The organism is Atopobium deltae (genome assembly GCF_001552785.1).
GTDB lineage: Bacteria > Actinomycetota > Coriobacteriia > Coriobacteriales > Atopobiaceae > Atopobium > Atopobium deltae.
Map to the genome: position 1 here is coordinate 1 of NZ_KQ959496.1, position 42,737 is coordinate 42,737.

Annotated in this window: 40 protein-coding genes and 6 tRNA genes; 8 read left to right on the forward strand and 38 right to left on the reverse strand. The window is 51.5% G+C overall.

Annotated features, from left to right (window positions below):
- Together HMPREF3192_RS07000 and HMPREF3192_RS03860 are read left to right on the forward strand one after the other, a co-directional pair.
- The coding region (locus tag HMPREF3192_RS07000; RefSeq protein WP_231723356.1) for a hypothetical protein at positions 1-291 on the forward strand (291 nt) is incomplete at its 5' end.
- A gap of 485 nt (positions 292-776) precedes the next feature.
- A complete protein-coding gene (locus tag HMPREF3192_RS03860; RefSeq protein ID WP_066305575.1) occupies positions 777-1,781 on the forward strand; it encodes a phosphatase PAP2 family protein in 1,005 nt (334 codons plus the stop codon).
- 118 nt (positions 1,782-1,899) lie between these two features.
- On the opposite strand, the gene HMPREF3192_RS03865 is transcribed toward HMPREF3192_RS03860, so the two are convergent.
- The 6 genes from HMPREF3192_RS03865 to gdhA form a co-directional block, all read right to left on the reverse strand.
- Positions 1,900-2,721: a hypothetical protein gene (locus tag HMPREF3192_RS03865; RefSeq protein ID WP_156422855.1), complete on the reverse strand. Its 822-nt coding sequence runs from the start codon at positions 2,719-2,721 to the stop codon at positions 1,900-1,902.
- A 243-nt stretch (positions 2,722-2,964) separates the two neighbouring features.
- Positions 2,965-4,272, reverse strand: coding sequence for an ATP-dependent Clp protease ATP-binding subunit ClpX (gene clpX, locus HMPREF3192_RS03870; RefSeq protein ID WP_066305580.1), 1,308 nt, complete (start codon positions 4,270-4,272; stop codon positions 2,965-2,967).
- Positions 4,272-4,976: an ATP-dependent Clp protease proteolytic subunit gene (locus HMPREF3192_RS03875; RefSeq protein ID WP_082715634.1), complete on the reverse strand. Its 705-nt coding sequence runs from the start codon at positions 4,974-4,976 to the stop codon at positions 4,272-4,274. The genes clpX and HMPREF3192_RS03875 overlap by 1 nt, the downstream gene beginning before the upstream one ends.
- Positions 4,969-6,519, reverse strand: a complete 1,551-nt coding sequence (gene tig, locus HMPREF3192_RS03880) for a trigger factor (RefSeq protein WP_066305582.1) — start codon at positions 6,517-6,519, stop codon at positions 4,969-4,971. The genes HMPREF3192_RS03875 and tig overlap by 8 nt, the downstream gene beginning before the upstream one ends.
- A 91-nt stretch (positions 6,520-6,610) precedes the next feature.
- Positions 6,611-6,696: transfer RNA gene (locus HMPREF3192_RS03885), tRNA-Leu, on the reverse strand.
- A gap of 177 nt (positions 6,697-6,873) precedes the next feature.
- On the reverse strand, positions 6,874-8,205 hold the full coding sequence (gdhA, locus tag HMPREF3192_RS03890) for an NADP-specific glutamate dehydrogenase (protein ID WP_066305583.1): 1,332 nt from the start codon (positions 8,203-8,205) through the stop codon (positions 6,874-6,876).
- Positions 8,206-8,399: 194 nt separating this feature from the next.
- Here gdhA and HMPREF3192_RS03895 point away from each other — a divergent pair, with 194 nt between their 5' ends.
- From HMPREF3192_RS03895 to HMPREF3192_RS03910, 4 genes are all read left to right on the forward strand, one after another.
- Positions 8,400-8,765, forward strand: a complete 366-nt coding sequence (locus HMPREF3192_RS03895) for a hypothetical protein (protein WP_066305585.1) — start codon at positions 8,400-8,402, stop codon at positions 8,763-8,765.
- A gap of 112 nt (positions 8,766-8,877) precedes the next feature.
- A tRNA-Pro gene (locus tag HMPREF3192_RS03900) sits at positions 8,878-8,954 on the forward strand.
- A gap of 67 nt (positions 8,955-9,021) precedes the next feature.
- Positions 9,022-9,097 (forward strand) — tRNA-Gly (locus tag HMPREF3192_RS03905).
- A 73-nt stretch (positions 9,098-9,170) separates the two neighbouring features.
- Positions 9,171-10,619 carry a CapA family protein gene (locus HMPREF3192_RS03910; RefSeq protein ID WP_066305588.1) on the forward strand — a complete coding sequence of 483 codons (1,449 nt, stop codon included), beginning with the start codon at positions 9,171-9,173 and terminating at the stop codon, positions 10,617-10,619.
- Between the two features lie 128 nt (positions 10,620-10,747).
- On the opposite strand, the gene HMPREF3192_RS03915 is transcribed toward HMPREF3192_RS03910, so the two are convergent.
- Entirely contained in the window at positions 10,748-12,844 is a 2,097-nt protein-coding gene (locus tag HMPREF3192_RS03915; protein WP_066305590.1) for a glucose PTS transporter subunit IIA, read from the reverse strand.
- 120 nt (positions 12,845-12,964) lie between these two features.
- On the opposite strand from HMPREF3192_RS03915, the gene HMPREF3192_RS03920 reads away from it, so the two are divergent.
- On the forward strand, positions 12,965-13,903 hold the full coding sequence (locus HMPREF3192_RS03920) for a diacylglycerol/lipid kinase family protein (protein ID WP_066305594.1): 939 nt from the start codon (positions 12,965-12,967) through the stop codon (positions 13,901-13,903).
- Positions 13,904-14,046: 143 nt separating this feature from the next.
- Here the strand turns inward: HMPREF3192_RS03920 and ptsP are convergent, their stop codons facing one another.
- From ptsP to HMPREF3192_RS03935, 3 genes are read right to left on the reverse strand one after another with little or no spacing between them, the layout of a single operon-like run.
- Positions 14,047-15,750, reverse strand: coding sequence for a phosphoenolpyruvate--protein phosphotransferase (ptsP, locus tag HMPREF3192_RS03925; protein ID WP_066305596.1), 1,704 nt, complete (start codon positions 15,748-15,750; stop codon positions 14,047-14,049).
- A gap of 21 nt (positions 15,751-15,771) precedes the next feature.
- On the reverse strand, positions 15,772-16,029 hold the full coding sequence (locus tag HMPREF3192_RS03930; protein WP_066305598.1) for an HPr family phosphocarrier protein: 258 nt from the start codon (positions 16,027-16,029) through the stop codon (positions 15,772-15,774).
- 20 nt (positions 16,030-16,049) lie between these two features.
- On the reverse strand, positions 16,050-17,045 hold the full coding sequence (locus HMPREF3192_RS03935) for a 1-phosphofructokinase family hexose kinase (RefSeq protein ID WP_066305654.1): 996 nt from the start codon (positions 17,043-17,045) through the stop codon (positions 16,050-16,052).
- Positions 17,046-17,259: 214 nt separating this feature from the next.
- Here HMPREF3192_RS03935 and HMPREF3192_RS03940 point away from each other — a divergent pair.
- A tRNA-Arg gene (locus HMPREF3192_RS03940) sits at positions 17,260-17,335 on the forward strand.
- A 44-nt stretch (positions 17,336-17,379) separates the two neighbouring features.
- Here the strand turns inward: HMPREF3192_RS03940 and HMPREF3192_RS03945 are convergent.
- The 28 genes from HMPREF3192_RS03945 to HMPREF3192_RS06920 all read right to left on the reverse strand — a co-directional run.
- Positions 17,380-18,330: a type I phosphomannose isomerase catalytic subunit gene (locus HMPREF3192_RS03945; RefSeq protein WP_066305599.1), complete on the reverse strand. Its 951-nt coding sequence runs from the start codon at positions 18,328-18,330 to the stop codon at positions 17,380-17,382.
- Positions 18,331-18,527: 197 nt separating this feature from the next.
- A tRNA-Lys gene (locus tag HMPREF3192_RS03950) sits at positions 18,528-18,603 on the reverse strand.
- A gap of 29 nt (positions 18,604-18,632) precedes the next feature.
- A tRNA-His gene (locus HMPREF3192_RS03955) sits at positions 18,633-18,708 on the reverse strand.
- Positions 18,709-19,277: 569 nt separating this feature from the next.
- Entirely contained in the window at positions 19,278-20,657 is a 1,380-nt protein-coding gene (locus HMPREF3192_RS03960) for a hypothetical protein (protein ID WP_156422856.1), read from the reverse strand.
- 496 nt (positions 20,658-21,153) lie between these two features.
- On the reverse strand, positions 21,154-22,089 hold the full coding sequence (locus tag HMPREF3192_RS03965; RefSeq protein ID WP_066305606.1) for a hypothetical protein: 936 nt from the start codon (positions 22,087-22,089) through the stop codon (positions 21,154-21,156).
- Positions 22,090-22,312: 223 nt separating this feature from the next.
- Entirely contained in the window at positions 22,313-24,436 is a 2,124-nt protein-coding gene (gene rho / locus HMPREF3192_RS03970) for a transcription termination factor Rho (protein ID WP_082715635.1), read from the reverse strand.
- A gap of 344 nt (positions 24,437-24,780) precedes the next feature.
- Complete coding sequence (gene argS / locus HMPREF3192_RS03975) at positions 24,781-26,625, reverse strand: arginine--tRNA ligase (RefSeq protein ID WP_066305608.1); 1,845 nt, start codon at positions 26,623-26,625, stop codon at positions 24,781-24,783.
- Positions 26,626-26,833: 208 nt separating this feature from the next.
- The gene (locus HMPREF3192_RS03980) at positions 26,834-28,315 is read right to left on the reverse strand and encodes a nicotinate phosphoribosyltransferase (RefSeq protein ID WP_066305610.1); all 1,482 of its coding nucleotides are present in this window, start codon (positions 28,313-28,315) and stop codon (positions 26,834-26,836) included.
- Positions 28,316-28,348: 33 nt separating this feature from the next.
- A complete protein-coding gene (locus HMPREF3192_RS03985; protein WP_066305611.1) occupies positions 28,349-28,666 on the reverse strand; it encodes a hypothetical protein in 318 nt (105 codons plus the stop codon).
- A gap of 18 nt (positions 28,667-28,684) precedes the next feature.
- Entirely contained in the window at positions 28,685-29,641 is a 957-nt protein-coding gene (locus HMPREF3192_RS03990) for a radical SAM protein (protein ID WP_066305656.1), read from the reverse strand.
- Positions 29,642-29,882: 241 nt separating this feature from the next.
- Positions 29,883-30,707, reverse strand: a complete 825-nt coding sequence (locus HMPREF3192_RS03995) for an SIR2 family NAD-dependent protein deacylase (protein ID WP_066305614.1) — start codon at positions 30,705-30,707, stop codon at positions 29,883-29,885.
- Positions 30,708-31,063: 356 nt separating this feature from the next.
- The gene (locus HMPREF3192_RS04005; protein WP_066305619.1) at positions 31,064-31,255 is read right to left on the reverse strand and encodes a hypothetical protein; all 192 of its coding nucleotides are present in this window, start codon (positions 31,253-31,255) and stop codon (positions 31,064-31,066) included.
- Between the two features lie 104 nt (positions 31,256-31,359).
- Positions 31,360-31,536 (reverse strand): hypothetical protein, encoded by a 177-nt coding sequence (locus HMPREF3192_RS06795; protein ID WP_156422857.1) that lies wholly within the window; start codon positions 31,534-31,536, stop codon positions 31,360-31,362.
- Between the two features lie 511 nt (positions 31,537-32,047).
- A complete protein-coding gene (locus HMPREF3192_RS04010; protein ID WP_066305621.1) occupies positions 32,048-32,239 on the reverse strand; it encodes a hypothetical protein in 192 nt (63 codons plus the stop codon).
- A 1-nt stretch (position 32,240) separates the two neighbouring features.
- Entirely contained in the window at positions 32,241-33,248 is a 1,008-nt protein-coding gene (locus HMPREF3192_RS04015; RefSeq protein ID WP_066305622.1) for an N-acetylmuramoyl-L-alanine amidase, read from the reverse strand.
- Positions 33,248-33,667 carry a phage holin family protein gene (locus HMPREF3192_RS04020; protein ID WP_066305625.1) on the reverse strand — a complete coding sequence of 140 codons (420 nt, stop codon included), beginning with the start codon at positions 33,665-33,667 and terminating at the stop codon, positions 33,248-33,250. The genes HMPREF3192_RS04015 and HMPREF3192_RS04020 overlap by 1 nt, the downstream gene beginning before the upstream one ends.
- A gap of 20 nt (positions 33,668-33,687) precedes the next feature.
- Positions 33,688-34,665, reverse strand: coding sequence for a hypothetical protein (locus HMPREF3192_RS04025; RefSeq protein WP_066305627.1), 978 nt, complete (start codon positions 34,663-34,665; stop codon positions 33,688-33,690).
- A 2-nt stretch (positions 34,666-34,667) separates the two neighbouring features.
- A complete protein-coding gene (locus HMPREF3192_RS04030; RefSeq protein ID WP_066305629.1) occupies positions 34,668-34,898 on the reverse strand; it encodes a hypothetical protein in 231 nt (76 codons plus the stop codon).
- 9 nt (positions 34,899-34,907) lie between these two features.
- A complete protein-coding gene (locus tag HMPREF3192_RS04035) occupies positions 34,908-36,461 on the reverse strand; it encodes a hypothetical protein (RefSeq protein ID WP_066305632.1) in 1,554 nt (517 codons plus the stop codon).
- A complete protein-coding gene (locus HMPREF3192_RS04040; RefSeq protein WP_066305636.1) occupies positions 36,446-37,282 on the reverse strand; it encodes a hypothetical protein in 837 nt (278 codons plus the stop codon). Before HMPREF3192_RS04040 ends, HMPREF3192_RS04035 begins: the two co-directional genes overlap by 16 nt.
- 3 nt (positions 37,283-37,285) lie before the next feature.
- On the reverse strand, positions 37,286-39,283 hold the full coding sequence (locus tag HMPREF3192_RS04045) for a phage tail protein (RefSeq protein ID WP_066305639.1): 1,998 nt from the start codon (positions 39,281-39,283) through the stop codon (positions 37,286-37,288).
- Positions 39,283-39,696: a hypothetical protein gene (locus HMPREF3192_RS04050; protein ID WP_066305642.1), complete on the reverse strand. Its 414-nt coding sequence runs from the start codon at positions 39,694-39,696 to the stop codon at positions 39,283-39,285. The genes HMPREF3192_RS04045 and HMPREF3192_RS04050 overlap by 1 nt, the downstream gene beginning before the upstream one ends.
- Positions 39,697-39,701: 5 nt before the next feature.
- The gene (locus HMPREF3192_RS04055) at positions 39,702-39,977 is read right to left on the reverse strand and encodes a hypothetical protein (RefSeq protein ID WP_066305643.1); all 276 of its coding nucleotides are present in this window, start codon (positions 39,975-39,977) and stop codon (positions 39,702-39,704) included.
- 14 nt (positions 39,978-39,991) lie between these two features.
- Positions 39,992-40,573, reverse strand: coding sequence for a phage tail tube protein (locus tag HMPREF3192_RS04060; protein WP_066305644.1), 582 nt, complete (start codon positions 40,571-40,573; stop codon positions 39,992-39,994).
- A gap of 10 nt (positions 40,574-40,583) precedes the next feature.
- The gene (locus tag HMPREF3192_RS04065) at positions 40,584-40,943 is read right to left on the reverse strand and encodes a hypothetical protein (RefSeq protein ID WP_066305646.1); all 360 of its coding nucleotides are present in this window, start codon (positions 40,941-40,943) and stop codon (positions 40,584-40,586) included.
- Positions 40,944-41,225: 282 nt separating this feature from the next.
- On the reverse strand, positions 41,226-41,570 hold the full coding sequence (locus HMPREF3192_RS04075; protein ID WP_066305649.1) for a hypothetical protein: 345 nt from the start codon (positions 41,568-41,570) through the stop codon (positions 41,226-41,228).
- Positions 41,567-41,953, reverse strand: a complete 387-nt coding sequence (locus HMPREF3192_RS04080; protein WP_066305651.1) for a Gp19/Gp15/Gp42 family protein — start codon at positions 41,951-41,953, stop codon at positions 41,567-41,569. Before HMPREF3192_RS04080 ends, HMPREF3192_RS04075 begins: the two co-directional genes overlap by 4 nt.
- Positions 41,953-42,737, reverse strand: a 785-nt coding sequence (locus tag HMPREF3192_RS06920) for a phage major capsid family protein (RefSeq protein ID WP_066305653.1), incomplete at its 5' end; no start/stop codon positions are given. The genes HMPREF3192_RS04080 and HMPREF3192_RS06920, both read right to left, overlap by 1 nt.

Genomic DNA, 42,737 nt, shown 5'->3' on the forward strand with positions numbered 1-42,737 from the left:
TTGGTCGCCAACAATCTCACTGACGACCATTTTTTATCCCCAGAAAGCCTTCCCTTGCATAAACTCACCTTTAGCTTTGTGTATAAAGAACGCCCACGCACATGGCCTTCCCCCAGCGATGATGACGACACAGCTGAAAAAGACTCAGAGCCTGATGGTCTTAGCGTAGACACAACCACGCTCACACCTAAACCCCAACGGGTGCGGTTACCCCCAAGGCTAAAAAGAAAGCTCCTCTATATGTTGATGGTAATGATATGGACTATCTTTTTGATAACACCTTTAAATTAATTTCTCATGGAAACAGAGAAGTTCTGTCAATGGATTTGAACAAAATTGATGTAGAGGCTGTAAAAAAAGATATTTATAAGACAGTACAACCTGTCATAGACGCTCAGCCAATGCCTTCTGTCAATCTTCAGTGCTGTATTATCGACTGAATAGAGATAAGTTCAATTGACCTCAAATCGTATTTTTGACACTTTCTATAAGCAGGGAAACCTAGTTATGCGGCATAGGTATCATTTTTTAGCAGGGTTAATCTTGAGTTACATGCGGCACCAAACATACCTTGTATTGTAGGTTAAGCAACACGATAGATTAAGCAGCACGCACGATTCAGACCTGTACTGCGATAACGTATAATGTACTCATAGGTTTACTCGCACTGCAATCTGCGTACTCACAGCCGCACACCCGAGTATCTGCATCCGTGCTCACACACGACTCGAGGTCAAGTTGAACATCGCGCATCGCGCGCTTACCAGAAAGTTTCTATGGATATCACCTATCTTTTATGGCTGCAAGATATACGTCTGCAATTCGAGGGTCTTCTCGACCCCCTGTTTAATGTTGTCAGTAGCATTCTTGTAGCACCAGCTGCACTTGTACTTTGCTGTCTGCTCTATTGGTGTGTCGATAAGCGCGCAGCGTGGTTTTCGGTTACCAGCTTTGCCATTGGCACCAACCTCAATCAGACCATCAAGGATACCTTTTGCGTGGCGCGGCCGTGGATTCGTTCACTCGAGATACATCCTTCCAAGGCGGCGATCGGCGGTGCAACAAGCTATTCGTTTCCCAGCGGCCACACGCAAACGGCAACGAGTGTGTTTGGGTCTGCGAGCTGGTACTTTAAGGATGCTGCGCGCTGGTTGGTTCCCGCGGCGCTGACGCTTATAGGTTTGATTGGCTTTTCCCGCAATATTCTTGGTGTGCATATGCCGCAAGACGTCCTTGCTGGTTTTTGCGTGGGTGTGGTTTCGATATGGCTTGGCGACAAGGCCTTGCGTTGGATGGAGTCTGCCACAACACCCGCTTGGCAGGTCGCACTCACGTTTTGTGGCGTCGCGGCGATGCTTCTTGTTTATACCCTCGCAAAGCCATACCCGCGCGAGGGTCTCGCATCCATGGTGAACGTGATGGCGATGCAAAAAGATGCTTTTACGAGCGTGGGACTCTTGGCAGGTCTTGGTGTTAGTTGGTGGGCCGAGAAGGCCTTCGTAAACTTCCAAATCGATCGTAGCAACACAAAAGAATGCGTCCTGCGCGTTATCTGCGGTTTTGGCATGATTGCGTTTGTTTGGTTTTGCCTGTTAATGCCTCTTAAGCTGCTGTTCGATGGAGGGTTTATCTACAAATTTGCCGTGGGCTTTCTGTTGAGTTTCACTGGCCTTGTGGTGGGACCCGCACTGAGTAAAAAACTTTATCCACTCATAAGTGGTGCTCGCGATGGTGCAGGCGAAGATGCTGGCACTGACGACGTGAACGCTGCTCGCCGTTAAGACTAACGATGCATACTTCTTATCGTTAGCACTTCTTGACGATGCATACTTCTTAACTTGGCGCTCCTCAACGGGAGCTCCTCTCAACGGGAGTACTTCTCGTCCGTCTGACTCTAGGCTAGCGCCTAACGGTAACCCAGCTCAAGCCCCTATCATTTGATCGATACTCGTGCACATTCTTATTGATGTCGACAAATCGCAGGTGAATAGTACCACCTTTATCGAGAAACCCAGATGCGTGAGGGCTAGTCTCGGGTACCTCAGAAATAAACGTCAGACTCGCGCTGCTTTTCTTCGCAAAAAACCAGCGTCGGCGACCCATGGCAGCATCAACAACGACAAGGTGATACGCTGAATTTTTGAGTGACACGACCTCAGGAGATTCACAAGCATCTAAAATTTTTTGACCTGCTTGTTGGCTTAAGGGCTGCGAGGAGGTCGATGACAGCTGTGCTGCTTGTGGCTTTGTACCAGACGCACTGGTATTCTCGCTGGGGTCAGCGGTGCCACTGGGCTTATCCATAGCGTCGGGCTTCTCGGCAGGCTTATCGGGCTTCTCGTCCGTCGAGCGGCTGGATGGACCATCAAACAACGACTCCATAATGGTGCGAGCTTGAGCTTCGTCAAAATGCTCACAATCAATGAAGCGATTGGGGCAGTAGCGCCCAATTTCCTTGGTGGTCAAAAGACTTGTTTGCTCGTCAATGATGTACGCAGGGGCAAGCCAGCTGACATCGTCGTAATAGTAGGTTTTTCCCTTGTAGCTAAAATGATCATTCGAGCGAAAATTAAACACGAAAAGGAGCAGCGCATACAAACACATCAGCAGCAAACCAAGTCCCAAAAAGAGAAGCAACAAGAATCGCAAACATGCGTTAACCCACGGCTTCACACGCTGACTGAGCCAAGCATTATGACGCAGGTTTGCAACTGCTCGCATACTTACGACCACTGCTATAAACAGGCATACAAACCCAACAACAAGCACCGTATTGTGAAGCCAGGGAATAAGCACTCGCTTTAAGCCCACATACCAAAGAGCGGCCCCCGTACAAAACCATACGGGAATCGCTCGTACACTCTTTGTTTTTTGTAATACTGTCCGTAGTTGCATTGCAAACCATCTGACGCTATGCAAAGCTTCTTACTATCACGCGCGAGTGCGCACAGCGAACATTGCTCGCTATTTGCTGCGCTTTTTCTTTTTTGAGCTCACAAAACGAGGTTGCTCGTCGGTCTCGACCGACTCAGGCGTCACGATGACCTTCTCGACCGTTAAGTCGTCAGGAATTGTAAACATGGTGTCTTGCAGCGTTGCCTCGCAAATCGCACGTAGGCCGCGGGCACCCGTCTTTCGCTTGAGCGCCATACGGGCAATAGCACGCAAGGCTTCTGGCTCAAACTCCAGCTCAACGCCCTCGAGCTTAAACATACGACGATACTGCTTGGTGATAGCATTTTTTGGCTGCGTCAAAATCTCGACCAGATCGTCTTCGCTCAGCTCGCGTGTTGACGTGATCACTGGAATACGGCCCACAAACTCGGGAATCATGCCGAACTTGTGCAAGTCCATCGGCGTTACTTCGCTCATGAGCTCGTCGGAAGAATCCTCGACCTTCTTGCCCAACTGCGCATTAAAACCAATGCCCTTTTTGCCAATGCGGTCGGCCACGATCTTATCGAGCCCCACAAAAGCACCACCGCAAATAAACAGGATATTGGTGGTATCGATGTGGATAAGTTCTTGCTGCGGATGCTTGCGCCCACCCTGGGGAGGAACGCTTGCTTGCGTGCCCTCAAGAATCTTGAGGAGCGCCTGCTGCACGCCTTCGCCCGAAACGTCGCGCGTGATCGAAAGGTTTTCGGCCTTACGCGCGATCTTATCGATTTCGTCGATGTAGATAATACCGACCTGTGCACGCTCGACATTGCCATCGGCAGCGGTAATAAGCTTGAGCAGGATATTCTCGACATCCTCGCCGACGTAGCCAGCCTCGGTAAGCGTGGTGGCGTCAGCAATCGCAAAAGGCACCTCAAGAAAACGCGCCAGCGTTTGCGCGAGCAAGGTCTTACCCGTACCCGTGGGACCCAAAAGCAAAATGTTACTTTTGGCGAGCTCGACCTGCTCCTCGTCATCGTCGACGGGCTCGTTATTACCTAGGATGACGCGGCGATAATGGTTGTACACGGCCACGCTCATGGCACGCTTGGCGTCCTCCTGGCCCATCACGTACTGCGAAAGTTCATCGTAAAACTCGCGCGGAGTGGGCAGGTTTTTGATAAGAACGCCGTCGCCCTCGTTGGCCTCGCCTTGTTCGTCAAAGTCAAAGGCTTGCGCGGCGCCGATAATATCGCTGCAGGCAGCAATGCATTCATCACAGATAAACACACCGTTTGCGCCCTGAATGAGCTTACTTACCTGATCACGCGTTTTGCCACAAAAGGAGCAACAAATGGGGTCGTTTGGCATTCGGTCGTCATACTTCGACATTAACGCTCCTTGGACTCCGTGCTCGTAGCGACATCTGTGTCTGTGAGCGCGCTGCCGGCGCTGGATGCGCCCGTAATTGCGCCGCTCGTTGCAGCAGTACTGTCTTTACGCGAGGTAATGACTTCGTCGACCAGACCATAGGCAAAAGCCTCACGAGCGCGCATGTACTTATCGCGCTCGGTGTCAGCGTTGATCTTTTCGACTGGCTGACCCGTAAAGTCGGCGAGCAGTTCGTTGAGGTGCTCGCGGATGTACTTGGTCTCGTCAGCAGCAATTTGGATCTCTGTTTGCTGACCATGTGCGCCCGAGCTCGGCTGATGAATGAGGACCATCGAGTTGGGCAACGCGAAGCGCTTACCCTTGGTGCCCGCAGCGAGAAGCACGGCGCCCATGGAGGCTGCCATGCCCACGCAAATGGTCGAAACGTCGGGCTTGATAAAGTTCATCGTATCCAAAATGCCGAGGCCTGCGTACACATCGCCACCAGGTGAGTTGATGTACAGAGCAATGTCCTTATCGGGATCCTGGCTTTCGAGGTGAAGGAGCTGCGCGATGACCAAGTTAGCGGAATCACGCGTCACTTCTTCGCCGAGAAACACAATGCGGTCGTTTAAAAGACGAGAGTAGATGTCATAGCTACGCTCACCGCGCGGTGTTTGCTCGACGACATATGGGATCAGTGGAATATTGCTTGGATTAATCATCCTTTTCGTCTTTCTTTACCTTGGTATCTTCAGACTTGACATCGCTGGTGGCTGCCTTCTTTTTGGTGGCAGGCTTCTTAGCAGCCTTTTTCTTGCTTTCGGCTTTGTCGGCTTTGTCGGCTTTGACATCGGCCTTGGTGGTCTTTGTGTCAGCCTCGTCGGCGTTGGCGTCATTACGAGCAGCGCGACGCTCGGCAACCTCGTCTACCTCGGTGACCTTGGCGTTTTCTACCAACCAGTCAAGAGCCTTGTGGCGCTTAATGGCCGAACGCACTGCTGGAAGCTGACCACTTTTGCGCCAATCCTCGATGAGTTCATCGGGATCGCCGCTTTGCGCCTTGGCAAACTCATCGCGAATGTCCTGCTCAGTGGCCTCAAAGCCCTGCTTTGCAGCAATGGCCTCGAGCGTCAGGCTCTGACGAGCATTCTGATCAGCCTGCTCGTGCAGGTCGGCGATAAATGCCTGTGGGCTGATGCCCTGTGCCTGCAGCCACGAATCAAGGGTGGCACCTTGCGCCTGTAGCTGTGCCAAGAAGTTTTGCGTGATTTCGTTAAAGACCTGGTTGGCATAGTCGGCAGGAACCTCGTCCAGCTTGAGGTGCTCGGTCATAGCCTCAAGCACGCGATTCTCTTTGAGGGTAGGCAGTCTGTGCTCTTTGTCGGAAGCAATCTCGGACTTAAGCGCGTCACGGAGCTCAGCGACCGTCTTGAAGCCGAAGCCCTTCTCGGCAAGTTCATCGGTGAGCTCGGGAACAACCGACTTTTTAATGGCATTCAAGGTTACCTTGACAGCAAACTTGTGGTCGTGAGCTGAGGTCTTGTCGGTCTTCTCGGCGTCGGAGTCGTCGGCTGCATCAGTCTTCTCGGCAGCATCATGCGTCTCTGACCAGGTAATCTCTTTGGTCTCGCCCTTCTTCATGCCAATAAGACCCTCGTTAAAGCCTTCAGGAAGGCCCTTGTCATTCAGAGCGAGCATGCGGTTGGTGCCTGCAAAGCGCTCGGCATTCTCGACATTCTCGATATCAATGTTGATAATATCGTCGGCTTGGGCGCCACGATCCTCATCGATGTCCTCATAGGAGGTGCGGTACGACAAAAGGAGATCGATTTGCTCGTAAATCTCGGCATCGGTGACCTCTTGCGGAGGCATGTTGATGCTCGGAGCGTCGTAGGAATCGAGCTCAACCTCAGGACGAACAGGAATGGTTACCTCAATGGTGTAGTCGGAACCCTCCACCACAATGACGGGCTCATCGCCGTAATTAGGCTCACCAACAGGGGTGATGTTAAGCTCCTCGAGCATGAGCGGCTCAGCCTGCTTCAAAAGCTCATTGGTTGCCTGAGATAGAACGCCTTCTTTTCCTACAATACCGTCAATAACGGGGCGAGGGGTTTTACCTTTACGGAAACCTTGGAAATTGTAGCGATTCGCAATGTCTTTGTACGCTGCAGCAATGACCTTATTAACATCTGCAGCAGCTACGACAAGCGTAGCGACAACCTTGTTGTCCTGGGGCTTTCCAGCAGTGACAGTAATCTTCAACGTTCCTCCAGTGTCTTGAACCTTCTGCGGCTATGTCTAGCTCACGTCGCATATGTATATGTACGTTGTGTACGTTGCACCTGTTGTACATTGGTGCGGGCGAAAGGACTCGAACCTTCACGGGGTTTGCCCACTAGAACCTAAATCTAGCGTGTCTACCAATTCCACCACGCCCGCAGAGAAAAACATACAACTTTGACATAATACCAGACAAACATGGTGTACCCACTCGTTTTGCGGTCAAAACATCTGAATAATCGGTATCTAATTTTTTTCTACACAATACCTTGCGCTGCCGACACACGGGGGCTTGGGTACGCCTACGCGACATCAGGTGCGTGCTTACCACAGAACTTACACGACACCTTGCGCCATCATCGCTTGGGCAAGCTTATTGAAGGCCGCAATATTAGCACCGAACACCAAATCGTCTGGACGACCATAGTGTAACGCAGCGGTGGACGCAGCCTGATAAATTGACGACATAATCTGTTGCAAGCGCAGCTCAACCTCATCAAACGTCCACACCTCATGCGCAGCGTTTTGGCTCATTTCCAAACCCGAGACAGCAACACCGCCAGCATTGGCAGCCTTACCAGGAGCAAAGAATACGCCATGCTGCTGCAGGTAGCTCGTGGCCTCAAGGGTGGTCGGCATATTGGCGCCCTCAACGACATACGCGCAGCCATGCGCCACAAGCTTCTGTGCATCTGCAAGTTCAAGTTCATTTTGCGTAGCACAAGGCATGGCAATATTGCAGTCCTCGTTCCATGGACGCTCACCAGAGTGATAGGTCGCCGAGGGGCGTTGTGCTTCGTATGCCGTCAGACGCTCACGGCGCCGCTCTTTGATCTCTTTGAGAAGATCAATGTCGATGCCCTCGGGATCATAGATGTAACCCGACGAATCGGAAACGGTGACCACAATACCACCCAATTGCTGGGCTTTTTCGGTGGCGTACAACGCAACATTGCCAGCTCCCGAAATGCAGATGCGTTTGCCCTCAATGCTGTCATTTTTTGCAGCAAGCATGTGCGTCAAGAAATATACAGCACCATAGCCTGTGGCCTCAGTACGTGCAAGCGAGCCACCATAGCTTAAGCCCTTGCCCGTTAACACTCCCGACCACTCATTACGCAGGCGTTTATATTGCCCAAACAAGTAGCCAATCTCTCGAGCACCCGTACCAATATCGCCCGCAGGAACGTCGGTGTTGGGACCAATGTGTCGATATAGCTCAGTCATAAAGCTTTGACAAAAGGCCATGACCTCACGATCGGACTTATGTTTGGGATCAAAATCTGATCCACCTTTACCGCCGCCCATGGGAAGCGTAGTGAGGCTGTTTTTAAAAATTTGCTCAAAGCCTAAAAACTTAAGGATGGAAAGATTGACGCTGGGGTGCAGGCGAAGCCCTCCCTTATAGGGGCCAAGTGCTGAATTAAACTCAACGCGGTATCCCCTATTGACCTGCACCTTGCCCTTATCATCAACCCAAGGAACACGAAAGATCACAATGCGCTCGGGCTCAACGAGGCGCTCGAGCAGCGATGCCTGTTCATAATCGGGATGCGCATCTAACACGGGTTGTAAACTCGTGAGCACTTCTGATGCGGCTTGAATAAATTCGGGCTGCGTGGCGTAACGATCTTTAAGATCAGCTATAACTTTTTGTGAATATTGCATACGCTTCCAATCATGGGTACGACGAGGACTTTGCCCAGCGAAGAGCCTCGTTCGACAAAGGCTTGTGCGACAAAGGCTTTGCACAAACGAAGACTTAAAAGGTCTTTGTACAAAAGCATAGCGATTTCTTAGCAAAATAGCCTGCCAGTTTTGTGTTTGTAACACATTTTAAACCAGTGGGGCAAAACAGCTGTGTGACCAGCAGTGCAGCCAGCGGCGCAACAAGCGCTGCAGCTCACGCCGCCGTCAATGCGCAGGTGCCCGATGGTGAAGATCCCGCGTGGCTCAAGGATATTGACTTCAGCATCTTGCGCAAGCTAACGCAAAGCGATGCGGATAAAAACGTCTCAGATAAAAACTCCTCAGACAAAGGCACCGCGAGTATGTCGTTTTATGTCTGCGGAGGGACCAACGAATTATTGCACGACTATTTAGCGAAGGCAGGCATACAGGCAACCGTCGAAGCTTCTGCCGAGAAGATCTTGGCAAAATCTGGAATTAAAACACTTGAGGTCGTTGCAAACTACACAGCATTTCTCGCGATATTAAAAATATTTTAGACGCATCGCAGACGCATCATAAGCATGTCGTAGACGTGTGTGCACAGGGCGTGGCAAGCATTGCTCAAGACTTGCAATGTTGTGAAAGCTTGCTATACTAACCTAAGCTAATCGGGGTGTGGCGCAGCTTGGTAGCGCATCTGCTTTGGGAGCAGAGGGTCGCTGGTTCGAATCCAGTCACCCCGACCATGCTTGTAGTATGTTTTTTGCAACATGCTTGTAGCGTGTCTACAACAAGTATCGTAGCAACCCAGTTGCGGCAGTAGTTCAACTGGTAGAGCATCAGCCTTCCAAGCTGACTGTTGCGGGTTCGAGCCCCGTCTGCCGCTCCATTTTTTTGTCTAGCGATTTTCTGTACCTCGTTTTCTTCACCTCGTTTGGCGGTATCGCTCAAAGGAATTCGTTATGGTAACTCCTCGTCAAAATCCGCATCGCCTTTCCCCCACGCATGACGAAGGCCTGTCCGCTGAGCAAACTCAGCAACCCCAAGCCAAACAGCTCAAGCCGCTTCCGAAATTCCACCACCCACCACAGCAGACTCAGCAGCACCAGCAACCTCAACAGCTCCAACAACTAAAACACTCCCAGCAGTTCCTCCAGCAGCCCAAGCGCCCTCGTCGACGCTCCAAATGGCCGCGCTTCGTGCTCCTCTTTTTGACAAGCGCAACCTGCCTTTTATTTGCCTTCGTTCTGTGGAGCATCTTCGCAAGACCTCACAACAACACAGCATCTTCTCAAAAATCAACGCAACCCATACCGCAGGGCGTCCTCCAACAAGAAGCCCCCGCGCCGCCACAGGATCAAACAACACGAGTCACGCTCGGTGCAGTCGGCGATATTATGTGCCACCTCGGACAAGCACACGCTGCCTACAGTGCACAGAGCAGATCGTACAATTTTGATGGAAGCTTTACCGATGTTGCCGCGGCGCTACAAGGCTACGACCTAGCGCTTGGCAACTTCGAAACCGTGACCAAAAAGAATACAGGCCTTTCGGGTTTTCCTGCCTTTAACAGCCCCATCGAACTTCTCGATGCGGTCAAAAAAGCGGGCTTCGATGTCTTGTCGACCAGCAATAATCACAGCTTTGACCAGGGCGAAGGCGGTGTGTACGACACCTTGGATGCCATCGTCGAGCGCGGCATGCACGCAGTCGGCACGCACAAAGCGCAACAGCGCCCCAATCCCCTTATTGTCGAGAAGAACAACATTAAGATCGGCATTTTGGCCTACACCTATGGCATTAACCAAGGAGCCAATGTAACGGCGCAGGGCATCATCGACCATCTGAACAAAGAGACCATCCAAAAGGACACCGCCTGGCTCAAGGAACAAAAGGTGGACTTCATCATTTCGTACGTTCATTGGGGCACCGAGTACGACGTAAAGGCCAACGAGTACCAAAAGACCTGGGCCAAAGTGCTGGCCGATAATGGCGTCGGCTTGATTCTTGGATCGCATCCGCACGTCATTCAAGACACCGAGGTTATAACTGGCGCGGGCGGCAACAAAACCCACGTCGTCTACTCGATGGGCAATTTCATAAGCAATCAAAGGCTCGAAACTGTGCATAACGAGAATACCGAGCACGGAATGATATTCGAAGCAACGCTCGAGAAACGCGGCGGGCAGACACAGATTTCCAACGCCAACGTGCGTCCATGCTGGGTCTATCGCAAATCGCTGCAGCAAAAACTTCACTTTGCTGTGATTGACCTGCATGGTGGTGATATTGCGAGCATCAAACAACGCCTGGTCGAGAAGGGCGGGCTACCCGTCTCTGATGATGACGTTGCCAGGATGGACAGAGCCTACAAGACGACCAAGGATCGCACGGAGTTTCCTAAAGCATAAAAATCTAGAGCGTAAGACCCTGGAGCACCCTCGAGGCTGGTCCAACGAAAAAGGGTCTCTAGGACGCAAGACCCTGGGACGCAACTCAAAGCGTCAAACTATTTTGAGGCACAGCTCAAAGCATCAAGCTATTTTGTTATCTCAATCACGGGCGTATTGACATCAGCCGTCATGCCGACCAAGGGTTTTACCTGCGCAAAGTCATCCGTATTGGTAATGACAACGAATGTCGTTGTTTCGAAGCCAGCCTCGCGAACTACGTCGAGATCAACCTGCGCCAGAGGATCTCCCGCTTGAACCTGTTGCCCGACAGCAACCTGCGGCGTAAATCCCCTACCCTCAAGTTCGACCGTATCAATACCAATGTGTACCAAAACTTCAACACCATCAGCAGACGTAATACCATAGGCGTGACCATTTTTTTGCACCACGTTTACCGTTCCAGTCACAGGACTTACAAAGACGGATGCTTCGGGGATAATACCAACGCCCTCGCCCAACATACCCGAGGCAAAGACTTTTTCGCTTGTCTCAGCAAGGCTGATAACCTTACCAGTCACCGTGCTTAAAACGGTGAATGGAGCGGTGGAGGTGGGTTCAGCTTCGACGGCATCAGCAGCAGCTTCGGCGGGTTTCTCGTCAGATGCATCTTTCTCGTGATAACCCGACACAGCAACCAAAATCATCGAGGTAAAGAATGCCGCAGCCACCGAAATGGCATAGGCGCCCATGGGGGTAAACGACGGAATCGTTAGCAGCGAGGTAAAGGTAAACGCCGAGGTAAATACACCTGAAGTGGGAAGGCCAAGCACACCAATGGTAATGCCGCCAACCAAGCAGCCCGCGAGCATGCGCGGATACACACGCTTGTAGCGCAGGTGAATGCCATACAACGAAGGCTCAGAAATGCCGCCGATAAGACCAGCCGCAAGCGCACCCGTCGCCGTTTGGCGCATCACGTTATCGTGCTCGAGCATGGCACAAACCAGCACGCCAGCCGTCGCACCAAAACAGGCAAAATTCCAGGTACCCATGGAGCCTTGGATGAAGTCGTATCCCATGGTATTGATGTTGACAAGCATGAGCGCATTGAGCGGCCAGTGCAGGCCCAGCGGCACCAAAAAAGGATACATAAGTGGGATGAGCACGGCAAAGGCAAAAGGCGCTTTTTCGTTAATCCAACCGAAGGTCGTGCCAATCGTGTTGCCCAGCCATATCGAGAACGGCCCGATAAGGAAGGCGGTTACGGGGATCATGATGAGCATTGAGAAGAACGGCACGAATACCATCTGGAAGTTTGCGGGAAAGACTTTTTTAATCTGGTGATACACCAGTGCCAGCAGCGGCACCATGAGCAGCGGCGCAAAGACTTGTCCGCCATAATCATTGAGCTGCATGGGCAGACCAAAAATATTAGCCACCGCAACGGTCGTGCCAAGAGCTGGATCTTTGACTAGGGTGCTGTCGAAATTGGCCGCAAGCCCCGTAAAACTTGGCATCATGAGCGTGGCCATAATGGCGCCGCCAAGCCAGGGATCGACATCGAGTTTTTTAGAAGCGTTGTAAGCAACCATGATGGGCAAAAAGTATAGGATGGCATGCCACATCGCGTCGATAAAGGCCCAGCCACCTGCTTTTGCTCCAGCGCTATCGACAGAAGCGCCTAAACCAAATGCTCCCAGCAGCGAGGTCAGCGCAATGATGAGTGAAGCTCCCAATAATACACCCAGGATGGGGCGGAAAGAATCGGAGAGATACTCCAAAAAGCTGTCGAGAAAAGCGGGTTTGTCTGAAGTCTGCGCAGCGGTGGTTACGGTGTCGGCGACAGCCTGAGCGCTTACGTCGGTCGCGGCACCCGTAGCACTAGCATCAGACTCCGCGGCGGCGTTGCCATCTTGATACGCATCAGCATCCAGCGCCCCAGCCGTATGCGCGTTTTTCTCGATAAGCTTGTTAACCTGCGTGTAGACGGATTGCACCGCACCACCAACAATAATCTGATAGCGATTGCCACTTTGTGGCACCACACCCAACACCTCGGGCAGGGCCTCAATTGCAGATGCCTGAACGCGTGAGGCATCCTTTAGCTCAAAGCGCAAACGAGTCGCACAACAGGTAAAGCTTACGATATTATGCACACCGCCGATAGCATCAAGAATGGCTTGCGCGGAGGCGTTGCTGTTTGGTTTTGTTGTTACTGATTTTGCTGGGTGAGCTGTCCTCATGTAAACCCTTACTCGCGAAATTTTTTCTCGATTATTATATCGTCTTTTATAACCTGTCGTTGTGAGAGACACATAGTTTGATATCATTTTAGTAGGTCTTTATCCATAGGAGATTTGTGTATGGCACAAACGTATCTTGGGCAAACACTTGTTATTGCGAATCCAAGTTCTCATAGTGGCAAAGGGGCTGCGGCCGCAGACTTTGTGGAGCGCTTTTTGCACAGTTTTTCTCGGGCAACGCAGGGTTTTAGCGTATATCGCACCAAAACGATGGATGACGCACGACGAACCGCGCGCGAGGCGAGCGAATATCAGACGGTCATCGCCTTAGGCGGAGACGGCATTATTCACGAGGTGGTCAACGGGCTTATGGCTATCCCCGCGCACAAGCGTCCCGTACTCGGCATTATTCCTATGGGCACTGGCAACGATTATGCACGCACGCTGGCTATTGCGCGCAACGCTCCCGAGGCGGCGCTCGGACAGCTTATGCAAGGTCCCGTCAAAAACATCGACCTTGGCTGCGTCAATGGTGAATATTTTGCCGAAACGCTTTCGTTTGGCCTTGATGCGTTGGTGGCCGCCGACACAACTAAGCGCCGCGAGGCTGGCACTACTCAGCAGGGCACCTCGCTCTTTGTGAGTTCGGGCTTTAAGTTTTTTAGTAAACGGCCCCCTACCTGGAATTGCATAGCTCATATTGACGAAAAGACCGTCGAGCTCAAAACCGTTATCTTTGTCATGCAAATTGGTCCCACCTATGGTGCAGGATTTAAAATTTGCCCCGAGGCTCTTCCCCACGACGGCTACTTTGATCTTTGCTACAACACGAGCGTGCCAAACTTGCCGCACCTGCTGAGCTTATTTGGCCTTGCGCGTGTCGGCGCGCATACCAAATCACGTATTATACAGACCGAGCGCGCGCAGCATGTTCAACTTCATTTTGATGAAGACGTACCCGTACAAGCCGATGGCGAGCCTTTGAGTGGACGTGACTTTGACATCACGATACTCCCCTCTGGCTTGCGGGTCATTCCCGCGGCTTCTTGCAGCTGGTAGCTTAACGCATTGCGCTGGCAGGCTGCTTTCCCAAGCGGTAGACAAATTTGCGGCGCTCCCGTGCGGGGGCGCCGCAAATTACTAACAAGCGATAGCCTATGTGTGCAGTAAACTAGCAGATCGGTAAGCCAGCGAACCAGCGCTTAGCGCATGGCAGCCTGCAGCGCCTCGCGTACCTCAGCAGCGGTCTTCAAGCTCATGATCTTCTCGGTAAGTTCGTCTGCCTCAGTCTTGGTCCACATCGAAATAATGCGGCGCGTGCGCAAAATCGAAGGCGCCGAAACCGAGAACTCAGACAGACCAAAGGACAGAAGCACGGGAACCATCAGCGGATCGGCGGCAACCTCACCGCACATGCCAACCATAATGCCAGCGCGGCGACCCTCGGTGATGACACGCTTCAGCGAACGCAACACAGCCGGCTGATATACCTCGTACAGGTAACCCACGCGGTCATTGCCGCGGTCGGCGCACATGGTGTAACCAATGAGGTCGTTGGTACCGATCGAGAAGAAGTCGCACTCCTGCGCCAGGTCATCGGCAATAAGCGATGCGGCGGGAGTCTCGATCATGGTACCAACTTCGATATTCTCGTTAAATTGAATGCCCTCACGGCGCAGCTCGTCCTTGCACTGCTCTACCAATGCGCGTGCCTCGCGGACCTCGGTGATGCTCGTCACCAAAGGAAGCATGATCTTGACATCGCCAAAGGCAGAAGCACGAAGCAAAGCACGCAGCTGCACCTTATACTGGTCGGGGTTGTTCAAGCAATAACGAATCGCGCGGAAGCCCATGAAGGGGTTTTCTTCCTTTTGCATGTTCAAATACGGGATTTCCTTATCGCCACCCACATCGAGCGTACGGATGATGACAGGCATACCCTTCATGCGCAGAGCAACCTTTTGATAGGCGCTAAATTGTGAGTCCTCGGAAGGAAGCTCGGGGGCGTCCATAAACAAAAACTCTGAGCGGAACAAACCGATACCCTCAGTGTCGTGCTCGGCGGCAATGTTGGCGTCGTCGGGGTTACCAATGTTGGCAACAAGCATGACCTTTTCGCCATCGGCCGTGACCGTTGGCTTGCCGCGATAAGCTTCCAGCGCCTGCTTTTCTTCGGCATACTGCTTGGCCTTGGCCTCATAGGTGGCCAGCTCGTCGCCAGCGGGGTTGGCGATAACGTGGCCGTGTGCACCATCCACAATGACCTTATCGCCATTTTTAATATTCAGTGTCACGTCGGCGACCGACAACACGGCAGGAATCTCGAGGGCGCGGGCAATAATCGCAGAGTGCGAGGTACGGCCACCTGTCTCGGTCACAATACCAGCAACGTTGTTTTTATCGATATCGGCCGTCATCGAAGGAGTTAACTCGTGTACCACGATGATGGAATTCTCGGGCAGCGTGGACAGGTCCACAACTTCCTTGCCAAGCAAGTCGGCGAGAAGACCAGTCTTGACGTCAGCAACGTCGGCAGCGCGCTCGCGGAACAGCTCGTCTTCCATCTGCGAAAACATGGTGTAGTAGGTGTCGTAAGCATCGCAGACGGCCTGCTCGGCACACATGCCAGCACTAATAGAGCCGTTGACCATATCTTTAATGCCATCGTCCTCGGCAAACTCGATGTGTGCACCCATGATAGCGGCGGACTCCTCGCCCACCGTTTGCTTCATGCGCTCGATTTGCGCGCGCGTCTGCTCGACGAATTTTGTGATGGCTGCGGCGTAACGCGCTTTTTCGGCCTCGACATCGGCTGGTGCATGCGGCGTAAACGACAAATCGGGCTCGACAGCCACGCGCGCTACACCAATACCAATGCCATCGGATGCATTAACCCCTTTAAACATGTAAACCCTCCGTACTGATGATTAATTAAAGCTCTCGATAAGATGCAAGGCGTGTGCTAGGGCCTCATCTTCGCGATCGCCCGTGCAGATAATTTCTATTTCCATACCTTTGGTAATGCCGACGCCCATAAGACCAAGAGCGCTTTTTGCATCAATACGCTTACCTTGTGCAATGACCTCTACTGTGCAGGGGAACTGCGAAAGCCCGTTGGCAAAGGTGGTTGCAGGACCAATATGCAAACCATGTGAGTTCGAAAGCGTAACTGTTTGGGAAACCATAAAACTCCTTCATGCTCTGTTTAGTGTTTGTCGAGGGTATCGGCATAACGATCCGCTTTGCGCACGCGTTCGAGTGCAGCTTCTATCTCCTCTTTATGCTCTTCTAACACGGCACCTAATGAGGCATACAGTTTATCAATCGTTGCACGATTTGCAAGGTACTTTGACGAAGCTGTTGCAGAACCGCAACACGATGCAAAGTTCAATGCCGTTGCATAATCGGCACCCTCATCGATTTTGGCGATAAACCCGGCGACCATGGAGTCGCCCGCACCTGTCGCATTGACAAGCTTGCAGGGCGGAACCATCGTAATGTGCTCACGGCCATGCTCGTCCAACAAAGCCGAACCATATTTGCCGCAGGAAACAAGGACGTTAGCGGCGCCGCGATCGTGCAAAATCCGTGCAAAGGGAAGACATTCTTCGGGAGTCTCGGGCTTCTCGTCAAACAGACGACCTACCTCGTGGTTGTTCGGCTTAATCAAAAATGGCTTGGCGCCCAACGCACGCACAAGCAGGGTGCCTGGCGCGTCAACCACAAAACGAATGCCGCGACCAGCGAGATGATTCATAATCATGTCGTAAGTGGTATCGGGCAAACTCTTGGGGATGGAGCCCGTGAGTACGACGGTATCACCCTCGCGGATCATATCCATGCGCTGCAGCAATTCATCGAGCTTACGCTGCGGAATCGTGGGGCCCATGCCGTTAACGATGGACATAACAATGCCGTTGAGCTTGACGTTGATGCGCGTATCGCCCTTATCGAGGCGCACAAAATTGCACGAAATCCCCTGCGATTGCAGCGTGCGAATCAAATAGTCGCCAGTAAAGCCACCACAAATGCCCAGTGCCGTATTTGCTACGCCTAGTTCGTTGAGAATACCCGCAATGTTAATGCCGTTGCCGCCACAATAAATTTCTTCGTGAGAAGAGCGGTTGGTAAAACCCATATCGAGCGTGAGAGGATGCATTACGTAGTCAATTGCAGGATTAAGCGTAACTGTATAAATCAAAAGAATCTCCCCGTACGTTTTATTCAAAACCTTTCATAAGTATGACGCATTTTCGAAAAAATTTATAGTTCTAAAAATGTGATTTTGCATTTTGCGGGCGAGAAGATCGCTCGTAAAATCGAGAAAGACGCGGCACGAGGCATATGAAATTTGCAATCCAGTATGCAATACAGTATGCATAAGGAGTACCCGCGTGATAAAATAGCTTGCACGAGCGCCCGTAGCTCAACGGATAGAGCATCGGACTTCTAATCCGGCGGTTGAGGGTTCGAGTCCCCCCGGGCGCACCAGCATTTTTCACTTTTACTTGTCGCTGCGATCGCGCTTCCAGCTTTTACTTATCGCTACTTGGCGGATACGAGCAAATCAATTCCATATCCCCCGCGAGCACAAGCGTATTAGCCGTGGCGGGAACTATGCAATGCTGCCCCTTGTTCACGTCACAACCGTTGATAGATCCAGCACCCTCAATAACACTCACACATAAAAATGGCCCCGGACGATCCATCGTCAGCTCGCCAGATACACGCACACGGTCGACGGTATATACATCGCAGGCAACAAGGCGCGTTACGCCGCGCTTCTCGGCAGGAAGGGCGGGAGCCTCGGTGGGTGCGCCCATAGAAAAATCGATGCAATCGAGTGACTGCTTCATATGCAGCGTGCGCAGGGTTCCATCGGCCTGACGGCGATCATAATCGTAGACGCGATAGGTGATGTCCGAGGACTGCTGCGTTTCGAGCACCATAGTGCCCCCGCGAACGGCATGCACGCAGCCTGGGCTTATCTGGAAAAAGTCGCCAGCCTTCACAGGAATAATGTTGAGAAGTTCGTCCCATTTGCCCTGCTCAACCTTGTGCGCAAACTCCTCGGGCGACTGTGCGTGCTGCCCGATCAGAATGGTCGCACCTGGCTTGGCGTACAGCACATACCAGCACTCGGATTTGCCCAATGCACCATCTTCGTGCTTATAGGCGTAGTCGTTATCGGGGTGTACCTGGATTGATAGGTCGTCATCGGCCGCAAGAACTTTTACCAGCAGAGGGAACTGATCGCCCGCAACGTCACCAAAAAGCTCGCGATGTGCGCGGAACAACTCCGACAAATACAGGCCTTTGTAAGCTCCCGTTGCCACCTGGCAGTCTCCCGCAGGGTGCGCCGAGATGGCCCAACACTCGCCAATGGTGGTGTCGGGAAGCTCGTAGTCAAATTGCTCTTCGAGCATACGGCCGCCCCAAATTTTATGGTGAAACACAGGTTGCAAAAAGATCAGTTCGTCGGACATCTAAACCCCCTGCATGATGAGAAGTTCGTGGCATACACGCGCGATATACACGCACGGTACAAGCGTTGCTTTCTATAATAGCGCACGATCCCAACATAAGGCATGTTTCTTGCCTTTGAGTGCGCAGCGTTACAAAGACGCTATACAATCACAAGCTTTGATATTTGAAATGTGGGATTTAAGAGTAAGAGAAAAAATGGTGGGCCGTCAGGGGTTCGAACCCTGGACCTTGGGATTAAGAGTCCCCTGCTCTGCCAGCTGAGCTAACGGCCCGATATGTGTGATGCTACCAAATGCTGCGTTGGGGTGGGCGAAGGGTCTCGAACCCTCGACCTACGGAGCCACAGTCCGTCGCTCTGCCAACTGAGCTACGCCCACCATGTGCATCGCCACGGTGCGCGTTCTATTATTGCAAAAGTACGCGCTGATGCAAGCCCTCAAATCAAAGTTTTTTTCTAATCAGCGCTCTCATCACATATTGTGCAGATATCTCGTTTGCGTCCCATCGGTAACTTACTTGCACCTCGATGGGCACCACAGGGCACAGCGCACTTCCCTAGACAAACAGCTCCGCAATCTGCACGGCGTTGGTTACCGCACCTTTCTGATCTGGTCACCACAGCACCAAAACGTCAACGACCTGCTAGGATCTTCGATCAAAAAGGTCACGACGGATGCGCCTACGTAAATCATATCCTGATTTGCAACATCCAAAGGCATGGGATATACCAGCTCATGGGCGAATCAACCACTTTCACACCAGGAGCAGCCGGCAAAACCAATGATGGTTGCGCAGTTGGGGCGAGGCGAACGCCCAGCAGGTATATGACGCATGCAAAAAGGCGTACCCAAACTTTTGGATACGCCTGATTCAATGCAGTGATGCTGGGCTTGAGATCTTATAGCTGGCAACGTCGTATGTAGCAACGCCTCGCTACGCTGGGTGCCTAGCCTTGCTGCAGCAATGACAACGAGCTCGAAAGCTGTTTTACGAACGGCTTCATATGACGAGGCTTATGATGCGATTTCCGTCGCAACTCGCCCGACGAGCCCATCAAGTTTGCACTGGTGCCGCCCTCAATAACGTGCAGATAGTCATAGCGCTTCGCATGCGCACCGCGATGACGCGCGCGCGACATTTCGTCGGCAATCAAATACTCAACATAGCTCTTCTCGTCCAAAGCGCCCAACTGACTTCCAGGAGCGTGAAAATGCATAACCTCGGTATAAGAGGCTGGCAGCTCGGGATCATCGAGCGAGACCTTCGTAAAGCCGATAATATCATCGAGAAGATCGTCTTGTTTTTGCGTCGATGTCGTCGGCACTGGGGTGGCCTGCGACTCTGGCGCGGAGACTGCTGGCGCGATCCCAAGGGGTGATGCGTCCACAGGTGCGGCGGTCGCAACCTGACCGTCGCTCTTCAAAGCAACGTCGCCCGTGTCAAGCGAAACACGCAATGCAGAAGCTGTCACTGGCTTTGGCGCAGTCGGCAAAACCGCAGGTACATGAGCTGAGGCCTCGCGGGCCTTCTCGTCAAGTGCCGCCAAGGCAATCTCCCACACGTCGCGACGATCATTGAGTTGCTCGGGCGTGCGAGAGGCTGGATACAGGCCAAAATCGATATTGGCAATGCGCGAAACCACCTCGTTGTGGCGGCGGCGCTCCATAACTTTTTGCGGGGTAGGAATGTCGGTTTGCGGCTGCGTGGGGTCATCGAAATCCGCTTCCATGGAACCTTCGTGCGTCATCTGGTCGCCAACCGCGGCTTTCCACCAGGTCGTGCCAATGTCGCCAACGGATCCATCGGCGCGTTCGATAACGGGAAGTCCGTCCATCATCATGTTCGGCGAGAAAATCGCGCCGAGACGCTCAACCAAAATGGAACGAACGCCCTGCTTTTGCGCTTCTTGGCGCTGCTCAAAACGCTGGCGCTCCACGTAGTTTTGTGCGATTTGCTCGTAGTCCTTGGCGAAATGCTTTGCCTTGGGTTTGCGAGCAGCTGCATTGCGGGCGGTTGAATTTTGGGGCGATGCTGCATTGCTCGCGACCTCAGTGCTTGAGATCACCACATTTGCAAAGGTAAACGTGTCACTTTTACCACTAAGGCCATCTGTACCCGACGCGCCAGACGATTCACCATCGAGCGCATCGCCATTCTCGGCATGCTCCTCCATAAAGCTGCGATAGGTCTCGTAACCCAAAAGACCAATAATGATACAAGGTACTCCCACGATCATCGCAGCAAACAAGGGGTCGCGAAACACGACCCGAGCTGAAGCAAGCAGCGAGGTATCAGATGCCGCCTGCGCTACACGAGACGTGCTCACAACCGTACTTAAGCACAATCCAGCATACAACGCTGGATGTATGCCTTGGTGCACGTAGGTGTATGGTGTGGCGCAAGTATGTGGCGTAGTGCGACGTAAGCTGTTCATAGCTCCAGTACCCTTCTGTACACTCATCTCGCAGTACTTTGTGGCTGGTAGATATACTTAAGGCGCTACGAATATGTTGCAAAATCTGTTGCGTTACGCATGCACACATCAGGCAAAGCATCATGCAAACAACAGCAAAAACTCTTCAACGGCGTAGTGTGTTTTAAGTATAAGTACCGTTTTTTAGACACTTCACGCAGGATTGCATAAAGCTACTTTGAGTTTACTGCGATATTCAAATAATACAAGCGAGAAACCCAAGTTTACTTGCCCAAAAGCAAAAATATCGCCGAAATTTCAAGGCGAAAGCTCAAAGCAAAGTCTCAAGGCGAAAGCTTAAAGCACAAGCTCAAGCGACATCATGGTAAGCCACTATGACTAAATTCGGTTACTGCCGTGATTGCTGGCGCAGGTGCTGTCGTGAATCAGTCATCAACGCTTTTCCCCATATAGCAAGCGCTATGCCTGCGCATACAAGCATAGCCACAATGCTGAGTGCAGCTTCTACATCTTTCCCAATGTTAAAAGCGTAAGAAACCATGGGTATCTCAAGCCAAGCTGCAATGCTCTCACCATAAAATACGACGACGAACGATATCGCTATGAGCACCGCACAAATAACACGTTTAAGAGCATGTGAGCGCCTCTGCACATCATAAAGGGAAGCTATGATAATAAAATCCGGAAGCACTAGACCACAAAGCAGCGCAATTATAGAGTATTCGTTATATTCAGATGTACAAACAAAGCATAAATTGAAAAGGTCCCAAACGGAAAAAGCAATAAGAGCAAATACCACAAGCAATTTTACGATTGCATATGAACGTTTTCTCGCGGAAATATCTGCGTCCTGCCTCTGAGTATTCGTGGCACGATCATACAAATCCTTGCTTCTACAAGCTGTTTTTCCCCACATAGTAAAAGCCATAAAGAAACAGACAAGCATCGCAATAATACTGATTACGGTATATAGAGAGGGAGTTGGACCGATGGAGTACTCATCTCTTGTCAACCCAAGGGCATCGGCAATTTCTTCAGCAAAAAATGCTGCAATAAATACCACAGTCATAAAGGCGTAGCAAAAGATACGTTTGTGTTCGTGTTTTTTCCAATCCTTATCGTAGAGTGAAGCTATAACAAGAGCGTTAGGCATGACAACACCATAGAGCAGAGTAACTATCAATAAGGAGAACTCAATATCTTCGCTAAAAAGCCAAGTGCTCACAAGAAAGGCTATTCCCAGAAGAATGGCAAGTACTACCACGAACAATTTAATGCCACTGGAGCTGCCATCGTTTTTATGGCGCTCATTATCTGCGAACATGGTGGCACCCTTCCCTTGATGAGCTTCTCGAAGCTTAGCGAGTTTCTCTGGTCTTGACGGGCTTTTTGAATTACAAGCTTATTACTACTCTTTACTATAATTTTAGCTTTCTAGAAAGAAAAATGCCAGGACAGTCCCATTCCGAGCATGGAACTGTCCTAGGTTAACAAATCATGTAATGACACTACGCACCACAGTGCGCCGCAGCTATACGCTCGATACCTTACAGCGCGTCAAGGTGCTCCGCGTTTTGTGCCTTCTTCGCAGAACGAATGAGAAACTCCTCGTTGCTGTTGGTCGCTTTAAGGCCCTTGACCAGCGACGACTCCGCACGCTCAACATTGTTCATGTTCGCAAGAATGCGACGAATACCCCAGACGAAGGGCTGCAAGGCAGGATCGATGAGCAGCTCCTCATTACGAGTACCCGAAGCAACGGGATCAATAGCTGGGAAGATACGCTTATCGGCCAGATCACGATCGAGCTTCAGCTCCATGTTGCCCGTACCCTTGAACTCCTCGAAGATAACTTCATCCATCTTGGAGCCCGTATCGATAAGAGCCGAAGCAATAATGGTAAGCGAACCGCCATTCTCGATATTACGCGCGGCACCCAAGAAACGCTTGGGGGGATAGAGCGCTGCCGAATCGACACCGCCTGACAAAATACGTCCCGAGGCGGGTTGCGCAAGGTTGTACGCACGCGCCAAACGGGTAATCGAATCGAGCACCACGACCACGTCGCCGCCGAGCTCCACGATACGCTTCGCACGCTCGATGACCAGCTCAGACACCGCGGTGTGATTTTCGGCAGGCATATCAAAGGTCGAAGCAATAACCTCGCCCTTAATCGAGCGCTGCATATCGGTTACCTCTTCGGGGCGCTCGTCAACGAGCAGGCACATCAGGTGCACTTCGGGATTATTTGCCGCGATGGATTGGCAAATGTGCTTCAAAACCGTAGTTTTACCTGCTTTTGGAGGCGAGACGATAAGACCGCGCTGACCCTTACCAATCGGAGAAACCAAATCAATGGCGCGACCCGTAATCGAATCCTTGCCATTCTCGAGCTTCAGAGGATCGTCAGGATAAATGGGCGTGAGGTCGCGGAATTTGGGGCGCTTGCGCATTTGCTCGGGCGGCAAACCATTGACAGAAACAAGGCGTCCAATGGGAGGCAAAGACTTATTTGCTGCCTTGGGAGGTGTAATAACGCCCTCGATAAAATCGCCAGGTCGCAGCCCATATTGACGAATCATTTGACTATAGACGTAGGCATCAAGCGGACCGTGAATATACCCTTCAGCACGTACAAAACCGTGTCCCTCTTTTTGAATTTCGAGCACACCAGTGACGTTTCTATAGCCTTCTGCTCGCGCTGATGCCTCGTAGACAAGCTCAACGAGCTGCGCTTTTTTGACGCCCGCAAAATCAATATCCAACTCTTGTGCATGTGCGCGCAAGTTAGCAACTTTCATCTCGCTTAATTGCTCACGCGTAAGCGATGGCCCAGAATTATTTTCCGCAAAATTACGGCGATTATTCCTGCGGTTATTGCGAACGTTTTGGTTATTTTGGTTGCTCTGATTGTTCTGGTAATTTTGGTTGTTCTGGTAATTTTGAACGCCCTGATTATTTTGATTATTTTGAGCACTATGGCCATCGTGATTATTTTGACCGTTTTGCGCGTTAGAGGCGCTTTGCGCATTTTGCGCGTTTGGTCCACTTTGATGATTTTGATTGCGACCAAACGGTGTTGTTCTCTCCTGCCTCATATTACGTCCAAGACGGCCAGGACGACGATGAGGATGCGCTTCTTGTTGCGGCGATTGCAACGACTGTGCTGGCTGCATTGAGGGGGCTGGCTGCTCCAATAAAGTTTGCGAAGGCATTTGCTGCATATGTGCCGTAGCGCGAGTGTAGCGCTGAGTGCGCCTATTGAGCGCTGCAATATCGCGCACCTGCTTAGAAGGCATACCCGAATGCTGCGACTGCTCGTGAGTCTGCTCGTGTACGGGCTCGTACGCCTGGCCGCGAGCTTGCTCCTGGGTCTGCCCAGACTCCTGACTTACACCCTGAGCCTGCATCTGCTGACGCGCAGCAGTCTCTTTTGCCGCCTTAATGGCTGCGACGGTAGCTTCGTAGGCCGCTTTTTCTGCCTTCGAGGGACGACCACGACGGCGTTTTGGCAGCACCAAATCGACTGGTATGTCGGGGTTGGCAGCAACCTGCGCGATATCCTCGGTAGTGCTTGCGGTAGCAGCATTTGTGTCGGCTTGAGAGGGCTTCTCAACAGGGTTTTCTCCAGCAGATAACGACTGCTCGGCATGGACAGGAGTATCGGTCACTCTTTGTCTCCTTCAAATTAAAATGATATATACACTCACTACAACGAATACATGAAATGAATGAGGCTCGAAATAAAAATAAAGTTCAACAAGAAAAAGTGGATGAACTATGCGACAGTATACCATAGTCTGTATGTGTGTGCATCACATTATAACAAAAAAGTTGGCCTCCATAGCGAGGTACCATAATCGATACCATAAACCTCGCAGATTATGCAGATAACTGCATGATATGGAGGCCAAACGAACTTCTTAGCTGGCGAGAAGATCACGCGGCGAACGGCACGTCGGACAGCGCGGCGGACGCCAAGCGCTGCAAGACGCTAGGCGCCACTACGTGCGACTTACATCTTCGTCGGAGCCGAAACGCCAATCATCTTCAGGTTTAGCGCCAACACGCGACGCACGGCATCGCAGGCAGCAAGACGTGCGTGCGAGAGCTCCCGATCCACAGAATGACCCTCAGAGGGCAGAACCTGGCACGCATTATAAAATGCGTGGAAGTCGCTGGCGAGCTCCTCTAAATAATGCGTCAAGCGAAACGGAGCGCGGTCGCGAGCGGCCGAGGCGATAAGATCGCTCATGGCGTTGAGCTTACGGGCAATTTGCAACTCAGTGGGGTCGGTGAGCAGCGAGAGGTTGTAGTCATCCCCGATGGCCTTCTCGGCAACCGCATCCATACCCAGCTGCTGGGCCTGGGCGTTATCGACACCTGCGGCGCGGCGCAAAATGGAGCAAATGCGCGCGTGAGCATACTGCACATAGAAGACGGGGTTGGACGCATTGCGCTGCTTGACAGCCTCGATGTCAAAATCGATCGTCTGGTTAGAGGACTTCGATACCAAGGTGTAGCGCGTGGCATCGACACCGACCTCGTTGATAAGTTCTTGGAAGGTGACCATCGTGCCCTTACGCTTGGACATACGAACGGGCTGACCAGAACGCAGCAAGTTTACGAACTGACCCAAGTCGACCTCGAATTTGCCTTCGTAGCCAAGTGCATCGCAGACGTTTGTTACACGCGCGATGTAGCCGTGGTGGTCGGCACCCCACAGGTCGATGGAGTAGTCGTCACGCTGCAGCTTATCCCAGTGATAGGCGACATCGGAGGCAAAGTAGGTGTACTCGCCGTTTGATTTGATAAGCACGCGGTCCTTATCGTCACCAAAGGTGGTCGAACGGAACCACAGCGCGCCATCATCGGTTTTATACAGGTGGCCCTTTTGCTCCAAACGGGCAAAAGCGCGATCCACCGGAGAGGTGCCCGTCTCGTCCTTGACATACAAGCTGCGCTCCGAGAACCACATGTCAATGGGGCAACGAGCCTCTGCGATCGTGGCTTTAATGCGTGCCATCATTGCCTGGTACGCGCGCTCCCTAAACTGGTCGGTGCGCTCCTTCGCATCAAGCGAGGCCCATTTGTCGCCATCTGCCTGGTAAAACTCGCGAGCAATTTCGATGATGTAGTCGCCACCATAGGCGTTGCCACCCAGTGCCTCATTAAAGGCATCCATGTAACGATGCGTCTCGGGCTTCTCGTCAGCCTCGTCTTCCACGTAGGCTTCGCGATCGGCAAGAAGGATGTCAAAAGCCTCGTCCACACTGATGTGTTTCTCGTTGATAAGATCGACGAGCTGCGTGTAACGAACGGCGACCGAACCACCAAATACGTCCATCTGGCTGCCATGATCGTTGATGTAATACTCGCGACATACCTTGTAGTTGGCGTGCTCTAAGACATTGCACATCGAGTCGCCCAACGCCACCCAGCGGCCGTGGCCGACGTGCAGAGGACCAGTTGGGTTGGCCGAGATGAACTCGTAGTTGACCTTGAGGCCGTGGCCCTCGTCAACGCGACCAAAATCGTCGCCCTGCTCGCGAACCTGACGGATAACCTCATTGTTGGCTGCAGCGTTCAAATAGAAGTTGATGAAGCCAGGACCTGCGATTTCGACCTTCGCAATAGAGGGGTCGGAAGGCAGATGCGATGTAATGATCTGGGCAATTTTTGCGGGAGCCATGCGGGCCGCACGAGCTGACCTGAGAGCAACCGTTGAGGTCCACTCGCCATGGGAGGTGTCGGCGGGTCGCTCGACACCGGCGTTTTCTACGGTAAATTCTGGTAGCTCGCCTGCCTTTTGGGCAGCGGCAATTGCCTGTAAAACTAATGCTTCAATCGTGTCGGGCATTGGTAACTCCTCGCAATCGATATTGTCATCTTGTCGTTTTGTCTTGCGTTACATCAATACCTTGCATTGATCCAGCTGTTACGCTGGTTGCTATAGGTAATCGCTGTTATCAATATGATAGTACCAATTGTTGTGCAATTTGGTATTTCTTTTTACACAACTGTCATGGTTTGTGTGCCATGTAATGCGCGTTGGTGCATGATTTAAATCATCGTCGTCCCGAGTGCAATTGTTCTTCTCGGCTGAGCGCACCGCGCAATTCTGCCAGGCCCTCTTCCATACCCACGGGATATATCTGAGGATTTAAGAAGCGCTTGACCGCAGGATCCAAATGCATGAGGGCATCGTGAGCGCGCTGACGCGCCTTGGCAAGATCCGTAGGCACCTCGCAGGCACAGCCCGCGTCGACCAGCTGCTGTAGGAGGGCAAAACTGCGATAGCCACTAAAATCATACGAGGTATACGGGTCAATAACATCAATAGCGCGGGCGGAGCCTTCGTGCTGATAGCTGTCACCCACGATCATGTCGCCCACAGGACAATGGCTGGCATCCACAAAGCGGATTACCTGCTGCACCCCTGGAATCGTGCGCTTATACATTTGCTCAGAAATTTTCATGACGGGCGTCCACGGATCGGCAGGCGTTGCGCGTATGGCGCTGAGCTTGTAGACACCGCCAAGCGAGGGCTGCGGATCACAGGTTGCCAACTTGGTGCCGACGCCAAAGGAGTCGATGGGTGCGCGCTGAGCCATGAGTGACTGGATAGTATGCTCGTCAAGGTCGTTAGAGACGGAAATTTTTACGTACGGCAGGCCCGCATCATCAAAGGCTTTGCGTGCATAGGCGCTTAGTTTTGCAAGGTCGCCCGAGTCAATGCGTATGGCACTTAAGCGCTCGCCTGCTGCTTCCATTTCGCGCGCGACGGTGATGGCATGCTCCACACCGCGGCGCACGTCATAGGTGTCTACCAGCAACACGCAGTTTTTGGGACTCGACTTTGCAAAGGCTCGAAACGCCTCGAGTTCCGAAGAAAATGCCATAACCCACGAATGCGCATGCGTACCAAAAACGGGGATACCATACATTTTACCAGCCAAAATATTGGAAGTTGAATTGGCACCGCCAATGTAGGAGGCGCGAGCGACGCTTAAGCCTCCGTCGGGTCCCTGCGCACGACGCAAACCAAAATCAGAAATGGCATGACCTTCGGCTGCCTGGACCACACGGGCAGTTTTGGTCGCAACCAACGTCTGGAAATTCACGAGGTTGAGCAAAGCGGTTTCGAGCAGCTGGCAATCAATGATGGGTCCCTCTACACGAACCATGGGCTCGCGCGGAAACACGAGTTCACCTTCGGGAACAGCCCACAACGAGACACGCATGCTAAAGCTGCGCAGGTAATCTAAAAATTGTGGGGTGAACATCGCGCCGCCACCAGGTGCCTGCAGTGACGCAAGGTATGCGAGTGCCTCATCGTCAAACGAGAAGTTCCTGACGAGGTCAATAATTTGACCAACACCGCAGCTAATGGCATAGCCTCCACGAAAAGGATTTTCTCTAAAAAAGACCGTAAAACAGGCGTGGGTATCGACAAGACCCGACTCAAAAAAACCCTGCGCCATGGTGAGTTCATATAAATCGGTGTTGAGCGCTACATCAGTGGGTTTGGTTTTATCGGTTAAAGGCATAACATTCTCTTTTCCGTGGGGACGGCGTAGCACCTAGTGCATAAAGTAGTAGATGATAAAAACAACGACAAAGAATGCCAAAGTGCCAAGCACTAATTTTTGTGCAAAAGGCATGCGCAGGTCCTCATCGGGCTCCATCGCGCGACGGTTTCTTTCGCGAATTTTTGCAATGCGCTCGTCTTCGGCTCGCTCACGCTGTTGGCGGCGTTGCTCCTCGCGCAGTGCCTGCAATTCTGCACGCTGCTGCTGTTGAAGACGGCGCTCTTTTTCTTTGCGAAGTGCCTGCAGTTCCGCACGCTCAGCGTCCGTTAACGTGTCTGCGCTGGCGGGGTTGTTCGTCGCATCCTTCATGAAATAACTCCTTACGCTTTATGCATCATCATAATATGACGAGCGACGCGTTGCAGTCCACGTTGGATCAAGCTGGAGCTCGGGGCCATCCACGCCCGTCGCATCAAACTCGGGAATGAAGCTTTCGGACACCGTACCACCCTGCTGCCACCACATGCGCTCAAAGCCCAGATCATCCGCATGATCCAGCACGATTTCGTACTCCTCATCGGTCAAGGTGCGCGATAGCTCTCCCCCGTGCACGCGACAATACTCGTTGGGCGTGTATTGATTCATCACCGAAATATCAATGTCGTTGCCCGCTAAATCCCACAGCAAATCCAGCACGGCACACGAGTCATCGGTGTGGTCTGGCATCACTAAGTGTCTGACGATAATACCAACTTTTAATGCACCATCATCGCCAACGACGCGGGTGCCCCGAGCTCGCACGAATTGCAGCATTTGCTTGAGGGCTTCGGTGGCGATGCGCGGATAATTGGGAGCTTTCGAGAATTTCCGTGCGAGTACATCGGATGCATACTTAAAATCGGGCAGCCAAACATCAACAACATCACCCATGATCTGCACGGTGCTAACCAGCTCATAGCCCGAGGTATTGCACACAATGGGAATGCTCAAGCCCGCAGCACGTGCCATTAAAATGGCTTGGCGAACCTGAGGCGCAAAGTGCAAAGCGGTTACCAAATTGATGTTGAGCGCCTTTTGTTTTTGCAGCTCAAGCATCATGTTTGCAAGGCGTGCAACCGAAACCTCGTGGCCATAATTGGTCTGAGAAATTTGCGTGTTCTGACAAAAAATGCAGCGCAGCGGACAGCCCGAGAAAAAAATTGCGCCCGAACCCGCCTCGCCCGAAATGGGTGGCTCCTCCCAAAAATGCAAGGCACTACGTGCTACGCGAACGTTTTGCCCTGCGCCGCAAAAACCGTGTTTGCCCTGCGCACGGTGTGCCTTACACACACGAGGGCAGAGCATGCAGGCTTGATATGCGCTGTATGCGGGAACAACGGGTGCGTTGGCGGCAGTGCCAGCGGTGGAGGTAGTTCCTGCGACGGCGGTGGCGGCGGTGGCGGCGGTGGTGGCGGTGGTCGTGCTGATGCCGACGCTAGCAACGCTTGCAACACATGAATTGTTATCTGAATGTACAGACACTTATTAATGACCTTCTTTATTGCACGATCTTCTCGGCATTTCGCTGCGCGGTGGGTGCGACGGGCTACACCGAGGCAAAACGGCTGATCGTAGTATCTACGAGCTGTGGTAATGCTACCGCAATATCCTCATGAATGGTGCGTGATGCAAGATAATCATACTGTGTTGCGCCCAAATTCATAATCGTAATTGGCGGGCCGATGCGCGCGGCGAGCGGCACCAACGAAGCCGCAGGAAAGACCTCCAGCGTCGAGCCAATGACCCACAGCTCATCGGCTGTCAAAAGTGCTTGCACGCAACGTTCGATCGCACCTTCTGGCAGCGCCTCGCCAAAATACGTCACGTCCGTTTTGATAAGACCATCGCAGGATGTCGAGCTATCGTGTGAGGTCGAAATGTCGTATGGGGTCGAGCCCGCATGCGATGCCGTGGCTCTGCGGGGCTTCGTGCAATGCGGATCGGAGTTTTCGTCAAGATGCGCCATGATTTCTGCTGTTTTGTACGGCGCATGGCAGCGCATGCAGTGCGACGTTGCGATCGTTCCATGCAGGTTCACGATAATGTCAGGACTATTACCAGCTTTTTCGTGCAGCGCGTCAAAATTTTGCGTCGCAAGCAGGCTCAACAGACCGGTGTGCTCGAGCGTCACGAGCGCCTTGTGAGCCGAACCTGGACGCGCATTCCATACGGGAGACTCTTTTTGCCAACGCCAGGAATATTTACGCGCTTCGGTATTGCCGAGAAACTCATCGATATCGTATACATTCATTTGCTCGGGATGCTTTGTCCAAACACCGTCGGGTCCACGAAAATCGGGGATACCCGCAGTGGTCGAAATTCCCGCCCCCGTCAGAACCACAATGTGATATGCGTGAGATTTATTTTTCATACTGATCACTTTTCATACTTTTTTACACGGGCGGGCGACACTTGTGTGCGCCTGCTTTTATTGTGTTCACTGTTTATTGTGCGTGGTTTTTCCACTTATGCGTATCGTATCTGTATATCAGTATACGCAACATGGAATATTCCTAAACCTTATTATCTAACCTATGATGTTAATGAAGAAGATGATGAGCTCTATGATTACCCTACACATGTCACCGCTGAAGAGCGTGAGCCCATCAAAAAGCACGGATGGTGACCGAATCATGCAAAAAACTCTAATCTTCCCTCCTAACCCACTTCATATGACCAAAGTAGAGTACGAGCGCATAAAACGCATCGGCTATTAAACAATATTTTTCAAACATCACAAGAACCAAACTCTTTTGTAGCTTTTATGCGCTTCTTCAGGAGCTCATCCGTTAGCTGAAATATTCGTTTATCCTTATCTCTTTCATCATCAAAAACAAAGTTTTCCAGCGTCTCATTTTTGTCTTCAGAAACTGTATACCACGCTTTATTCGTAAGAAAATAGGGCATAATTAAGTCCATGTAATACAAACTCCTCATGTCGACGAGCTGCAAAACTGACAAAGAACAGCCACCAAAGCACGGTTGTGGTGTTTGGTTAGTTAGCGGTGTTTGGTTAGTTAGCATCACTTAGCTATTTTGCATATCCTTGCGGATAAAGCGCGTAAATATTCAGCCTTTTTAGGCTGTTGTTGCAAATACTCATACAAATCATGGTCGGCAGGAAAGAACTTCAACGTAAACGACTTGATATTTTGCTTACGGTACTTCTCGGTAGCTTTTAGTTGTGCTTGAGTTGCCATTGTCTGCCCCTATATAAGAAAATCACGGTTGAGCGTAGTTGAGCGTAGCTGAACGCAATTGAGCGGAACGATTCCAACATAAGTTCGACGTAAGCAGAAATAAAAAAATGGTGGAGATGAAGGGATTCGAACATTATTACAATCTCTATAAATTTTTATATTTATGCTGTTAATCGGCGTTTTTTGGTGCTTGTGTAAATAGCACCTGTCACTAATCTGTCACATGGAAAATGGGCATATAGAGTTTTTTTAAGTGTATTTTCCTGCGCATATAAAATAGTATTTATTACTATAGCAAAAAATGCAGTCACGTTGTGCGCATGTATAAAATTCTCAAAAATAACACTTTTTCGTGTAATTAAGGTATAAATACTCGTTTTGTAATTTATCGGGGCTTAGAACGCCTTACAACGGCTCGTTTACCTGCGGTTTTATAGATTGAAAAATGCTAACATAAACTAAAAATACCCGCCTTGCATGTGCAACAATGTAACACGCAAGGCGGGGCTAGCTATCCTCTAACAACACAACTAACGGTTTTCTTCTCGTTGTCTATGCTAATTTGAGCGGCGTAATATGTATCTTGAATAAAGTCGAATAGCGCTTTTTTAGACTTGAAAAACAACACACGCTGCTTTCGGTAATTCATGCCGCTGTTTGGTGTTTTTACCCACAACGTAAGTCGCCATTTATCTGCAAACATACTAACCTGCCGCCTTGATGGATAGCGCGCCAGTTTGGTCGGCTTCAACTTCAACTGTTCCTGTTAGCATTGCGCCTGTTTTATCGAACGCGTACACTTTGCCGTTAATCTCTTTTAGACAATCAACAATGCATGCACCATCTTTTGATGCGTCCGCATAGTAGTACTTGTCGCCTTCTGTAAGCCAGCCTGTAGCCATCTGCCCGCCAGCCTTGGCAAAGTAGTATTTCTTGCCTTCGATGGTCTGCCAGCCTGTAAGCATAGCGCCTGAATCGTCCAGGTAGTACCAGCTGCCGTTAATCTTTTTCCAGCCTGTGACCATTGCTCCTGAATCGTCTAGGTAGTACCATGTGTCGCCGCGCTTGAGCCAACCTGTAACCATATAGCCATGTGTGTCGAACCAGTACCACTTGCCGTTAATCTTTTCCCACTTATCTGCGGGATAGCTTGCGTCTTGGCGCTTGTACCACCATCCTGTTTCGTTTTTAATCCAGCCTTGCGCCGTGGTGCTGCCTTGTGTAATTTGCGCCTTTAGTGCTTGCCATTTGCTCTCATTGATATAAGGCGCGGGGCAGCGCTTGTAGGCTGATGCGGTTTTGCCTTTTGTTGCAATTCGCGCCGCGTCATGATGCCTATATACACGGCTTGCGGGTATGCCATATTTAGCCATGAGGTGTTGCACAAGCCACGTCAATTCGCTAATTTCAGCGCTTGTAAAATCTCGTCCATCGCTTACAACTTCAATTGATATGCTTCGCTGATTTAAGTCAAAATTGCCCACTGCCCATGCGGTGGAATCCTCGGGTACGCTGATATAAATTGTGCCTGTACCGTCAATGAAAAAATGCGCACTAGCGTTTCTGTTTGCACGGGAAAAGTACAAGCAATTATTACGCGCGCTGCCTTGGTTGCTCGTGTAATGAACAAAAATATATTCAACGCGTTTGCCGCTTCTGCCTTTTGTGTACGTATGCGGACTGGCGTAAATTGCCTTGAACGGGTAACTCATTATTTATCGCCTTTTTCGTCCTGGTGCTTTTGCATAGAATCAAGCGCTTGGAATAGTGGACTATGCGCTAAGTTGGGGTTAATCTTGCCAATGGTTTCAAGGCACGATGCAATTTCCATCACGATAATATATGAGCAGCAGCCCAGGAGCACGGGGCTGTCAATGCCGAGATGTAGTCCACCTTTAAGCGCTCCATCAATGACAATGCCTAAAAGCACAAAGCATATTTCTGATGCCTTGTGCGCCATACCTTGCCGCGCCACGCTTGACGAATATTTATGCTGTGCGATTGCCGCCGCGCTTCCTAAAAGCCAATCAAAGAAAATGAGCAGCAATACTGCCACAATTGCAATTTGTGCAAGCTCTGAATCTCGCACGGGCGAGAAAAACACATCAATATAGTTGGGAATGTGATACATAGTTACTCCTTATAATTGAATTAGTAAAACCACACGGCTTGTCCCCATGTTGGGTGCTTTGCTTTTGCTTCTACTCCTCGTTTTTGGACTTTTACGTTACCGTCTGTGCCAACTTGAACGCACGCCACCCACGGATCACCTGTATCCACGCATAGCGGCACTTGGATCCATTGTTTGGGGCAATATTTTTCGGGTATCCAGCCAGCGCCCGTGTACGCGTGACCCCACGGGCCAAGGTTAAGCGGTAGTGTTACTCCTCGAACTTCAAGAATTGCAACGCCATTTCTGCATGCAAGGCGCAAATATTCGCCATTTGCCTTATTCCACTCGCCTAGCTTCTCAAAAATGCTGCCTGTGCCGTCCTCGATGGATAAAACGCGGCTGCGCAAGCTTGCAACGTCGCTATTGATGCCCGCTATGCCAGATTTCACGGTTGCGATGTCAGATGTATGCGCCTTAACTGTGTCTGCTGCGTCTTTAAGCGTTGTCATGACGGGCGTTATGCGTTCGGGCTTGTCGGCTTGGATGCCGTCAAGGCGTACACGCCACAATGGCAAGTCAACAATTTCATCTCCCTTAAAGATTGAATTATTCTTATGGGTATCGGGGTCTGATGCTTCATCGCTCGGGCGGTATCTGCCGCCGTGATAGTCATATCCGCCGCCTGTCGTCTCGCCTTTGACAACGACAAGCGAAGCGCTCTCTTGTGAGCCTTGCTTTTGGTAACGAATACAGATTAAGTCGTTTCGCTGCCCTGTTTGCGAGCCATTCTCAATGGTTACAGTCTCGGCCTGCTCGGACACAATCAAACGTCCGTCAATGACGGCTGCTCCCTTGCCTACGGTCACTTGGTTTGCGCTTACTTGCGTTGACTTGAAATTATCCAGCACGTCAAGTACGCATTTACCCTTGCCCACAACACCTGCCTGCCATGCTGCGGCTTGTGCTGCGGTTACATGTGGGCTTCCTGTATGCGTTGTTACTAATTCAAGCGCCATTATTACTCCTTGTCTGCCTTCATGAATTGCAAGAACTCCGCGTCATGCTTGCGGGCTAGCTCTCGATACTTTGCGGCGCAACTTGTGCATAAAAGGCGTGTTACACCCACACCGTCTGCCGTTATACGCTCTATGGTTGAATACATAAGCGCTTCTGACGAATCGGGCTGTGCGAACTTCTCGGTAACGCACCGGTCACACGAATACTTGCTGAAACCGTCTGTTTTTGCCATATCTGCTCCTTAGTCGGTAATAAAAGTGAAATTGCCATAGATTTGCTGCGTACCCAGCGTTCCAGAACCTAGCCCCCATACAATAATTTCTCCTGTTGGCTTAATTTCTGCGGCTATTTCTGCATATGAGTGTTTGCCAACGATTGCCACCTCAATCGGAAAAGCGGGTCTCATGTCATGCGGTAGCGTTGCTATGGTATGTGTAGAACGTGCGTTCGGTAGTTGTGCCGTCCATCCGTCAATAGTTCCCGCTACCACTTTGCCGTATCTTTTGACGTGCAAGCGCTCGCCATTCTCACTATAGGTGCGCTCATAAGGCGCGCTTGTGCTTGTTGCCAGCCTGTATGCGTCATCTGCGCGGCTCTTTGCGTCTTGTGCTCGTTCGTATGCATCGTCCGCTTTTTGATAGGCTTCATCGGCTCTGTGTTGTGCTTGGTCAGCGCTCGCCTTGGTCTTTTTGGTTTCGGCTTTTGCTTCGTCCGCTTTTTTGTCGGCAGCTTGTGCGGTTGCTTGTGCTGCTTCGGCTTTTTTGGTTGCGGCTTGAGCTTCTGATGAACCTGTGCCGTCTGAGGCGGGCACGGGCTTTTCTGCCTCGGGTGCATCTTCTTTTTTGGCGGCGGTGCCTATTTCGTACTGTACCTTGAGCACACCATCTTTGATGCGTGCAATCTTCTTTTTGATTGGTGCCTGTACAATGATGCCTGTGCGGGTGTCTCGCGCCTCGATGATGTCGCCTACCCACCAGTTCTCGACGCGCGCAAGGTTTGCGTCAACGCCGCCTTGCTGTTGCAGCTCTTTGAGCTTCTTTGTGCCATTTTTGGCAAGCTCCTCAGGCTCTGCGCTTGATGCGTCGTAGGTCTGCGAGCGCTCGGCGCTTCCGTAAAAGGTTTTTGTGCGGCTGATGTTGCCGTGCTCGTCTGCATACAGATGCAGCACTTGTCTGTCTTTGAGCCCGCCTTTGCCAAGGCAAACGAGGTGGTTTATGGGCCGTACTGCTTTTGTCACGCTGAATTGCATGATGTCTGTGTCGACCTCGTTGCCAATGGTTGCGACCTTTTGAGCGCATATATGCACATATGCGTCAATGTGCGCCATGGTAAGCTTTGCGCCAGATGCCGCGAGCATGTCTTTGATGCCCGTGTAAGCGTCGACATAGCGCTTAAATTGATAATCGATATGCACGGGGTCGCATACGTCGACCACAAAAAGCTTGTCGAGCGATATGCGCTTTATGAGGCGTGTAAGCACGTTTTGTGCGTCACCTTGAGCGCGCAAGTAGTCTTGCCCCGCGTCGGGCTCAAGCACTTTGTCGGTAAGTATGCCGTGCCACGTGCGGCCCTTGTATGTGGTCGCTTTGAGATTGGACGTGCTTTTTACTTCGTCGACGATGCCGCCATATTCAGTGCCGTCAATATAAACAAATTCCCCGCCAAAAAGTAGCGGGGAATCGAATGTGAGTTCAAAATCTTGTTCGCCTGAACCAAAGGCAAAATCGCCCTTATAATTTTCGATTAAAGCGCGCGGGGTGCCTTGTGCATCGGTAATGGTTAGTAATGCGTCCACGGCGGGATACTCTCCTCTTCAAAGTACTCAAGCGTAAAGTTAAATGAGCCGTCCCAGCGCACAATCTGCTCGCCTTGCTTGATAGGCTCGAAAATGTATGAGCCTCGACCCAAACCACGCCCGCGCTCTGCCTTATCGAAAATGTTGGTCACGCTTCCTACTTGCGAATGCAGCTCCACGGTCTTTTTAAGGCTGTCTACGACCACGAAATCGCCTGCCAGAATAGATGTGCGTAATTGGTAGTGATTGCCTCCCACAATGACGCACGGGTCGTTTGCGGGCCCGTAAATGGTGAGCCTGAACGAAATTGCATCGGATTGGCCAAAGTCGAGCGTCTGCGCAAAAGGCTCTTGTGCGACGTAATCGAATGCGTAATCGTGCGGGTAATCTTTGCCTGTCGTGGTCGTCTTTACAGCTTGTGCGACAAATTGTTTGGTGTGCTTTTTGCGCCAGCAGCCATCGATGAGAACGGCTTCAATGCTGCACTCTGCTGTGCCGTCGACGTTGAGTTTGTCGAGCTTTGTGCCAGTCACAAAAGCATGCTGCTCCCAGCATTTTTGCGCGACCATCACGCCAGCTATGCCAGCTTTGATGTCTGCGTTGGCCGCGCGCCTTAGCGCATCGAGTTCGTCAAGTTCAAGCGCAGTTACTTTAATTGTCGCCTTTTTTGCCTTAAGAATCGGCGCTGCTATGCCTCGAACTTGTAGCTCATAATTCCACGCGTAAGAGCGAACATCTTCGGCCGTCCCACTGTATATAGCGTCGCCGTCAAGGCCGACTGTGACACGTTTTGCAGCAGAAATGTACTTAAGCTGATCCATGCGCTACACCAGCCTTGCTTGCTCGCGCTGCGAGAGCACGGGCGTGTACTGCGAGATGATGTAAGGCATAACCTCCGCCAAGGCGGACGCCACAGCATCTTGCATGTCTTGCTTTGTCATATCTGAATTGCCCCCAATACGAGAAGCGATGTAGTCGGCAAATGGGTGCATGGCACGGCCCTCCAAAGGCGTAATAAGCTCGTTGTGCCTTGCTTCACCCACAACACCAAGCTGCGGCCCACCGAATGCGGGGCCAACGATGCCGCCTTTTGCGTAAAACGAAATCTTAGGCAAGCGGAAGTGCAGCGGGTTTAAGTCGAAGCCACCTTCGATGTGAAGCGTGGGTACGTGGATGTTTTTAAACATCGCAGCGATTTTGCCTGGTATAGACGAAAAGAAATCACCGATAGACTTGGGAATGCCGCGGAAGAAGTCAAGGATGCCCCGTCCTGCATTTTTGGCGGCGTTGAGCGCGCCGTTGAAAAATCCGCCAATTTTACTCGGGATAGACGAGAAGAAGCCAGCGATTCGAGAGGCTGCCCCGCTCAAAAATCCGATGAGCCTGTCCCAAGCGCCTTTTATGCCGCCGAGCGACGACACAAAAGAGCTGAGCAAGTTTGCCACGAACGCCGTGATGCGTCCCACAGCACCTGCAACCGCAGCCACTACAGTGCCAACGATGTTTACAACATGCGTTAGCGCGCTTGCGATAAAGCTCAAGATTGGCATCACGAAATTAACCACAGGCGCCACCGCGGGGAGCACCGCCTTAATGCAGTTGATGATGTTTGTGACTATCGCCACGATAAGCCCGCCGACATTGCCCGCAAGCGTCATGATGTTTTGAAGCGCACCGTTTTGGGCCATCTCATCAATGGCATCTTTTGCCGCTTGGAAAAGCCCCGAGATTGCGTCTGCTAAAGGCGCGAGCTGACTAGTGAAGCCAGAAAAATCAAAGGGGCTGTTTTGCAGCTGTTCGGTGATAAGGCCGAAAATTTTCCCCGCAAAGTCGGGAATCTGCGTGATAAGGTCTGCTGCCATGCCAAAGGCGTTTTGTAAAGCACTCGCGATGGAACCAGCAATGCCAATCCAATCAATGCCTGTAACAAGCGTGCCGACAATATCTGCCATCGCAGGAACAGCGGCCTGAATGACCGACGGAAGCGCATTTGCCATGTTCTTGGCGACATTGGCCACAATGGGAAGTAGATTCTGTGCCACCTGACCGATACTCTCGACGAGCTTTTGCGTCATGCCTTCAATGTCGCCCGAGGGGTCAGCAAGTGCAGAAAGCCAGTTTTCCCACGCTGCTTGCATGGTTTGGATAGAGCCTTGAATGGTATGTGATGCTTCTCTTGCAGAGTTGCCCGTGATGTTTTGAGCCTCTTGCACGTCGTGAATTGCTTGGATGACATCGCTGTACTTCTCAATGGTCAAGTCGCCAGCTCGCCCCTGTGCCTTTTCAAGCTCATTGGCGTCTTTAATGAGGCGCTGCATCTCTGACTTGGTGCCGCCATAACCAAGCTTTAGGTTGTCAAGCATCGTGTAGTTTTGCTTGGCAAAGCCTTGATAGGCGTTTTGCACGTCCTGCAAGTTTGTGCCAAAAATGGAGGCATTATCTGCCATATCCTTGATAGCAAGGTTTCCGAACTTAGCTGCTTGCTGAACGTCACCGCCGAGCGATTGCTTAAGCGCTGCACCGAAGCTGTTAATTTGGCTCATGTACTGGTTCATCGACACGCCAGAAACCTTGTAGGCTTCTGCCGCATCTTGCATAACTTGTTTTGATGCGTTGCCGAAGATCGTCTGAACGCCGCCTTCAAGCTGCTCAAAGTTCGAATATGCATCAATTGCAGCCTTGGACACGCCACCTATGGCCGCAGCTGTTGCGGCTGCTGCTGTGGCAAGTCCTGCGGTGATACCAGAAAAGACCTTGCCGTCAAAGCCTTTCATGGAGGGTATGATCGACAAAAACGCCGAGCCAACCTCTGTATTTGCCATTAGTCCTCCTTTCTGCTGCTCCAGAAAGTCTCAAATTCTTGTTTTGTCACAGGCTTGCTGCCGAAACGCTTGACGTCTGCTTTCTTTTGCTTGATGCCTGGTCTTGGAATAGGTTCAGGCTGCTTTACGGCGTGCTCCGAGTGAGAGGCGGTGTAGATGTATTGCATGCTGCGCAGCTCGTCCACAAGAAGCGCTACAAGCTGCGGAAGCACAGCAGGTGATTCCCACAAAGCTTCGTCTTGCCTGTCTTGGTGCATCTGCTGCCACAAAAGCGACGTTTTGTCCAAACCCGAGATAAAAGAAAAGAGCGCCCGCCACGGAAGCGAGCGCCCTAAATCGTCAAGTGTGAAATGTGTGCGCACCATTAAGTCGTATTCAAGCGCTTGCTGGTGATGCGCCACAATCGGAAGCAAGCCTATTATTTTCCCTTTTGGCCCTTGGTGAGCTCGCTTTTGTCAGACCACTCTTTCATGATCTTGCTCAAGGCCGTCATGGGCAAAAGCTCCACGTTGGGAACGTAGCGCTTTAAGTACGTCAAAAACCAGCGCGCAAACTCTGCTGTGCTCGCACCTTCGGTGCTGAAAAGCTCTGCCGCTTCGTCAAAATCCTGAACTGTCGGCTCAAGCGGGATGCTGTATGTTTGCCCGTCGACATCAATATCGAGCGTTTTTATTTCAGTGGAAAATTTAAGCATGCTTCAAGCTCCTTTTATGCAGAAAATACGCCGTCGTCTGTGTAGATGTAAATGTTCTTGCCTCGCTCATCAGGCGCGCAGTTAAGCTCAATGCCAATGGTCGCGGCATCCGAAGACGTAAATGAAATGTCATCCGAGATAGTTGCCTGTCCGTTAGGAACGACGAGCAGCACTTTCTTCTTGCCGTCTTTGATTTTGAAAACCCAGCTTCGAGGACTTGGGATCTGTGCTCCGATTGCCACAGAAACTCGCGTGCCGTGGTCTTGTCCTGCCGCCTCGGTGGTTACAGAATCTGTACCAAAAGCGCGCTCGAGCGACTTTTTGGAAACCTCGAGCTCTGTCCACTTCACTGTTCCCGTAAACTCTTTTAGGATCTGACGGATGCCTGCGGCCGACCAGTCGCGGATGGTCTCGGTGGAAGTCTTAAGCGACAAAGAAACACCATCCTCCGAAATGTAGCCAGAATCTTCAAAGGCGGCGTTAATCTTGTCGAGTGCGTGCGTCGGAAGCTTTGTTCCCAGCGGCGCATCACAAATAGCGCCTGTAACCAACTGGTCAGGGGCGCCAACTAAAACGTTGCTAGCATTTACTGCCATTTTTTGTCTCCTATTCATCGTGAATGTTGCAGACGAGCGAGAAGCTCACCTGCCATATAAAGTATCCTGCGTCGTCCCTGCCATATGAAAAGACATTCGGCGCTGCGCATGTGTTTACATGCACGTCCTTCATCGGGCGCGTTTTAAGCCCAATTGCCAGCACGTGCGCCAGCTCTTCGCTTTTGGCTTCGGACTTTGTGTAAATCGATACGCTGTATTCGGGCGCGTCGTGCGGATAGTCCATAACGCCACCCGTGCGGTCAACAAGCGCATACGCATTAGGCGTGTTTTTCTGCGCGTAGGTCGACGTTGGAATCTCGAGCACGTCCTGCACATAGCCAATTACGTACTCGATGGAGCTGAATATCATTTGCCGCCTCCTAGCGCCTTTTGTAGCGTGTTGTGTATTCTGTTCGAACGCATAGAGTGCAGGTCACCTGTGTACACATAGGCCCTTGCTCTTGTTTGTCCTTGCTTTATTCGCACACGGTAGCCTTTTGCGCCATACATTGCGTTGGCTTTCTTGGCAATGCGCTCCGCTTTTGCTCTGATGAGTGCCTTTGTTGCAATCGAGCTCAAGATGGCTGTTCGTACCTTGTTCGGCTTGTATTTAAGCTTTACGGTCTGGCCGTTTACGCTCGCTTCGATTTCGTTAGCCATCGTATGCCTCCAGCATCACAGCGCAGCTGTACGGAAAGCCTTTCGGGAGCATCTCGCAGGGGTACTCTAAAGGATCACCCACAACTTTAAGCCAGCGTTTTTCATCGGTGCTTACAAGCGCTCCACGCAGCCGAGAAGACCATCCGCGCGGGAAAAATACCGTCGCAGACACCTTCACCCCTTCGGGTTTTGATGCTGCTAAGTCCTGCGAAATGCCAGGGGCAAATAAGCAGCCATCGACCGCGGTACTTTGCGCATGTTCATGCACTTTGTTGCCAAGGCGATCTTTGCCCGCGCTGGCCTGTAAGCGAACGTAAAGCTTCATCTTCGGTCTCATGAGCCCACCTTTTGATTGATGAAGTACATCTCGGTGGTGCCGATGCCTAAAAGATGCTTTTCAAATGCCGTGAAGTAGATGTCACCTGTTGGGTTCGCGTAGGAAACGCTGCCGCTGAACGGTGCCGCCCCCCAGCTTTCAGAAGTCGCTCCGATTGGGGTTTCGGTGCCTGCTTGAAGAGCGCGTGACACAGCTTGACACACAACGAACGTGAGAACCTCAGGATCAATCGACTTATAATCGCTGCATTGAGCTCGTATGATTGCCGAAACAAGCGCAAGCAGCTTATCAGCACGCTTGCGCTTTGTCTCGTCATAGCAAGGACAAACATCAGCCAAGTCATCTACGGTTGCAAATGGTTTAGGCGTGTTTGTCGTATCCATTATTTGCCTGCGCTCTTAAGAACAGCAAAGCCCTTGGGATCGACGCACGCAAAGCTGTACACGACGCCCAGACGGTATGCAACCTCGTCTTTGTAGGCAAGGTCATAACCCTTGTTGTCAGGGTCACCAGCGGTGATAACGTCCATGTAAATGTCGCGAACCATGCCCCACTTGATGAGGTTGAAGTTGCCGAGAATTGCCAACACATTGGTTGCGGTAGTGGCAAGAGCACCGTTTACAGCAGAAGAGGTGGCCGCGGCGATGCCATCAAGCTGTCCTGCCTTGAGGTTCAAAGGAATCTCGGGGAACAGACGATAACCCGTCCCGTCTGCGCGAACGCTGCGCAGAGAGCCAGCGTATGCCTTGGACAAAGCGATACCGTCGATGTCGTAATCAGGAACAGCGGCCACAAGTGCGTCTAGATCCTTCACGGGGTCTTTGGAAGCAGTCACCACATTTGCTTGCGCGGTAAGACCTGCTACACCATTGATGGCGGTACCCGTTGCGGGGTTAATGCCATGAAGCACAGCGTAGTCAAGCGCACGGCCAAGCGCAGAAGAAGCGCTATCGATAAGCGTGTCCAAGATCTCGGTCTTGGCATCCTCGTCTGCCCACTGAACCTCTTTGTTCATACGAACAGTAACGTGCGCCTTCTTAATGATGCCCTGTACAGGTTTAAACTCCACCTGCTGAGAAGTGTGAGCGCCGCCCTCGTCGACAAACTCGGCCTCAGGCTCCTTGGCAAAGAAGATGTTGGTGGTGTCCTGGAAAAGTACAGGCTTCG

What these genes read in the sequence shown, in the direction of transcription:
- HMPREF3192_RS03860 (WP_066305575.1), top strand. Translation starts at nt 777, where the DNA reads ATGGATATCACCTATCTTTTATGGCTGCAAGATATACGTCTGCAATTC.
- HMPREF3192_RS03865 (WP_156422855.1), bottom strand. Translation starts at nt 2,721, where the DNA reads ATGCGAGCAGTTGCAAACCTGCGTCATAATGCTTGGCTCAGTCAGCGT.
- clpX (WP_066305580.1), bottom strand. Translation starts at nt 4,272, where the DNA reads ATGTCGAAGTATGACGACCGAATGCCAAACGACCCCATTTGTTGCTCC.
- HMPREF3192_RS03875 (WP_082715634.1), bottom strand. Translation starts at nt 4,976, where the DNA reads ATGATTAATCCAAGCAATATTCCACTGATCCCATATGTCGTCGAGCAA.
- gdhA (WP_066305583.1), bottom strand. Translation starts at nt 8,205, where the DNA reads ATGCAATATTCACAAAAAGTTATAGCTGATCTTAAAGATCGTTACGCC.
- HMPREF3192_RS03910 (WP_066305588.1), top strand. Translation starts at nt 9,171, where the DNA reads ATGGTAACTCCTCGTCAAAATCCGCATCGCCTTTCCCCCACGCATGAC.
- HMPREF3192_RS03915 (WP_066305590.1), bottom strand. Translation starts at nt 12,844, where the DNA reads ATGAGGACAGCTCACCCAGCAAAATCAGTAACAACAAAACCAAACAGC.
- HMPREF3192_RS03920 (WP_066305594.1), top strand. Translation starts at nt 12,965, where the DNA reads ATGGCACAAACGTATCTTGGGCAAACACTTGTTATTGCGAATCCAAGT.
- ptsP (WP_066305596.1), bottom strand. Translation starts at nt 15,750, where the DNA reads ATGTTTAAAGGGGTTAATGCATCCGATGGCATTGGTATTGGTGTAGCG.
- HMPREF3192_RS03930 (WP_066305598.1), bottom strand. Translation starts at nt 16,029, where the DNA reads ATGGTTTCCCAAACAGTTACGCTTTCGAACTCACATGGTTTGCATATT.
- HMPREF3192_RS03945 (WP_066305599.1), bottom strand. Translation starts at nt 18,330, where the DNA reads ATGTCCGACGAACTGATCTTTTTGCAACCTGTGTTTCACCATAAAATT.
- HMPREF3192_RS03965 (WP_066305606.1), bottom strand. Translation starts at nt 22,089, where the DNA reads ATGTTCGCAGATAATGAGCGCCATAAAAACGATGGCAGCTCCAGTGGC.
- argS (WP_066305608.1), bottom strand. Translation starts at nt 26,625, where the DNA reads ATGCCCGACACGATTGAAGCATTAGTTTTACAGGCAATTGCCGCTGCC.
- HMPREF3192_RS03980 (WP_066305610.1), bottom strand. Translation starts at nt 28,315, where the DNA reads ATGCCTTTAACCGATAAAACCAAACCCACTGATGTAGCGCTCAACACC.
- HMPREF3192_RS03985 (WP_066305611.1), bottom strand. Translation starts at nt 28,666, where the DNA reads ATGAAGGATGCGACGAACAACCCCGCCAGCGCAGACACGTTAACGGAC.
- HMPREF3192_RS03990 (WP_066305656.1), bottom strand. Translation starts at nt 29,641, where the DNA reads ATGCTCTGCCCTCGTGTGTGTAAGGCACACCGTGCGCAGGGCAAACAC.
- HMPREF3192_RS03995 (WP_066305614.1), bottom strand. Translation starts at nt 30,707, where the DNA reads ATGAAAAATAAATCTCACGCATATCACATTGTGGTTCTGACGGGGGCG.
- HMPREF3192_RS04005 (WP_066305619.1), bottom strand. Translation starts at nt 31,255, where the DNA reads ATGGACTTAATTATGCCCTATTTTCTTACGAATAAAGCGTGGTATACA.
- HMPREF3192_RS06795 (WP_156422857.1), bottom strand. Translation starts at nt 31,536, where the DNA reads ATGGCAACTCAAGCACAACTAAAAGCTACCGAGAAGTACCGTAAGCAA.
- HMPREF3192_RS04010 (WP_066305621.1), bottom strand. Translation starts at nt 32,239, where the DNA reads ATGTTTGCAGATAAATGGCGACTTACGTTGTGGGTAAAAACACCAAAC.
- HMPREF3192_RS04015 (WP_066305622.1), bottom strand. Translation starts at nt 33,248, where the DNA reads ATGAGTTACCCGTTCAAGGCAATTTACGCCAGTCCGCATACGTACACA.
- HMPREF3192_RS04020 (WP_066305625.1), bottom strand. Translation starts at nt 33,667, where the DNA reads ATGTATCACATTCCCAACTATATTGATGTGTTTTTCTCGCCCGTGCGA.
- HMPREF3192_RS04025 (WP_066305627.1), bottom strand. Translation starts at nt 34,665, where the DNA reads ATGGCGCTTGAATTAGTAACAACGCATACAGGAAGCCCACATGTAACC.
- HMPREF3192_RS04030 (WP_066305629.1), bottom strand. Translation starts at nt 34,898, where the DNA reads ATGGCAAAAACAGACGGTTTCAGCAAGTATTCGTGTGACCGGTGCGTT.
- HMPREF3192_RS04040 (WP_066305636.1), bottom strand. Translation starts at nt 37,282, where the DNA reads ATGGATCAGCTTAAGTACATTTCTGCTGCAAAACGTGTCACAGTCGGC.
- HMPREF3192_RS04045 (WP_066305639.1), bottom strand. Translation starts at nt 39,283, where the DNA reads ATGGCAAATACAGAGGTTGGCTCGGCGTTTTTGTCGATCATACCCTCC.
- HMPREF3192_RS04055 (WP_066305643.1), bottom strand. Translation starts at nt 39,977, where the DNA reads ATGCTTAAATTTTCCACTGAAATAAAAACGCTCGATATTGATGTCGAC.
- HMPREF3192_RS04060 (WP_066305644.1), bottom strand. Translation starts at nt 40,573, where the DNA reads ATGGCAGTAAATGCTAGCAACGTTTTAGTTGGCGCCCCTGACCAGTTG.
- HMPREF3192_RS04065 (WP_066305646.1), bottom strand. Translation starts at nt 40,943, where the DNA reads ATGATATTCAGCTCCATCGAGTACGTAATTGGCTATGTGCAGGACGTG.
- HMPREF3192_RS04075 (WP_066305649.1), bottom strand. Translation starts at nt 41,570, where the DNA reads ATGAGACCGAAGATGAAGCTTTACGTTCGCTTACAGGCCAGCGCGGGC.
- HMPREF3192_RS04080 (WP_066305651.1), bottom strand. Translation starts at nt 41,953, where the DNA reads ATGGATACGACAAACACGCCTAAACCATTTGCAACCGTAGATGACTTG.